The sequence below is a fragment of the Belliella buryatensis genome (assembly GCF_900188245.1).
Taxonomy (GTDB): Bacteria; Bacteroidota; Bacteroidia; order Cytophagales; family Cyclobacteriaceae; genus Belliella; species Belliella buryatensis.
This window is the reverse complement of record NZ_FZOK01000001.1, coordinates 346029-403699: the sequence shown is the minus strand read 5'-3', so window position 1 is coordinate 403699 and position 57671 is coordinate 346029. Positions and strand designations below refer to the sequence as shown.

Sequence of the window (57671 nt, the reverse complement as noted above, 5' to 3'; positions counted from 1 at the left end):
AGCAGCGAGAATGACAGAAAGAATCAGCATTAAAAAAATCAAAGAGCTTGCCACAAGCGCAGCGGACAAGGGTTTTCAATTGGCCATTCATGCCATTGGAGATTTGGGAAATGATAGGATTTTGGATGTCTATGAAGAGGCTATTCTAAAGCAGCCTTTTGACCATAGATGGAGGCTAGAACATGCTCAAGTAGTCTACGAAAACTTTTACCATAGAGCAGCATCTCTTGGTGCTTGGGTGAGTATGCAGAGTAGCCATGCTGTAGGTGATCGCAATTGGGCCGAGGACAGATTGGGGCCAAATAGAATAAAGCATGCCTATGCATGGAGGAATATGCTGGATAATCAAGTGCCTTTTATTCTCAATTCAGACATGCCTGGTGAACCATGGGAACCCATGCAAACCTTGTATTTTGGAGTGACAAGAATGAGTCTTGAAAAGGATCCTCCCACAGGTTGGTACGCGAGTCAAGCCTTAACAGTAGAAGAGGCACTGAAAGCTATGACTATAGATGGTGCACGATCAGCTTTTATGGAGGAAATGACAGGCTCTCTAGAGGTAGGGAAATTTGCTGACTTTGTGATTCTTTCCGACAATCCACTGAAAGTAGCGCCACAAAAAATTAAAGATATTCAAGTTGAGCGTGTGGTTGTTCAGGGGAAATGATAAGGCTAGCATTGACTTCAAGAAAAATTCTTTAAATTCGAATTCGTAAAAACATAAACACATGAAAAAATCAAACGCTTGGATGATGGCCATTTTGATGGCTGGAACGATGACTTTCTACGGTTGTGGCGCTGAGAAAAATACAGAGGAGGAAGTATCTTCTGAAATGATGGAAGAACTAGCTCCAGTACAAGAGAGAGCGAGTCCATTGAGAACTGTGCAAGGTACAGTGGGAGACAATGTAACCCTTGACCTGCAGTATGGAGCCCCTTCAGTCAAAGGCAGAGTGATTTGGGGAGACTTGGTTCCTTACAATGAAGTATGGAGAACCGGTGCCAATGAAGCTACTTGGGTAGAGTTTGCCACAGATATCACAGTAGAAGGATCAGTACTGCCTGCTGGTAAATACTCTTTATTTACCATTCCTAGAGCATCAGGAAAATGGACTGTGATTTTCAATTCTGAATGGGACTTGGAACATGGACATTTCCAATACAAAGAAGAGAATGATGTCTTGAGAGTAGAATCAACTCCAACTTTTGTAGAAGAAAGCCAAGAGCAATTATCTATCTCCATAGAATCACCAGGTATCGTGGTGAAGTGGGAGAAATTGGTATTGCCAATTGTAATTGGATAAAGGAAAGTAGTTACTGGTTGATTGAGAGGTTAGTTGACAGTAAGCTTCAATAAATAAGATAAAAGGGAAGATCATCTGATGCTCTTCCCTTTTTGTTAAGTAGACCTGACAGGTTTTCAAAACCTGTCAGGTCTTTTCTTATTACAGATCATCTAGACTTTTCCAATGCACGCTCTACATCTTTAATGATGTCTTCTTGGTGTTCCAGGCCTACAGAAAGTCTTATCAGTCCATCGCTGATCCCTACTTTTGCACGCTCCTCTTCAGAGAGTTTGCTATGGGTAGTCGATGCTGGGTGCGTGATGATGCTTCGGCTATCTCCAAGATTGGCAGTCACTGAGATCATCTGCAATTGGTCAATGAATCTCTGAGCTCTGGCTATACCTCCTTTGAGTGTAAGTGTGATGATGCCACCCCCGAGCTTCATCTGTTTCTTGGCGAGGTCATGCTGGGGATGAGATTTCAAGAATGGATACTTGACAAAATCCAAGTCAGTGTTTTCTTGGAAATACTCAGCTACTGCCAAGGCATTGGCACAGTGCCTGTCCATTCTTACGGCAAGTGTTTCCATACTTTTTGCAAGAATCCATGCGTTGAAAGGGGAGATAGATGGGCCTGTATGTCTGCTAAAGAATTGTACTTCTTGTATCAATTCTTTTTTGCCCAAAATCAAACCACCCAGTACTCTTCCCTGTCCATCAATGAATTTGGTCGCTGAGTGAGTCACAATGTGCGCTCCCCATTTGGCTGGTTGCTGAAGGTATGGTGTTGCGAAGCAATTGTCCACTACAAGAATCAAATTATGTGCTGCTGCAAACTGTCCTGCCCATTCCAAATCAATGATTTCCAAACCTGGGTTTGAAGGAGTTTCGATGAAAAGCATTTTAGTGTTGGGTTGTATCAACTTATCCCAATTTTTGTAATCTGAGATATCACCGTACGTGGATCTGATGCCCCATTTTGGAAAAACGCGTGTCAATAATTGATGTGTAGAACCAAATAAGGATCGAGATGCCAAAATGTGATCGCCTTGCTGTAAAAGTGCAGCCATGCTTCCAAACATCGCTGCCATTCCAGAAGCTGTAGCTATGCCGTCTTCAGTATCTTCAGCTGCACATACTTTTTCTATCAGTTCAGTAGAGTTTGGGTTGGCATAGCGAGAGTAAATGTTACCAGGGATTTCTTCAGCAAACATGGCCCTGGCCTCCTCTGCTGAGTCGAAGGTGAAACTTGAAGTTAGGTATAGCGGCGCAGAGTGCTCTCTTTGGTTAGATTTAGATGCGTTGAGACGTATGGCATCAGTTTCGAAATGGGACATAATGAATTAGTTAACAATCTATTAGTTATTAGAGATTGAGGATTTTGGGGGTTTGATATATCTTGGATAAGGTTGATATACAATGAGTATCTGGTCGAAATATAGTTGAAATACTGTTTTTGAAAATGGGAATACAGTAGATAGTCATTTACACTTTTATCCGTGTAAATCAACTTAAAAGAATAAAGATACTGCTTGGAAATATGCATAATGTCTAATTTATAGTTCCCACATTGGGCAGGTTTTGGCACCTTTCAGCTGGGATGTGATGGTTGCCAGAGGGTCACGGAGCCTGTTCTCTCACCTCTTCTTTATAAATCAGTAAACTGAAGTGCTGCAAAGTAAAGACCTAAATCTCGAAATTCAAAAAATAGACCTCTCAGATTTCTTTCTAATTTAAGATTTAAGAAGGTAGATTTTAGATTTGAGGGATCAACCCCTGTTATTACAGATGGATTATTTTTAAATCTAAGATCTAAGATCTAAAATCATTCATTAAACTGCGACATCGTCATATTGATACCGATAGTCCCGAAGGATATGATCATCTCAATGGCTTTATCCATAAATATGGGTAGCTCGTCTATTTCTTGTTGGGTCCATCTTCCGAGGACGTATTCTACCTGCCTCCCTTTAGGGAAGTCATCTCCAATGCCAAACTTAAGTCTAGGATAATCTTGCCCTCCCGTTAATTCCTCTATATTCTTCAAGCCATTGTGACCAGCAGCGGAGCCTTTTCCACGCATGCGCAATTTTCCGAAGGGTAAAGCCACATCATCTACCACCACCAAGATATTTTCCTTTGGAATATTGAGATCTTTCATCCAATAGTTGACAGCTTTGCCACTGAGGTTCATGTAAGTAGTCGGTTTGATCAGGTGAAAAGTTCGTCCTTTGAATTTGAACTCAGTGGTAAATGCCAGTCTGCCACTTTTCCAAGAAACGCCATGCTCATCGGCCAGCCTGTCCAAAGTAAGAAAGCCTACATTGTGTCGTGTCAATTCATATTCTGGCCCTATGTTGCCCAATCCTACTATTAAATACTTCATTTATGTCAAACTTAAATCTACTTTGGAACTTGATAGCTTTGAAAATGTGAGCACAAAAATAAAAAATCCTGCTTGTACACAAGCAGGATTTTATAATATTCAAAAAAGCTGTGATTATTCAGCTTTTTTACCTCTAAGTGCTCTTGGAATACCGATCGTAGCGATAGATACATTAGGGCTAGTCAAGATTTCGAAACCTTCTACAGAAAGCTCACTTACTTTAACAGACTTACCAAGATCAAGGTGAGAAATATCAACAGGAATTCTGTCAGGAAGGTTAGCAGCTAGTCCTTTTACTTTCAAAGTTCTTGCTTTCATTTCCAACTTACCCCCTTTGATGATACCTGGAGAAGTACCCATGATTTCAACAGGGATATCCATTTTAATCTCTTTATCTTCAGTATATGCCAAGAAGTCAGCATGAAGCAATACCTCAGATACTGGGTGGAATTGAGCCTCTCTTAAGATTGCTTTTACCTTAGTACCTTCGATATTCAAGTCTACCATGTGAACATCAGGAGTGTAGATCAAGTCTCTGAAAAGGATAGCTGGAGAGTAGAAGTGAATCTGCTCTTTAATGCCTGGACCGTAAACTACACAAGGAACGTTGCCTTCTTCTCTGATTTCTTTCAGTGCAGCTCCGTCGAGATTTGCTCTTTTAAACCCTATAATCTCTAAAGATTTCATAAATTTTAAATTGAATTGTTTATAAATAATTAAGTGTAATGCTTAAATAAACAGTGCAGAAATTGAAGTATTTCCTGTCACTGCGTGTATTGCTTTGGCAAAAAGATCAGCAACGGAGATGACTCTAATTTTGTCTGATTTTTGTTTTACCGGAATGGTATCTGTTATGACTAATTCCTGCAATACTGAATTTTCAATATTTTCGTAAGCTTTTCCTGAAAGGACACCATGTGTAGCAATGGCTCTGACAGATTTAGCTCCTTTATCCATGATGATTTGGGCTGCTTTACAAAGCGTACCAGCAGTATCTACCAAGTCATCCACTAATACTACATCTTTACCCTCTACATCCCCGATCACTTGCATAGAAGCCACTTCATTGGCTCTTTTTCTATGCTTATCACAGACTACCATTTCTACTTCGAAGTGTTTGGCATAAGACCTTGCTCTTGCTACACCTCCCACATCGGGGGCTGCAAAAATAAGGTTGTTGGTATCTAGTCTTTCCAAATAGGGCACAAAGATAGCTGAACCATTCAAATGATCCAAAGGTATGTCGAAAAATCCCTGAATTTGTCCTGCATGTAGGTCGCAAGTCATGATCCTATCAGCGCCAGCAGAGGTCAAGATATTAGCCACAAGCTTGGCCGCTATAGAAACTCTTGGTCTGTCTTTCCTGTCTTGTCTTGCATAGCCATAATATGGGATAACAGCACACACCTTGTAAGCTGAAGCTCTTTTTGCGGCATCAATCATCAGGCAGAGCTCAAGCAAATTATCTGCTGAAGGATTGGTAGACTGAATCAGAAATACTGTACATCCTCTGACTGATTCATTGAAGCTGGGTGACATTTCGCCATCGCTGAACTTGGACATGGTGAGATCACCAAGCCTTTTGCCATAATGTTTGGCGATTTTTTCGGCTAATTGATTGCTGTTGGTTCCGGAGAAGAGTTTGACCTCAGTCATTTTTTGTGAAGGGTTTTGGGAGTGAATCTATTTGTTTTAAGATGCCTGTAAAGGTAGCTATTTTTGCAGGCTTTGAGAAAGATTATTGATGCTTTGTGAAATTTTATTTGGTTTCAATCACTTGTGCGACAAGTTCTTGGCCTTGTAGTTTACCGATGATTGAGAACAAATCCAAACTAAGGCAAAAATCTATATCTGCCTCAATCTGATGGTTTTGGAGTCTTTTGGCGTGAGAAGCTTGCGCTAGAAACCCCGCTAAATCGGATTTATTGGACTCGTAAAGACCTTTCATGGCGATAGCTCCATCACAGTCAAATTCGAAATTTTCTTCCAATAAGCTTACCAAAGCTCCAGCATATAAGGAATCCTCTAGGTTGAATTTGCCTTTCCAGCCTGCACAGTGAATCAATACATCATCGTTTTGTGAAGTCAAATAATAGGCTGTAGCTCGTAAATTGACAAAAGCACCTATCAACACTTGCTTGGAACCTGGTTTGGATTTTTCTATAGCCAAAGTGCCATTGGTCGTGGTCATGGCTATTTTTTGATTTGCATATGCACCATCAAGATAAGCTAAGGGGGAATTGCCTAGCATGAAGCCCTCAGCAGTTTGGCCATTTCTTTCTCCAGCGATGACATAACCCTCAGACTGCATGGCTCTACAAGTTTCTAAATCGGCAACAGGAGTGATACTCGCAACACCATTCCCCAATGCTGCGATCATGGTGGAGGTAGCACGGAATATGTCCACCACGACCACGATCTTATTTTCTAATTCATGAAGATGAATCAATTCAGGACTGAAGCAGACTTCTACTTTTCTCTTTGTCATGGGCAAAAGAAAAACCCGCAAGACAATATTGCCTTGCGGGTTTCTGTAATTATTTTTTGTATAAAGGCAGCTTTTCTATTTTGGCCGCAATATTCTTGTTTCTGATCTGAATCGCAATCTCGGTACCAGGAGCTGCAAACTCTGACTTGACATAGCCTAAGCCTATACCTACCCCCATAGATGGTGACTGAGTTCCGGAGGTCACTTCACCGATTACCTCACCAGCAGTATTGACAATAGGGTAGTGGGCTCTTGGGATACCTCTTTCTTGGAGGATGAATCCGACTAGTTTTTTGTCAACTCCTGATTCTTTTTGTTTTTTCAGGCTTTCACTGTTGATGAAATCTTTGGTGAATTTGGTAATCCAACCTAAGCCTGCTTCCAGTGGAGACGTTTCGTCATTGATGTCATTGCCGTAGAGACAATAGCCCATTTCCATTCTCAAAGTGTCCCTGGCGCCTAGACCTATTGGCTTGATGTCATAGGATTTTCCAGCTTCAAAGATGGCGTTCCATACTTTTTCGGCATCCTCGTTTTTGACATAAATCTCAAACCCGCCAGCACCTGTATACCCAGTTCCTGAGATAATCACATCTTTTACACCTGCAAATTCACCTACAGTGAAATGATAAAACTTGACTTCTGAAAGATTCACTGTTGTTAAGGATTGAACGGCTTCGATGGCTTTTGGTCCTTGAACAGCAAAAAGAGAGAGCGTATCAGAAATATTCTCCAAATCAGCACCCATAGTATTGTGCTGATTGATCCATGCCCAATCTTTGTCTATGTTGGAAGCATTGACTACAAGCATGTATTTTTCATCTTCAAACTTGTAGACGATCAGGTCATCTACTATACCACCTTTGTCATTTGGGAAACAAGCGTATTGTGCTTGTCCATTGATCAGTTTGGAAGCATCATTTGAAGTTACTTTTTGGATCAAGTCCAACGCTTTTGGACCTGTGACCATAAATTCTCCCATGTGTGAAACATCAAAAACACCCACTCCTTCACGTACAGTTTTGTGTTCTTCTATGTCAGAAGAGTAGCGCACAGGCATATTGTAGCCTGCAAAAGGAACCATTTTTCCTCCCAAAGCTACGTGGAGGTCATTGAGTTGGATTTTTTTGATAGTATCTTCCATGATCGGGTTTATTTCTTAAGGGGGCAAAGGTAAAGAATAGCGAAGAAGAATGCGAAGGAGATTTTGAAATAATTTCGTAGTTTGGTAAGAACTTAAGATGGTACAGTTAGATCTATAAAAATGAAGACAGTTAATTTTATTATTTCAATATGGTTGATATTTTTAGCTTTTCTATTCCGAGATGAGACTTTTGATATTCAGTTGTATGACACTTATTATGTATTCAAGGCCAGGCAAGTCTTTCTAGTTCTATTGGTGCTATGGATAGGGGGAGCGAGGATGCTGATAGCTTATAATAAGAAGTATTATAGAAAAAATGATTGAATTGGGGTTAAATAATAGCTGTTTTAAGAAATGAAATAAAAATTTATGACTTTACTTTTTGGAATTCCATACATATATAAATTGCGTTGTACCTACAATAAATTTTTGATCAAAGAATGTTTAACTTTAAAAACAAATTATTTATGAAAAAGATGATTTATGCAGTTTTTGCATGTTTAATGATGACGTTTACATTTACAGTAAATGCACAAGAAGAAGAGGAGGAAATTGGTGGATATGTGTCTGAACCATATATATGTCCTTTAACTGAAGTGCAGGTAGTAAGATGTGAGTGGGTATGGCATGATTCGTATTGTGATCCAAGTTCTCATGATTTATGTTAACATTTAAATGGTGTGAAATCACACCGTTTTTTAGATTTTACAGTATGAAGCTTATTACCCTTTTTACCTTAGTTTTTATTATAAGTTGTAGTCCTAAAAACCCTTCAATAAATGAGGGTTTAATTTCAATCGACCTTGATAAATCAGAAATAGGATACATATCTGAAATTGTAACTGAAATCGATTATGTCCTTTTAGGTTCAGAAAGTTCAAGTTATTTGTCTGAACCAGGGAAAATCAAGTTTGATGAAAATAAAAATATTTATGTAAGTGACAATGTAGGTCATTCACTTTTTGTGTATAAACCTAGTGGAGAATTGAATTACTCTTTAATCCCTTCAGGAAAAGGGCCAAGTGAATTTGTTAGTATCTCTGATTTTAATTTGCTTGATGATTCAATACTGATACTTGATAATGCAATTGGCAAGATTCTTAAATTTGATTTATTTGGCAATTTTATTGAGGAGTTTAAGTTCAGAGATAAGTCAACTCATTTCTTCAAAAAAAATGAATATTTATTAAAATTCACAAGCTATAGATCAGATTATGATGGTTTCAATTTCTTGAAGTATAACCTAATTGATGGGAGTAGCTTGGGTTTTGTGCCATATCCTAATGAAAAAGAATCAATCGGAAATTTTAGTTATCAGTATAGTTTCATCAACAACTTAAGAGATAATTTGGTGTATTACAATATTCCTTATTCTTAGGAGGTTGCAGCATTTGCTATAGATTCGGGGGATTTAGAGGACTTATTGATCTTCGATTTTGGTAAATATAGTGTAAATAGTTCTCTCTATGGACTTTTGAAAGAGGGAAGAATAGGGAGAGATAAGTTCAATAGTGAAGTCTCAGAGAAAAAGCTTGTCCGTGATGTAGCTACTTTCCTTCCCTTTGAGAAATTAAATTACCTGAGTGTTGTTCAGGGAGATAATTCTTCAAGGCATACGATTTTGATGGACAAAAAGAAAAATATAATTTTTCAGAAAAAGGATTTATCCAACGATCTAGATGGCTTGAATTTGAATAGAAATCCTTGGTCATTTACCGATGATGCTATTGTGTATTTGGATCACGCGAGTAGGTTTCTGGATAAGTATGAAAACAAAAATGATGTAAAAAGTAATTCTAAAAAAAGTAATCTTGAAGAGTTTGTCTCGAAGTACAAAAATGAATTGGAAGATGACTCTTGGATTTTAGCCAAATATAAACTCAAGAATTTGAACTAAAAAAACGTCTTTCCGCAAAGCGAGAAGACGTTTTTGATTACTAAACCACTATTGGCCTAAACAGAGAAACTTTCACCACATCCACAGGTGCGAGAAGCATTGGGGTTCACGAACTGGAATCCCTTGCCATTTAAGCCATCTGTAAATTCTAAGGTGGTTCCAGCCAAGTATAGCAAACTCTTGCGATCAACTAGGATTTTGATACCCTTGTCTTCAAATACATGATCTGTATCGGTCAAAGAAGCATCGAAACCCAAGTCATACATCAATCCAGAGCAACCTCCACCTTTGACAGAAACTCTAATATTTTCATTTTCAGATCGGCCTTCCTCTTTTCTAAGCTCCAAGATTCTTTCTTTTGCCTTTTCAGAAACTACTATCATATCTTATAATTTTCATTTATCTCAAATCAAAAGCAAAACACGCTAGGATTTGAAATGATTCAATTACAAATATACTTTTGAAGTGACTAAGTAGCAAATCTCTTTATGGTGCTGATTAGGGAAATGGATTTTGGGATTAGAAATCTTTTCTTTTGAATATCCGCATGGCTGTGGCAATAGGCCATGAGATCCAAAGCAACATGATGCTACTTGATAAGAGCATTCCCTTGGCACTGCCGAAGAAATTTTGGAAAAATGCTCCTGTATAGCCCATCAAGGCTGAAATATCTAATTTCATCAGCATGATGATCCTGCCTAGATCTACTGGATTGAGAAAGACTAGACTGAGTGTCGTTTTTTCCAAAGGATAGTCTGAAAGACTGTAAATCAAATAGAGCACAAAGCCATCATAAATCAGAGAAAAGTAAATCCAAAATGAAAGGCTGATACCGATTGCTTTGGCCTTGTCCCGTGTCAAGACAGAAGCTAAGAAAGCTAGTCCAGCAAACACAATTGAAAGGGCTATTCCAATGGCTAGTAGAATCAGGATGCTTTCATCTGCTCCCCAGAGCAGCATCGGGATGCCGAAACCGATCAGAATCGCCGCGCTTAGCATGATGATGACAGCTAAGATTTGACTTAGAAATACATTTCTTCTTTTCACTGGTTGTGCCAACATTAGCTCGGTAAACTCTAGGTTATTGAAAAAGTGTGTCGTTGCAAATACTGCGGCAATCAAGGGAACGATCATCAGCATGATATTGAGCAAGCTCAAAGAGACCTTGGCCAGGTCTTCTGATACTTGGTAGATGGATACAGCCACCAAAACCATGAAGATGGTGTAGAGTATAGCAAATCTACTTTTGAGAATATCGTATAGCGAATATTTGAGTAGCTTAAACATGGCTCATTTCAGTTTTATGTTGCTTTTTTTTTAAACTCCATTCCATCAATCTGGCAATAGCAGTGGTGAATCGATCTTCTCCAGTTGTTTCCTTGAGGGCGTCCACACTGTCGTTGAAGAAAATATCTCCTTCATAGATGTAAATGGCCTGATCTGTCAACTCATCTAACTCACTCAATATATGTGAAGTGATCAGGATCAATTTTCCTGAGTCTCTTTCTTTTTTGATTTTATTCTTAAGTGTTTCTACTGCCATGGGATCAAGTCCTGCCGTAGGCTCATCTAGGATTAGGATGTCTGCATTGAACATAAAAGCCAAGGCGGCACTGACTTTTTGCCTCGTTCCTCCGCTGAGGGTATGCATAGGCTTTTCCATCATCTGATCTAATCCAAATGTCCCAATCAATTCCAAGTCGTATTCCTTGATCTCAGGGCGCATATCTTGCATCATTCTGAAAAGTTGTCCGATTTTCATATTATCAGGATAGCGGCCGATCTGAGGCATATAACCAATATTAGACCGGTATTTGAAATTGTTTTTGATGGAATCGCCCTGTACGATGATATCTCCTTTGTTGGGGATGACCATTCCGAGGATGATTTTGATCAAGGTGGTTTTGCCAGATCCATTAGGCCCCATCAATGCATAGCTTTTTCCAGCTTCAAACTCCAAGTTGAATTCACGGAGTACTTCTAGCTTGCCGAATTTCTTCGATATATTTCTAACTGAGATCATAGGGATTCATTTTAGGGTTGTTGTCAATCATGTTTTCTGGTGTGATGGCAGGTATGATTTTTTCCATTCTATCTAGTAGCGTCACCATAAAACTTCTCCAGAGAATGACCGCCGAGGGAATTTTTTCTACGATGACGGAAAATAAGCTGATGGGCCTGTATGGTACATCTCCGATTCGATCTTTGTTCAAGTCATAGCCTTCGTATTTGTCCCAGTAGTTTTCCTTGAGGGTGTTGAGAACTACGCTTCCATTGGTACTGATGTCGAAGGTGTTTGCAATGAAGTTATTTGCTTCAAAAGTATTGTTGTCACAGCTCGCCATCAATTTTAGTGCCCAGCCATTGCTGGTAAATGCATTGTTTTTGAAGAGGGTTCTGCTACTTCCTTCCATATAGATCCCGATAGTGTTTTTCCTGAAAATATTACCTACTACTTCTGAGTCTGTGATGTCTTTGAGTAGAATACCATATGAGCTTGGGCCTTCATTTTCTTCGAATATATTATCTCGCATGAGTACATTTCGCGTGTACATGACAGCCACGCCTGCCCCGTTTCTTCGGAAGGTATTTTTGATGTAGCTGTTGTCATGGGAAAACATAAAGTGTAAGCCATAGCGTTTGTTTCCATCTACAGTATTGTATTGACTGATGGTGTTGGTGACAAATTCTAAATAAATCCCATCACGATGTCCTTCCACATAATTTCCTTCGATCATGGAGTCTTTGCATTTCCAAAGGTGTATGCCATTACCTGTCTGATATTCTCTTTCAGCTCTAGAGAAGAGCTTGTTGTTTTTTATGGTGAGGTTTGATGAATTGGAAAAATGCAAGCCAAAAAATGTGTTGTCAAGTTCGACGCCTTCAACGCTACAGTTTCGGGAGTCAAAGAATTTTATCGCAGCAGAGTCATCAATATTTGATTTTCCAGTATTGATGATCTTTAAATTTTTGAAATGAATGTTTTCTCCAGCAACAATGAACACATCTCCTTGATCTTTTCCATTAATGGTAGGCATTCCTTGACCTTGTATGGTAATTGCTTTTTGGATGATGATGTCATGTTCGATGTATTCTCCAGCGGTCAAGATAATTACATCACCTACTTGGGCTTTTGCCACAGCTTCTTTGATAGAATCTCCAGGCTTTAGTCGTATAGTATCTGCCAAGACAGGGCTACTAAGGAGGAATAAAATTATGAAGAGTGTTTTCATGATATTAATTTTTTGAGACAAGAGACTTGAGGTTTGAGGTAAGAGTCAGATCTCTTCTTTCTTAATTCATCCCTAATCCTTTATCCTTTTTTTATTTAAATTGTGTCAGCAGTTCACCCCATGCCATGTAGACTCCACCATGGTCTTTTTTGTATTTCTTGAGGGTTTCGTAGTCTGAGAAAGCGACAATATTGCTTGCCATTGGGGTTTTGAATTTTTCAGATTTCAAGTAAAAGGCAGTAGTTGCATCTGTCAAGGTTTCGCCTTGACTATAGTCAGTGATTAGGATATGCTCAAGTCCAGTTGGGTTGACTTCGCCTGATTCCATGAAGGTCATTAGGCAATTGACATCATCGAAGATGAAGATTTTACCTTTTTGAGTCACGACTTCCGCACCGTATTGAGGATCCATGAGTTTCATTTTGCAGTGATGGCATACATCTTCGCCATAGTTGATAGCTCTAGGATCTGCACTGCAAGAGAGTAGAATGATTACTAAGAGTAGGTTTAAGATTTGCGTTTTCATGGTTTGCGTATTTAGTGGAGTAAAAGGTATCTGTTGATTTTTTTATTGGGCCTTTATAAATGGGTTTTGCAGTTTGGATTTTCTATCCTCGATGTAGCCTCTGATGATGACGATCACCATTAGCATACCTGAAAAGGCGATGATCCAACCACCCGTGTCCGGTCCAGAATAAGCGAGGAAGTTTAGGAGTTCTTTGTAGCCAAGAAGTGGCGGCTGATAAGCCATGCCTGGGACTTTGATGGCGGCAGTAGGATCAAGATTATGTCCGTAATCATATCCCCATAGATACATATCCACCAATACGCCAATACCAAGTAAAGAAATCATGGAAAAAAAGGTGTAAACTGCCCATCTTCTAGCGATCAAAGCAGCCAAAACTCCAAATCCAATAATGAAAGCGAATACATAAATCAGGTATGTAAATTCGGGAAACATCTCCACACCAATATGCTTCATGCCAATGTAATGGTTGACCCCGTTGATGATATCTACATCTCCACTTAGTCTGTCTATCCATATTTTCATATTAAGTCCCTCAGGATATTGGGGAGCCCAAAGACTGATTTGCCAAAGCGGTGTGAAGTATGCTGTGATCATCAGCAATGCAGCGATCAAAACCATTGCTCGATTAGATGAACCTATTTTTTTCATTACCATGGAAGTTAAACCACCGACATTGCTGTCGGTGGTATTGTGATTATTCGCCAGTTGAGTACTTGATTACAGGATTGCTTCCTGCTGGAGATACGCGTAGGTATCCTTGCATTTCTTGGTGCAGCGCAGAACAGAAGTCAGTACAGTAGAATGGGAAGATTCCAACTCTATCTGGTACCCACTTTAGGGTGGCTGTTTCACCTGGCATCACTAGTAATTCTGCGGTATTAGCGCCTTTGATCGCAAATCCATGAGGTACATCCCAGTCTTGTTCCAAATTGGTCACGTGGAAGTAAACTTCGTCGCCAACTCTCACTCCTTCGATATTGTCTGGTCTGAAGTTGGATCTGATGGTGGTCATGTAAATATGAACCTTGTTTCCTTCACGCTCCACTCTAGCATTGTTGATACCTTTTAGAGCCCTTGGGTGATTATTCTTTTCTAAAGGATAGAACTTCACCTGCTTGTCTTTGATCAAGGAAGCTGGGAAGGCTTCTGCATAGTGTGGTTCACCAATAGTCGGGAAGTCAAGCAGTAGCTGCATTTTGTCCCCTGAGATATCATACAGCTGAGCAGAGTGAGCCAATTCAGGGCCTGTGGGTAAGTATCTGTCTTTGGTTATTTTGTTGTAGGCTACCATATATTTGCCATGTGGTTTTCCAGTTGGCCCACCAGGGATCATCAAGTGACCTACAGAATAGTAAGTAGGAACCCTGTCCAAAACTTGAAGTGTTTCGATGTTCCATTTTACAACTTCTGAGGACACAAACATGGAAGTGTAAGCATTGCCTCTTCCATCAAATTCCGTGTGAAGAGGTCCTAATCCTGGTTTTTCTACTTCCCCGTGCAGTACAGATTCGTATTTCAAGACTGGCATGCCATCAATAGTACCTTCAAAGTCTTGATTTTCTATTGCTTTAAGCATTTTTGTAAAAGAAAAGACAGGGATGATAGCCGCTAATTTTCCTGAACCAATGATGTATTCGCCACTTGGGTCAGTATCAGTGCCATGCGGAGATTTTGGGCATGGGATAAAGTAGATGATGTCTTTCAGTTCTTTTGGATCCAAAGTCAGAATGTCTTCCTTGATGGTAGAAGTAGCCATGTGGGTATTTTCATCCCAAACATTGTGTGCATACTTGGCTTTGGTTTTTTTGCCTTTGCCTTCTTTGATGTATTGTTCTGCTTTTTTCCAATTTACAGCCATAATGAAGTCCTTGTCCTTCTGTGAAGCATTTACTTCTAAAAGTGTATGGGCCATCTCAGTGTTGTAAGTAGAGAAGAAGAACCAGCCATGTGATTTTTTCTTTCCTGCTCGAGCTAAGTCAAAGTTGAAAGGTGGCGCTTCTATCTGGAAAGCTAAGTCCATAGTTCCGTGATCTTTGTCTACAGAAATGAAGGAGATTGTTCCTTTGAAGTTCTCTTTATAGGTTTCTATAGGCACATCTCTATTGTCCCCTGTTGGGACAGAGAATCGGGTTCCAGCTACCACATACTCTGTGTTTTCTGTGATAAAAGGAGAGGAGTGATTACCTGCTGAGTTAGGGATCTCTAGGATTTCTACTGTTTTGAATGTAGTCAAATCCACTCTAGCGATTCTTGGGGTGTTATTTCCATTACCAAAAGCCCATCTTGCATCATGCTCTGCATTGGTTGTGGAGATAGCGATGTGGTGTAAGTCATCCCAAGGGACAAATCCATGCGCTGTATTGAGCATTGGCTTGGATTCTTCTGAGAATCCCCACCCGTTTTCAGGGTGTACAGAGAATACCGGTACTATTTTCAATACTCTTCCAGAAGGAAGGCCTACGACGGACATTTGTCCATTGAAGCCACCGGAGACGATATTGTAAAACTCGTCATGTTCTCCCGGTGCTACATACACTTTGCTGGCAGCGTCACCTGATAGGGCTGATTGAGCACCTTTTGGTTTGCAACCTGGGGCAAATGCCATGGTCACCATAGCTCCTGCCAATAACCATATTCTTGTTTTCATTTTCATTGGGTTTAATTTTTAAATCAGTTTAGAGCTGCATCACTGCCGCCAGTTCTTTCTCTATCATTTTTTCTAAAGTATTCGAGGATTTGTCTGGATTCATCTAAAGAGATGTTTTGATTGGGCATCCTAGTTAGACATTCTTCCAATAATTGTTGGGCTATAGGATCTTCATCTAGCATGGCATCCACGTTGGTGATCATATTCATGATCCATTCAGGTCTTCTTCTATTGGTGACTCCTTCAAAGCCAGGGCCCACTATACGCTTGGCATCGTATTGATGACAGGCTGTACATTTCATGTCAAGGATGGCTTTTCCTTTTTCAGCCAAGACCTGATCGATTCCATCACCGAGATTTACTTCTTTGATTTCTCCTATCCCTTTTGGATCTGCTATTTTTTCTTTTTGAGCGCTAGGAGGGGTATATGAACCTTGATTTTCACTGCTCCCTCCACTGCAGCTTGCCATCAGGAGTATTACAAATATTCCAAATGACATCAGTACTGTACTTTTCATAGTTTCTGTGTTTTTAGATTTGTGTTGATTTTGTTGGATATGAATTGGATTTGGTGATTTCTGAAAGAGAGGAAATGACGTCCATTGAGCAATTAGCATTATGCTCAGACCAATGGGGAAAAATGAGGAGGAGACAAAGATCAAAAGATGATAATGTGAAATAAACCCCAACTTTGCCCAGAGTAAGGTGCCTTGAACTAGAAGGAGTAATTCTGAAGAGATAAACCCAATAGAAAGTAATATCCAGGCTGTTTTACTCAATGAGCTATTGCTAAGCCATTTGTTTTTCAAAGCTAATGCTCCCAAGCCAAAAGTAATGGCTCCAAGCATGACCAAATGAACAAATCCAATCACATAATTTCTGATGGTATAGGCAATGTTGGCCACATCTGGAAGTATGAGGGTTGCTTGAATCAAGGCTTTGGCTAGAAGGCTAATGATACCTATCCATAGCATGGAATTGATCCAGATTTTTGAAAAAGTGTGGATGTTGTAGAGGTGTCTGATTATTGGTTTCAAAATGATGAAATAAGCGATCACTTGTAATAGAACCCCCAGCCCATTCAGGTACAAAAGACCAATGATTGGCGTACTCCAAGCCACTGAAAGTGCATAGGTTAGGAAGAGTGATAAATGAAGTGCAAAAAGTGTTTTTTGGCCAATGATTACAAAGTTGCCTTTGGTTTCCATATAAGCTAAGAGTAAACCAAGAAATGCGTAAACAAACCAGCCATTCAACTGGAAATGTAAGAACCACTGAACCGACATAAAATAAAGTGGGTGCAATCGTCCTAAAGTAGCGCCAATGGGTGCGATAGCCCACAGGCCTATGCTTGAAATTAGCATCCAGATGATGCTGAGTTTGATTAAGTTTTTAGCGGTATTTGAAGGTGATTTTTTTAAATCCTGAAAGAAGAAATAAGCAAAAACATAGCTCATCACAAGGTGCATGGTAGAAAATGCAATGCTAAATCCTCCGTAGCCTTGAAAAGGAAAACTCATCATCATGCCTAAATTCGCGATGATGGTCAGGATTAATATTTTTTTGTAGATCTTAAGCCTATGTGGGCTTCTGACGTAGCTGAAAGTCAATAAACCCGCCACAAGTAAGTAGCCCCATCCCAATAGTGCAACATGAGAATGTGCGTGGAGGAGATGCTTATACTCAAAAAATGGTACTTCTCCGATAAAGAAATAGCGCATGGCTAGTCCAAATACAGCAGCGCAAAAGAAAAAGAATACTGCCCAAGTTATCCAGGTCTTGGGAAGAGACTTGGAGACTATGGAAGGCATTTGCAATTTGGCCATATGATTAAGGGCAGTATTCATCGGTGATTAAGCGTTGAGTTTTTGATATAAATTCACAGCTTTGGGGAAGAGGATGTTATTTTCCAAGTGAATATGTGTATGTAGGTCCTCTTCAAATTCTTGTAATAGGGAAAATGCAACCCTGTAGGTTTGGCAGCCATCAGGAGGGCATGTATAGCCGTCGGTCAATGCTGCTATCTTTCTGAATCGCTCTCCCTCTGTGTCATGCTCGTGCTCCATCATGGAAATAGGATTGTTGATATGTCCAAAATGGGCTTCTGATAGGCGAAACCCACTACTATCGGCTTCTTCCATAGCTTTGATGTAAGGAAATAGGACCAATTCCTCTTTTTTCATATGAGCAGTCAAGGCATCAGCAGCTAGCAAAAACTCCTGTGCCACAGCAAAGAGCTCTGGGTGACGCCCACCATGTACAGCTGCAAGTTTTGGGAGGTAGATTTTTAATACAGAGATGGTTTCTTCTACAAATCTATGGTGCTTAGTCACGATATGATCTATTAGTTGACTTAATCCAAAATCCTTGTATTGAACCTCTTGGGGCTGTACGACTATTTGTTCCAAATCTGCAAGAATGCTGGATAGTTCTACACCATTCTTTTCGCAAGCATCCGATACACTGATTCCGCCTTTACAGCAGAAGTCTATTCCGTATTGCGTGAAAACCTTGGCTGTTTTGAAGTTTTCTGCGACTATTCCGCCTACTTTTCTATTTGCTAGTTCCTTGATCATTTCTTTTTGTGGTTTATGGAAGACTATTTTATCTTTTATTATTCTAAATTTTTTTAATATTTCAGGAAGCTTATGCCATCATTGACCCGTGTAGCTATATCCTTTAGATTGGTAGTCAACATCATGCCTGTCAGATGGTCTCGCACTGCCTTGAATTTGTGGTGAACAGGGCAGGGGTGATCTTCTGAGCATTTTTCCAAGCCTAGGGCACACCCTGTGAAGATCATGTCACCATCTATGCTACCTACTATTTGTGCAATAGTAATGGTATTTGGATTTCCTTGAATTTCAAAGCCCCCGTGTGGGCCTTTGGCTGAATTCAGCAGTTCATCCCTGACGAGTTGCTGAAGTATTTTTGCTGTGAATGCTTCAGGAGAATTGATTGCCTTAGCGATTTCTTTCAATCCAGCGCGCTGCCCGTTCTCAGGTAAAGAAGCCACATAGATCATGGCGTTGATGGCATATTTGCAGGCTTTTGAAAACATCTTCTCCTTAATACAGGACAAATATATCCTTTATTTAAATAAAGACAAAAATATCTTTAAATATTTTTTTATAATGTAGTTTAATAATATGAGAGTTGAAGCAGCTTTTTGAAGTAAGCTTCAGCGGAAAAATAAACGTCCACGGATATGTTCTGTAATGGCTATTTGAAAGGCTGAAATATAAGATTACTAGCTAGAGTTGTTTTTTGATGGTAAAGAAAAAGGTGGTGCCTTTATCAACTTCTGACTCTACCCATATCTCTCCTCCGAGTAGGTCAACGTTTTTCTTGACAATAGCAAGACCTATACCTGTTCCTGAGAATTCATCCTTGGTATGTAATCTTTGAAACAATATGAAGATCTTATCGAAATACTCTTGCTGTATTCCTAGTCCATTGTCCTCAACTGAGAATTTCCAATAATTGGGGAGTTCCTCTGCTTTAATTTTTATCGAAGGCTTTACTCCCTTTCGAGTATATTTGAGGCTGTTTTCAATTAGGTTTTGGAAGATTTGTCTGATGGGTGTTTCAAAGGATTTGATCATTGGAAGGTCTCCTATTTCAAACATAGCGTTAAGCTCCAAGATTCTTTTACTTTGGAGTCCAAGCACTTTTTCGATAATAGACTTCACTGGGATATATTCCATATTACCATTGTCTCTACCTACTCTGGAAAACTCCAATAGGTCAAGAATGATCTGTTTCATTCTATTAGCCCCATCTATGGCAAAATGAATGTATTGTTTGGCCTTTTCATCTAGTATTTGGTCATATTTTTTCTCTAAGAGCCTCATGAAGCTACTGACCATTCTCAAAGGTTCTTGCAAATCATGTGAGGCGATATAAGCAAATTGTTCCAATTCCTGATTGGATAAGGCTAAGCCTTTGATGTTTTTTTGAAGTTCCAGGTTCAATTGCTGAAGCTTTTGCTCGGAGAGTTTTTTATCATGAATATCCTGAACACTGCCATAGACCCTCACACATTTACCATTGACAAATTCTGGTTGTCCTATTGATTTGATCCATTTTTCTTCTCCATGCATGGTGATGATGATGGAATCTGCTTCATAGCTTTGGTTTTTCTCGATTGCGTTTTCAACACAACTGGAAATTTCTTCGCGAAATTCTTCTTTGTAGAAGTTGATGGCTTTTGCCACGTCCGGTTTATAATCGTGCGGAACTCCAAAGATATCACATGTAGTAGGTGTCCAGCTGAGCGTATTTTTGATCATATTGATTTCCCAACCACCGACTTTTGAAAGTTTGGAAGCAGAGTCAAGTAGCTCCTTGATCCTTTCGATTTCAGTAATATCTTTGATTGTTCCAATTATTCTGATAGGTTCACCTTGTTTGTTTCTCAAGATAACAGCAGAATCTTCTATCCATAAATATTCCCCAGCTTTATTGCGCATGCGGTAGATATGAGACCATTTTTCGGTCTTTGGGTTTTCTAAGGCTAGATTGAAAGAATTGACTGCAAAATCCTTATCATCAGGGTGAATCAGCTCTTTGTACCAATCTTTGACTTCTTTTTCTCGGTCAATTAAATGTCCAAAAATTCTCTCAAAATTTCTACCCAAATAAAAATCACCAGTTATGGGATTAGACTCATAAATCACCTCAGAACTTGCTTCATTGAGTAATTCAAAGCGTTCGTTGATTTCTTTTACCTGTCTTTCAGCCTTAATCCTGTCATTGATGTTGATCCCAGAGCATTGGATCTCGGTAGGGTTGCCATCTTCATCTGTAAGGCATACAAAGTCCCACAGCGTTGTTACTACCTCTCCAGCTTTTTTGGCAGGTTTATCAACTTCAAATTTATAAACCCTTCCAGGTTCTTCCATGCATTTACTAACAATTTCAATCACTTTTTCGTGATGATAATCACATATTGATTCTAGCGAATATCTTCCTTCAAAATTATAATTATGGATCCAACCAAACTCCTCTATGAATTTTTTATTGACGTAGGTATATCTTCCTTCAAGGTCTGTTTTGATAATGTAATTGCTTTGGGATTCGAAGAATAAGCGGTAGCGCGCCTCACTGCTTTCAAGCTTTTGCTGAAATTCCTGTTGCTTGCTAATATCTCTTGAGTTTGTCAAAATGCCTTTGATTCCTTCTTCATCTAGGAAGTTGGTTGCTATGGTTTCTATCCATCTCCATCGACCAAGATTATCTTTGAACCTGTATGGTGTAAGTTCAATTCTTTTGGATTTTTGAAGTTGTTTGAATTCTTCTAGCACCAATGTCAAATCTTCAGGATGGATTAAATCAAAGCAGTTTTCACCTAACATTTTATCGGGAACCCATCCCAATATATTGAATGCGGTGGAACTGATATAGGTAAAGTTACCATCAGTATCCAAGATAGTAATCATGTCTCCTCCATCTTGTACAATAGCACGGAATTTTTTTTCACTTGCGGCGAGTGCTTTTTCTATTTTTTTTGAAGCGTTGATATCAATCAATAATCCCGTAATTCTATGTGGTTTGCCATCTTTGGCATATACCTTTACCTTGTCTTGCATCCAAATGTATTCGCCAGATTTGGTTCTCATTCTATAGTCAAAGGTATGGTCTTGAAGCCGTGTAGTTTCCGTATGACAGGTATTGATAGCATATGTTCTATCATCTGGATGAATATGATCTTGCCAAAAATTGGGTGTATTCAACCACTCCTCTGCTGTATATCCTATGAATTTTTCTGCTTGAGGGCTTACATAATAAAACTCAAAAGTCTGTGCGTCTGCTTCCCAAAAAATTCCATCCGTATTTTCAATCAGTTTCCTATTTCTATCTTTTGCAGCTTCTAATTCTTGGATTTGCTTGTTTCCTGCAAAACTAAGGTGCCTTAACTCCAAAAGCGTGATGACTTGATCTCTTAATTTTAATAGTGCTTCAATCTGTGCTTCTGATAAACTCCTTGGGTTGTGATCCATCACACATAGTGTTCCTAAGGAGGTCCCGCTTGGAGTGATTAATGGTATACCAGCATAAAAAGAAATTTTCGGATCTTGGTTGATCAGAGGGTTATCTTTGAACCTTTCATCTGCATGTAAATCTTGGACAATAAAAGGCTGATCCGAATGCTGAATTGCTTGATTACAAATTGAATACTCTAATGGAATTTCTGAAATGTTTAGTCCATGATGTGACTTGAAAAATTGATTTTTGTCATCCAATAAGGTAATCAAACTAATGGGGGTTCCGCAGATAAATGCAGCCAATTGGGTGATAGCGTCATATTCTTTTTCTGGAAGGGTATAAAGTATCTCGATGGGTTCAAGGTAAGCTAACCTCTTTTTGACTGCATCCTCGTCTTTCATGCGGGAAAACATTTGGTGATAAGTTTTACAATTTTAGAATTGAGTATCAGAGGGTGATTGAAATTACTCTTCTCCAATTTCGGTAAAATAATCGAATGTTTTTTTATTACTTGAATTTACTTTACAACCTGAAAATTAATGATTACCAATGCTAGATTTAATGGTATAAATGTTTTCTATAGCTTTATTTTTAGTAGATGAAATGATCTGCTAGAAAATAAAAATATCCCAGCATTAAACTGGGATTTAAGTTTAGATTTTTACAAATAACTTGTCTTTTGGTCTTCTAACTTTCTTGGCATTCACTAAGTGATCAGCATGGTCGTCTCTGAAGCCCAATGCTAAAAGAGACGAAGCACCTAAACCTTTTTCGGCTAGCCTTAAGATTTCATCCACTTCGGCAGGATTGAAACCTTCCATTGGTGTGCTATCAACTTTTTCCTCAGCAGCCGACACCAAAGCGGTTCCCAATGCGATGTAAGCCTGCTTGGACGCCCAATTGAAAATTTCAGTCTCAGTTTGTTTGGCAAAATGTTCCTTTAAAAAGTTGGCATATTGATCAAGAGCTCCTTTTTCCATACCTCTTTCTGCATATACAAGGTCGAAATATGTATCAATCTGCTTAGGAGTGATGTTTTTCCAAGCAGCAAAGACCAGTAGGTGAGACCCTTCTACCACCTGCGGTTGCTTCACAGCAGACTTGAAGAGCTTTTCCCTAGTCTCCTTGTCTTCAATGACCAATACCGTGAATGGTTGCAACCCATTAGAAGTAGCGGTCAATCTGATAGATTCTAAGATGTTTTCTAGTTTTTCAGCAGGAACTTGCTGCCCATTCATTCTTTTGGCTGCATAGCGCCAATTCAAACTGTTTATCGTTGTACTCATTTTATTTGTCTTGTTAACTGATGTATATACATGTAATAGAGTTAAATAGTTCATTGATCATTAAAAAATAGTAGAATCAATGTTGTTTATATTGACAATAAATTGATTGAGAACTTTTCCAAAGTTTGGTTAAAAATGCAATCTAACGTTGGTAATTCTTAACTTTGGATAAGTCACCTTCAATCAAATTGAAATCATAAAGCAGGGTTTTCAATGCCTATACTTCGGTCCTTCCAAAACTTTGAATATGTGTAAAACAGCAGGAAAAATGGCATCCATAGATTCTTCTGCTCCTTTGGTGGAACCTGGTAAGGCTAGCACGAGGGTATTGCCGATCAAACCAGCAACAGACCTAGAGAGCATGGAGTAGGGCATTCTGGCTTGTCCATAGCTGCGGATGGCCTCTTCTATTCCGGGTACTTCCCGCTCTATCAGCGGTCTGATGGCCTCGGGGGTTACATCTTTGGGTGAAAGTCCTGTTCCTCCTGTGAAGATGATCATGTCCAAGCCTTCCTCTACAAATCCTTTGAGCTTGCTTTGGATCTTTTCTTTTTCGTCAGGGATGATAGAATAATCTTCAATGCTGACTTTTGAAGTTTCTAATTTTTGGATAATAACTTTACCTGCCCGGTCTTCTTTTTGACCCGATGCAATGCTGTCCGAACAGACAATTACAGCGGCTTTGAGGTTTTGCTCCTTGTCTTTTGCATAATCTGTTTTTCCCCCTTTTTTCTCCACCAATTTGATCTGCTCAATGCTGATGTTTTTGTCTATGGGTTTGAGCATGTCATACATGGTCAGGGCCACCACCGATGCAGCATGCATGGCTTCCACCTCTACGCCTGTTTTGTAGATGGTGTGGATTTCTACCAAGACATAAATCTCCAAACCTTTGATTTCGTAATTCACGGAAGTAAACTCCACAGGAAGAGGATGGCAATCCGGAATCATGTCAGCAGTACGCTTGGCAGCAAAAAGTCCCGCCACCTTGGCCATTTCAAATACATCTCCCTTGGGCACTGTTTTATTGATCACAGCAGCGATGGTTTCTTCCGAACTCACTTTAACAATGGCCTGCGCTATGGCTTTTCTAAGGGTGGTGGATTTGTGGGTGATGTTGATCATTGTATTTTTAGGTTAGAGCGGATTGAATTAAGATAAAGCTGAAATAAGGTAGAAATAAAATAGAAATAGGCTTGGAATAAAGTGGAATTATATCCTCGAACTTGCTTGATATTAGGAATGGACATATTTCTACTATACTCAATCTGCGACACTTCAGTCTAAGTTTTACTGTTTAATCCAATATTTGGGTGAATATTTCAACTTTATTTCGCAGAATATATTTCTATAATATTTCGCCGGAGGCATATGTCTTTTCAAGTATTCACCTTCCACTTAGATTTTTCATTATTAAGAATCTCTTTCCCCCAGATGGGCAATTCTTTTTTGATGCGCTCGACGAGTTCTTCACAGGCATCGATGGCAGCTTTGCGATGTTTGGAGGAAGTAAAGACAAAGAGGCAGATTTCTCCTGTTTTGACTTCACCCAAGCTGTGGTAAATATGCATGCAGGTCAATGGATATTTTGCAAAGATGGCTTCACGGATTTCGAAGGCCTGTTGCAAAGCCATGTCTTGATATGCCGTGTAGTCGATGGCAACAACTGATCCCTCTTCTTTTTCATCTGCTCTTACCTGTCCGAGAAAGATGCTATGTCCGCCAATATCCGTTTTTGAGCTGTGATTGGCGATGGATTTCGCGATTTTATCAGGAGAGATCGCTCCTTCTACAAATATGTTTTTTGGTGTTCTTTTCTTTTCCATGGTTTTTTTTATTTAGGCCACAAAGGCGCTAAGTTATAATAGTTTTTGCCACAAAGGAGGCACTAAGACACTAAGGTAATATTGGTTTTGGCTCTTTGGGGCTTGTTTTTGATAGAAATATGGTGGAAATATTATGGAAATATTGTTGAAATAGGGTTTGTCTTCGTGTTTCATTCAGGTTTTTCGAAGCATATTTCCATTCTATTTCTACTATATCCCGAATCACTTCGCTCTCGGGATCTCCATTTCACTCCGATTTTGCCGAAGGCATATTTCAATATCCACCAAGATCCAATATCCACTAATATACTTTCTTCTATATCCCGAATCAATTATCTCCTCTTCTTTGGGCTAGAGCTCTGGGTTGAAAATATTTCGCCGAAGGCATATTTCTACTGTATTTCGCATAGCATATTTCTGTATCATAATATCCATTAGTATCTAATATCAATCAATATCTTATTTCAATCAAAAAGGTACCTTAAAATTCCCCCTTCAACAGATTGAATATTTTTATCTGGAAACTGACTTTTGAGCATGTCGGCAGCTTTCAGGCTTCTGCTGCCTGATTGACAGAAAAGGAAGATGTTTTGAAAGGATGCTAGCTGATTTCTGGAATTGGGTAGGTCAGCTAAAGGGATCTGGAGGTACTCAACATCGTCCAGTTCCGGTTGTTCCCCAATTTCCCGAACATCTACCAATACGGACTGATTGGCATTTTTCAATAAGCTCAAAGCAGCTTCCCAGTCCGTTTGTGCACTCAAGCCACAGAAGTCTTGATAGTCCATTGCTTGGAGCTCGGAATGGGTTTTTGGGATGTTTTGCTCGCTGTCCGGATTTTTGGTAAGTTGAATTTGATAGGAATTGTGGTTGAGCAGGTCATAAAAGAGCAATTTGTCTTCGAGAGAGTCCCCATACCCAGTCAGGTATTTGATACATTCTCCAGCCATCCAAGTTCCGATGATCCCTGGTAGTACACCCAATACACCTGTTTCATTGCAGTTGGGGACTTCACGAGCTGATGGAGGTATGGGATAGAGGTCCCTGTAATTGATAGAATGGCGTCCCTTGGCATTGAAAATGGCAACCTGTCCTTCATGCTGGTAAATGGCGCCGAAAACCAAAGGTTTGCCAGCGATCAGGCAAGCATCATTAACCAAATACCGGGTAGGGAAATTGTCCGAGCCATCTAAGATCAGATCATAGTTTTTGATGATGTCTAGGATATTTTCTTTGGTCAGAAAATGGGGGAAAGCTTCCGCCTGTATGTCATCGTACTTTTTCTGAATGATTTCGGCTGCAGATTCAGCTTTGTTTTTCCCAAGGTCTTCCTTTCCAAACAGGACCTGTCTGTTAAGGTTGGATAGGGAAACCACATCCCCGTCTATGACGCCGATTTTCCCTATTCCTGCTGCGCTGAGGTAAAGCAAGGCTGGGCAACCCAAACCGCCGGCACCTATGATCAGAACTGAAGTTTCTCTGAGTTTTTGTTGAGATACGGGACCAAATCCCGGTAGTATATATTGTCTTTCAAATCTATCCATGGATCATCCTCCGGAGAATGGTGGCAGCAAAGCTACCTCAGCATCTGTGGTTATGCTTACATTTCCGCTGACTTGTTTTTTATCTATGGCAATGCTGAATTTAAGGTCTTTCAATGCGGGGTATTGTTGCTGCAAATAGCCCACTAGGATATCCGTATTTGGAAAATTCTCAATTTCTATCTCCTGCTTTCCAATGATCTCTGCTATTTTTCCGAAGGCCAGTAGTTTCATTGATTTTTAATTTTATTTAAATATACTACAAATTCTTAACCCCAAATTAATTTTACAGCGGCTATTAGTAATACGACAGTCAACGTATATTTCACTCCTTGGTAATTAAATTTTTTTGCCCCAAAGTATGCTCCCAAGGCTCCTCCCACTATGGTCAAGGGCATCAAAACCCATAATTGAGGATCGAATGAAATGGCAAATGCATTGGTTCCCAATAAACCTGAAATGGAATTGAAAAAGATAAATAAAGCACTGACAGCGGCCGTTTCTTTCATATCTGTCCAGCCCATTAGCAGCAAAATTGGGGAGAGGATGATTCCTCCACCTATACCGATCAAGCCTGAAACAAAGCCAATCCCCAGGCCAAGAATACCTGATAAAATCCAGTTTTCTGAGATTTTAGGTGCTGTAGATTTCGGGAAAATATTCAAGAACCGCAGTATCGGAAAGAATAATAATAATCCCAAAATCTGCTTGTATAAGCCCGCATCAACCAAAATCCTTCCTCCAAAAAACGCTGCAGGAACTGAAAAGATGATGATGGACAAAAAGAGTTTGGCGGGAAATTTCACAGTTCCTCTAAAGGCTAAAAATGCCATTAGTGAAACTACAATATTCAGAATCAAAGCGGTAGGGCGGATTTGCTCCGGGGCAAAATTGAACAAGGCCAGAAACATCAGGTAACTGCTTGCACCGCCATGGCCTACTGCTGCGTATAAAAATGCCACGGTAGGCATAAGAATGTAGAGTAACCACCAATATGCTTCCATCATTACCAGAGATACACGCCCACTTTTTCACCTTTTTCCATTGCCTCCACTCCTTCAGGTATCTCTGCGAAACCATCGGCTGTAGAAAATGCAATTAAATTAAAAGATTCCTGACCTTGTAGTATTTCCACCTCTTCGGGGTGGGTTTTGATTTTTAGAAAGAAAGTGAGGTCAGGGTTCTTTTTCATTGGGCTATTTAATGGAAGCCAAAGAGTTGGTTCCCAGCCTGGATTTTTCCCCATCCATTGTCTGATGGAAGGTTTGACGTATTGGTTGAAACATGTGATTACTGAGGCTGGATTGCCGGGTAAAGCAAAAATCATTTGCTCGTCCTTAATGCCGGCATAAAGTGGTTTTCCTGGTTTCTGTTTGATTTTATAAAAAAGTTCTTGGACACCCGCCTGCTCCAGCCCTTCTTTGACAAAGTCATAATCTCCGACTGAGATTCCTCCAGAGAGCAAGATCAAATCATGGATGGTCAAGGCCTTATTGATAGCTTGTCTGACCATGTCAGGATTGTCTTCTACACGGATGCATTCGATAGCTTCTATGCCTTCCTGTTGCAAATAAGTGGTCAGCAGCGGGCCGTTGGCATTGTAGATTTCGCCATGTTCCAAAGGTTGACCCACTTCCTTGATTTCATTGCCTGTGATGATGATGCCGACAGATGGAGGTGCGATGACGGATACGTGTTGAATCCCAACCGACGCTAGTAGTCCGATGCCACCAGGGGTGATTGCGGTGCCGGCCTTCATGATTATGTCTCCGGATTTGGTTTGGGTACCTTCTTTTCGTACATGCATGCCTTTGATAATTTCTCCAGATTGCAAAGATAATGTACTGCCCTCCACGGCTATCCATTCCTGTTGGATCACGGTATCTGCCCCATCAGGCATTGGAGCTCCAGTGAAGATCCTTATGGCCTTTCCAGTGGATAGAATTGGAATATCTTTGGCTCCAGCTGCAATTTCTCCTTCCAATACCCATCTGGTTTTCCTAGCTTCCCAAGCAATAGCATAGCCATCCATTGCCGAATTGTCAAAAGAAGGGACATGCATGGGAGAATGTATGTCTACCCCACAGATCAAACCTATTGCTTTTTCGAGTGGTACAAGTTTAGATTTCCTTGGAGGAATATTTTTTTGGAGTATTGCTTTAGCCTGACTGACAGAGATCATATTTGTATTTCACTAAAATGGGCTTCTTCTATTTTTAATATTTGAGATTTCTTTGATTGATTCGTCTTACTTTGTCAAATTAGCAGATTAGGTCAAACCTGCCAGGTTTATAAGCCAAAACAAGTTTATTTTTTATCATTTTAAAAAGAAACTTGGCAGGTTTTTCTTGTCATTTTTAACCTAACAAAGTAGGATTAGAGGTTAGAAATACATCTTTTCAATCATATATCCATAATATTTCAAAACCAACTTCTTCCAAAATATCCACTAATATCTAATAGTATCCATTAATATCAATTGGTTCGAAGAATATCTATTTCAAAATTTTTCTATTGTATCCCGAATCACTTCGCTCTCGGGATCTCCGTTTCACTCCGATTTCGCTAAGCATATTTCAATATCCCAATATCCATTAATATCCATCAATCATCCCCCAATTTTAATCATACTTCGATTTTCGATTTTATCGGCTTCTGCTTTGGTGTAGTCCTGAGAAAACTGTCCCCCTAGGGCTGCATGCTTGTTCCAAACTGATAACCGGATCAAGGGTTCAATGTCCTTACCTTCCCTCAATGCCCCTAAAATATCCGTCTCTTCTTTTCCGAAAAGACAATTTTTCATCTTGCCGTCTGCCGTAATCCTCATCCTATTGCAGGTGCCGCAGAAATGCTCGCTCATGGTGGTGATAAAGGCAAAAGTCCCCAAATGACCAGCTGCTTGAAAAGCTTTTGCGGTATCGTTTGGATCATCTTTGAGTTTGCTGACATTGAATTCTTCTTTGACCATTTCCAGCATTTTGGTTGCAGTGAGTACTTTATCCTTGTTCCATAAGTTGCCTGCAAAAGGCATGAATTCTATGAAACGAACGTGGAGGGGCAGGTCTTTGGTTAGTTGGACAAAACTCAGTAGTTCTTTTTCAATAATGCCATTGAGGGCAACGACATTGATTTTGACGCGGAAATTATTTTCCAATAACAAATTTAGGTTCTCCCACACCTTTTCAAATTGATCTCTTTTGGTGAGTTTGTGGAAAGTTCCCCTGTTCAAGGTGTCCAAGCTAATGTTTACTTTTCTGATGCCAGCAGCCTTGAGGGCTTCCAAGTGTTTGTCTACCAAGACACCATTGCTGGTCATGGTAAGTTCAACGGGGAGTTTGGAAAGGGAATGGATGATGTCAGTAAACTCTTTTCTTACCAAAGGTTCACCTCCGGTAAGTCGGATTTTTTTAACCCCAAGTTCCACAAATTTTTTTGCGATCGCTTCAATTTCATCCGGCTGCATCAGGTGCGCATTAGGCATGCTCTGAATATCCTCTTCAGGCATGCAATAGCTACAGCGGAAATTGCAGCTGTCTGTCAGGGATATTCTAAGGTAATCGTGCTTGCGTTGAAACTGGTCTTGAAGCATTGGAATAGTTTTAATTCACATTTGCATGAACAAGTTAAAGACTTTTTGAATCGTTCCCTAAAAAACGGAAAATACATTAGTGGTAATTAAATGCTGCCAGACTTATTGAAATCATTTTTTTAGCTGTTCGGGATTTTGGCTGTTCGGGATTTGCAATCCCGAACCTAGATAAAGAGGATTTGAAATCCTTTTATCCAGGACAGGGTAGAACGGAATTAAAAATTCCTTTTATCTGTCCTCGAAATTGCAAATTTCTAGGAGCAAAGTTAGAATGTGGAGCGAAGCTTCAGGGGTAAGTAAAATCCTCAATTTCGCCAGACCATTTCTAATTCAGGATAATCAGTGAATGCCAAGTTTGGTTTTTTGCTGTAAGGTAAGATCCTGATTGTTTCTTTTTCGCTTACAAAGTGTTGTAAATAATATTTGCCTTTGTAGCCTTGGTCACGAAGGAAACTAGCCATTTTCGAAAGCTTTTCTGTGTTGATCAAATTAGAATGGACAGTTGTCCTTATTTCAAATGGAACATCGTACCCTTTTAAAACCTCCAGACTTTCTTTAAACTGCTCAAAAAAATCAGATTGGGTGATGCTTTCAAAATCTTCTTGTAAAGATTTGAAATCCAGCGCTACATAATCCACCAAACCTTCTTGAAGTAATTCTTCGAGGACATGAGGACGGCTTCCATTGGTATCTATCTTGACTTTCATCCCCAAACGCTTTACTTCTGAGGCATAGTAAGGTAGGTCTTTGTGCATCGTGCACTCTCCTCCGCTGAAGACAACACCATCAAGCAGGTTTTTCCTTTTTTCTAAAAAGCTGATTACTGCATCGAAACCGATCTTCCCTTTTCCCGTGACGATTTCAGGATTATAGCAATAGCTACAACGCATATTACAGCCCGCAAACCAAAGGATGCAGGCTGTATGATCTGGATAATCCAAAAGCGTAAATGGGGTGATACTGTAAATTAGCTTTTTGACCATAAAGATTATTCTTTGAAATGAATTCTCTGTTTGTGCTCCCCTTTTTTGCCAATGTTAAAACTTTCTACAGGTCTGTGGTAACCCATGACCCGAGTATATACCAGACATTTCGTCCTTTTGTCTTCATATTTGGAAAGTAAGTTTTCGGTTTGGGGTTCTTTGATTTCAGTTTGCATGATTATGTTGATTTTGGTTTAAATTATCTAATAGGATGTCATCGCATTTTGGACAGAATTCATGTTCACCGTTGAGGTAGCCATGTACCGGGCAGATGCTGAATATGGGGGTGACTGTTATGTAAGGCAACTTAAAATTGGAGAGTACTTTTTTGACCAAGTTTCGGCAAGCCTCTGCTGAAGATACTTTTTCCCGCATATACAGGTGGAGTACCGTGCCTCCTGTGTATTTGCATTGGAGATCATCCTGTAGCATCAATGCCTCGAATGGATCATCGGTGTGGTCTACAGGAATCTGCGAGGAATTGGTATAGTAGATGTTTTCCTCCATTCCAGCCTGAATGATGTCATCAAAGCGTTTTTTGTCTTCCTTCGCAAACCTGTAAGTAGTGCCTTCTGCTGGGGTGGCTTCAAGGTTATAAAGGTTTCCAGTTGCTTCCTGATAGACTTTCATCTTCCCCCGTATATATTCTAGGATATCAGCCGCCAATTTTTGTCCTGAGTCAAAGGTGAGATCATCCACACCGTCGGTGAAATTGAGGATCATTTCATTGATGCCATTGACACCGATGGTGCTGAAGTGATTTCGGAAGTGGGGAAGGTACCTTTTGGTATAGGGGAAAAGACCCCTATCATACATCTCTTGGATAAATTGTCTCTTCTTCTCTAGGGTGGATTTGGCTATTTCCAAAAGATGATCCAACCGTTGGTAAAGTCCTTCTAAGTTTCCTTTGTAGATATAGCCTAACCTTGCCATATTGATGGTGACTACTCCAATGCTTCCGGTCATCTCAGCCGAGCCAAAAAGTCCATTTCCCCTTTTAAGTAGTTCTCTCAGATCCAGTTGCAGTCTGCAACACATGCTTCGAACAGCATTGGGTTTGTAAGCATTTGGGTTTTTAACCTTATTACCCGATTCATCGAAGGTGTATTGGCTTCCAATGAAATTTTGAAAATATGAAGAACCGATTTTGGCGGTATTTTCGAACAAAAGGTCGGTGTTTTCTCCATACCAATCGAAATCTTCTGTGATGTTGACGGTAGGAATGGGAAAAGTAAACGGCTGAGCATTGGCATCACCTTCTGTCATCACAGTGTAGTAGGCCTTGTTGATCATGTTCATTTCCTTTTGAAAATACTTGTAGCTCAAATCTTCCAAGCTGTTTACACCTCTGCTTTTGGCGATTTCCAGTAGATTTTCATCTTGGATAAATTTGAACAAATGGATGTCATTTTTGGTGGGAATCTGATCTTTTAAGTCCTCCGGAACTACCCAATCCAAAGTAATATTGGTAAAAGGAGACTGTCCCCATCGGGCAGGTACATTGAGGTTGTAGACAAAGGAGCGGATGGCTTTTTCTACATCTTTTTGGGAAAGTTGGTTTTTGAAAACATAGGGCGCCAGATAAGTATCAAAGGAACTGAAGGCCTGTGCACCTGCCCATTCGCTTTGCAGGATTCCAAGGAAATTGGCCATTTGACCAAGTGCCTCTCTAAAATGGGAGGGAGGTCTGCTTTCCACCCTGCCTCTTACGCCATTGAAACCTTCATTGAGCAAAACCCTCAAACTCCAACCTGCGCAGTATCCTGTCAGACAATCCAGATCATGGATATGAATGTCTCCATTGCGGTGGGCGTAGCCTTCTTCCTTGCTGTAAACCTTATCGAGCCAGTAATTGGCAATGATTTTTCCTGCCACATTATTGACTAGTCCTGCATTGGAGTAGGAAGTATTGGCGTTGGCATTGATGCGCCAGTCGGTTTGATGGATGTATTCTTCGATGGCCTGCGTGCTGTCCACGTAGGTTGTATCTTCATTGAGTCCGTCCACATGTTCCCTTTGCATTTTGCGGGTATGCCTGTAGAGCATAAAGGAGCGCATGACATCAAAATATCCAAATGCATAGAGCTCTTTTTCAATGATGTCTTGAATTTCTTCTACAGCCCAAGTGGTTTTGGATTCTAAATGTTGGAGGACTTTATTATAGGTGAGGGAATGATAGTGTTGATGCACACTTTTAAATGCTTTGATTAGTGCATCTTCTATTTTAAAGGGCTCAAATGGAGCATACTCTCCATTTCTTTTAATGACAAATTGGTCCATATGGTGGGATGGTTTGATTGTTTAAGATCATAAAACTTTTTCAAGGTAGAGCCAATAGTATGCTTCAGAAATAGAAATGGTCATGTTTTGGGTTGAGATATATCATAAAAACTAATAAAAGATAAATTTATCTTTTAATGAAAAAAATTGATATATTTGTCTTCAGAAACTAATGGAGCTAAGCTCTTCTTTCTTATCAAATAAAAAAGGACAAAATAATCCGATTTAGTATGAGACTCTTGAAGCCACTTTATGTATTTCCATTGGTTTTGTCAGGGCTGCTACTTGGTATTGCAGGAGGTTTTGTGAGGTTAGGCTTTGTAGATTGGAATATTTCGGAAACTGCGTCTCAGCATGGTGTATTGATGGTTGGAGGTTTCTTAGGAACCTTGATTACACTGGAGAGAGCGATGGTGATGAAAAATAAACTTTGGTTGTTTGTTGCTTTTTTAAGTGGTGTTTCCATCCCGGTTTTGTTGTTGCCGGGGTGGAGCACTTTTGGCCAATTTTTAATTATGGGAGCAAGTATCGGTTTGGTGATCATCATGTATCTACAAAGCATCAGACATCCTCAACCTTATCAATTTGTGATGTCTTTAGGTGCTATTTCTTGGTTTTTGGGGAATTTCACGATGATTTATACGGGGTTTATTCCAGCAGCTGTGCCCTGGTGGATGGGGTTTTTGTTGTTCACTATTGTCGGAGAGCGGCTAGAGTTGAGTAAGTTTCTCCCCACACCAACTTTTGCAAAGAATATTTTATTTGTACTGTTAGGTTTGAATTTTGTAGGCATGTGGATTCCTTTTCATGGGATAGGGAATTGGCTCATGGGCGGTACTGTGATATTTATTGCTTTTTGGTTATTGCATTTTGATATGGCAAAAGTCGTTTCGAAAAAAGAGCGGCAGTTCAAGTATATAGGAATAGGTTTAAGGGTAGGTTATTTATGGCTGGTTGTAAATGGTTTGGTGCTTTGTTTTATGGAAATGCACCCTTTGTTTTATGACCTTTACTTACATACTTTCTTTCTGGGTTTTACATTTTCTATGATTTGGGCACATGCGCCGATCATCTTTCCCATGATCATGAATATCAAAGAAAAACCCTATCACCCAATCCTATGGCCCGCTTGGATGATCTTTCAATTGACGCTAATTGGTAGGATAGGGAGTAGTTTATTGAAATTACCAGATTGGAGATTGTGGTTTGGTGTGGCTAATGGGTGGTCAATTTTAATCATTTTTGCTTTGATGGCGCTAATTGTCCTTACTAAGATCGCGTATTCTAAATTTTATCAAAGAATCAATACTTCTGTTCGTGTTCAAATTAAAAACACAGAGAATAAAGTCACAGAACAGTCTTGAAATTCATTTGCCTTTTGAGAAACAATCATAGGAATTTTAATAGAGTGCTTTCCCTAAATTTTAAGAAAGTAAAAACCCATTTTAAAAAAGATATATTTATCTTCACTGGAATCAATCATTCATATAGCATTCAATTCGAAATAAAATGGATATCAGGTGGAAACAGCGGTTTGAAAACTATCAAAAGGCTTTTAGTCAATTAAAGGCTGCGATTGAAGACAATGGAGTGAACCCAATTGATATTATCAAAGAAGGGATATTACAACGTTTTGAATTTACGCATGAGTTAGCCTGGAAAGTGATGAAGGATTACCTTGAATTTGAAGGGATTCAAAATATTACTGGTTCCAGAAGTGCCACTAGAGAAGCATTTAATATTGGATTAATTCAAAAAGGACAAATTTGGATGGACATGATTGAAAGTAGAAATAAAACAGTACATACATACAATCAAGACGTATTGATTGTAGAGTTTAAGAAAGTAGTTGAAGATTACTTTGTGCTATTTGAAGCGTTTGAGGAAAAAATGAAATCATTGTTATGAAGTTTGGTTTAGATCATAAAACGATTGAAAAAATTCAAAAAGTGTTTGAAAAATTTCCTGAAGTAGAGGAGGTGGTGATTTATGGTTCAAGAGCCAAGGGAAACTACAGAGAAGGATCGGATATTGATATTACTTTAAAGGGAGAGCGCTTAAAAGAAGACTTACTTTCGATGATTTCGCAGGAAATTGATGAGCTAAATACTCCTTATCTTTTTGATATTTCTATTTTTCACAAACTAAAATCACCTTCACTGATTGAACATATCAATAGGTTAGGGAAGGTCTTTTACAGGCTCAAAGAAAAAGTCTAATCCTGTTATAAAGACATTTTTATCCTTAATTTAGCAAGAAATTGTATTTATATGTTTTCAAAAGCTTGTCAGTACGGAATCAAGGCAGTCATATATATATGGTCACAAAGTCTCAAAGGGGTAAAAGTAGGCGCTAAGGAGACGGCAGAACACGTGGATGCTCCCGAGCCATTTACTGCCAAAATCCTCCAAGAACTAGTCAGAAAAAAAGTCATAGGCTCTCAAAAAGGCCCTTCTGGTGGTTTTTATGCGGGGACAGAACATGAAAAACTCACCTTACAAGACCTCGTGATAGCCATAGATGGAGATGGACTTTTCAGTGGCTGTAGTCTTGGATTGAAAGCATGCTCTGAAACCAATCCCTGTCCGCTACATCATGAAATCAAAAAAGTAAGAACCCATGTAGTAAGCATGCTCACCAAAAAGACACTCAAAGAACTCGCCCTTGAAGTAGAGAGTGGAGAGACTGTCTTGGCTAGATTTGATGTGTAAAATAAAAAAAAGCCAACCGTACGGCTGGCTTCTATGCTTTTATAGACTGACTTTTTCCTTTTCTCTAAACTTCTCTTTGATAGTTTCTAATTCGCTGGGCCTTGAAAATGCCATGGCATAAGCTTCCTTGAGCGATTTAGAATTTTTGACATCTCGAACCAAATCCGCCCATTCATGAAAGTTCAGTGTGATTGGATTATATGAATTCACTTGCTTGGTCAAGCCGTAAGTAGGTCGGTCTTCTTCTGGCATGAAAGTTCCAAACATCCTATCCCAGATGATAAATGTTGACCCATAGTTTTTATCCAAATACTTTTCATTGCTCGCATGATGAACCCTGTGATGGGAAGGGGTGGTAAAGAAATACTCAATAGGTTTTGGGAGTTTTGTGATATATTCGGTATGTATCCAGAATTGATACAATACGGCGATCTGATGTACAATAAAGAATACTACGGGGTGAAAACCTGCTAAAGCTACAGGTATAAAAAAAATGATCTTGATATGTTGGGTCCAACTCAATCTGAAAGATACGGACCAGTTGTACTTTTCAGAATTGTGATGTGTCACGTGTGTTGCCCACCAAAACCTATTTTCATGGGCAACCCTGTGTGCCCAATATCTCCAGAAATCAAGCCAAAACAAGCAAAGTATAAAAGCCCACCAGGTATTGGGAATAGACCATGGGACAAGATTATAGAAAAACAAAATGATTCCAAATGTAACTACTTTGATTCCAGCGCTCATGGCCACATTAACTAGGCCTATGAAGGTTGCTGAAATGGTATCCTTACCATCATAGTAGTCTTTCTTCTCTCTGTAAGAGAAAAACCATTCTAACAAAACCAATCCTATCATGACAGGTGCTGCATACAGGATGATATTAGGCAAATCTAAACTAAAGACTTGTTCTAAGGTGAGTTTTTCTTTATTCATAAATTTTTAAAAAGGAAGATTAATGGTTGAAATCATATTACTGCAGGGGCTTCTGTTTTTTTAAGTTTGCAGGTTCCAGGATTTAGGTGATTCCAAGAAAAATGAATGTGGTAAAAAGACAAGTTCGTAGAATGAATTATTGGTAATCATAATCAGGTAATTTTTAAGCTTTTCTTTTTTGCAAAATGCATCATTCTTAAATATAAGTATTTTTTTCAGCGAATGAAAAGTATTAGTCTGTCGATTGATTTTTGTAAGAAGAGGAGTCTATGGTTTTAGCACTTGATTTTACAGGATGTTTTCTAGGAATTATTTTTTAAAAAACAGAGTAAAAACTCTAAAAACCTGACGTTTATCATAAAGGATATATTTATCCTTTATTAATTTTGATTGTTAATCAAACCCGATCAATATGAAAGATACTTTAAAAATTTTGCTGGGCGCCTTTCTGGTCAGCAGCATGATGGCTTGTGGTGGAACTGGTATAGAATCTACCACATCAACACCACAAGCTACAGGAAAATCAGTGGGTCAATCTGGTGTAAAAGATGATGTTTCCAATCCCAATGTCGTGCAAGTTGCGGTAGGATCAGCTGATCATAGTACCCTTGTTGCAGCTTTGCAAGCGGCAGATTATGTAGATGCTTTGACCAATGTTGGTCCATTTACAGTATTTGCACCAATAAATGCAGCTTTTGACCAATTGCCTGCTGGAACTTTGGAATCATTAATTAGGCCAGAAAATCAGAGAAAACTCCGAGATATCCTTGAGTATCATGTGCTTCTGGGAGTTTACAAAAAAGGAGACTTTGTTGATGGAAGAAAAATGGGGACAGCTGATGGAAGGTCTATTGAAATCATGGTGAATGAAGCAGGAGACGTCTTGATCAATGGAGGTAAAATACTTGGTACGGTAGAGGCTTCTAATGGAATCATCCATGTGATCGACAAAGTGTTGCTGCCCAATTGAAAGACTAAATAGAGGAGTTTAGATGGTTTAAGAAAGTCCCAGATATGTTGTCTGGGATTTTTTATTTATTTCTGTTTTCTGATAAAAGAGCGTTTCAAAGAAGTAATCCTTATTTTTGTCAAAATGCAAGAATCATGAGAAAAATCGAACATTTAGGAATAGCGGTCAAAGATCTCAAAGCGTCTAATCAACTTTTTAAGAAGCTTTTGGGAAAAGAACATTACAAGGAAGAGGAAGTAGGAGGGGAAGGAGTGATGACTTCATTTTTCCAAGTTGGAGAGACTAAAATCGAGCTTTTAGAAGCAACTAGGCCTGATAGTCCAATAGCGAAATACTTGGAAAAAAAATCTGAGGGAATTCACCATATCGCTTTTGATGTGGAGGATATCCATGCGGAAGTAGAACGGCTCAAAGCTGAAGGCTTCGAAATCTTGAATGAAACGCCAAAATCAGGGGCGGACAATAAATTAGTTGTATTTTTACATCCCAAATCTACCAACGGCGTTTTGGTGGAATTGTGTCAAGAGAGAAAATAAGAATTATGGAAGATAGCAAAAGAACAGAAATCGGTGAATTGGGTGAGTTTGGCCTGATTGATCATTTGAATAAAAGTATCAAAATCAAAAACCCATCAACTTTCAAGGGAATTGGAGATGATGCGGCAGTCATCGAAGCTGGCGATCATGTCAAAGTAGTGACCACGGATTTGTTGCTAGAAGGTGTACATTTTGATTTGGCCTATGCGCCTTTGCAGCATGTGGGATTCAAAGCTGTTGCGGTTAATATTTCTGATGTGGCAGCCATGAATGCCATTCCAAAGCAGATTACTGTGAGCATTGCTTTGTCTAATCGCTTTTCGGTAGAAGCTGTTGATGCCTTATATTCTGGAATCAATGCAGCTGCAGAACATTATAATGTGGATGTGATAGGTGGAGATACCACGGCTTCTCGTTCAGGTTTGGTGATTTCTATCACTGCCATTGGCGAAGCAAAGAAAGAAGAGCTTTCCTACAGATCTGGTGCAAAAGTGAATGATATCATTTGCGCGACTGGAGATTTGGGTGGAGCATTGGTTGGATTGCAGATTTTGGAGAGAGAGAAGCAGGTATTTATGGCTAACCCAGACATGAAGCCTGATTTGGATAAATACACTTTTGTGACAGCCCGTCAGTTGAAGCCGGATTCAAGAATGGATATCATCCACGAGCTGAGAGAATTGGGTGTTGTGCCTACCAGCATGTTAGATATTTCGGATGGGTTGGCTTCTGAGTTGTTTCATATCTGCAAAGCATCCAATGTTGGCGTGACGATTTATGAAGATAAGCTCCCCATAGACAAGCAGACTTTTGATACAGCTGTGGAACTGAATATGGATCCGATTACTTGTGTGCTCAATGGCGGCGAGGATTATGAATTGCTTTTTACGATTGATCAAAAAGATTTTGAGAAGTTGGAGAAACATGCAGATATCCACTTTATCGGCCATACCACCAAGCCAGAAGATGGCAAAAATCTAGTCACCAAGAGCGGAACAGTAGTAGAACTGAAAGCTCAAGGCTGGAAGCATTTTTAAAATATTTTCAACAAAAAGGGGGAGCATTCGCTCCCCCTTTTTTATTCAGTTATCCTACGCTCCTTTGCCCCTCCGCCTCCTTCGCGAGCTTCTTCCTACTCCTCAGGAAATGGAATATAAACAAAACTTGTAAACTCCTTATCCATCACAAAAAGGCAGCAGAATTCATCAGGGTTTTTGTAGTTTTTTTCGAATTCTTCCAATAAGTCTTCGGCGATCAATTTCCTTTGAATAAATTCATCTACATAGGTGATATAATAATTCCAATCCAGTTTCTTTTCTTCTTTTCCCAACAGGAGTTGGCCGATTGGTTGCTCTTCTTTAGAAATTGGAAATATCGGGAATTGGGAGAATTTCCTGCTTCTTACCTGATAAGAGGCTTCCTTGAGAATGTCAGATACGTTGATGAAATCTTTGGTGATGGTTCCCAAATATTTCCCACTCAATTCCGGGTCGTTAAAGTCTGATATCATGATTTCAAAGTTAGAAGTACTACATTTTCAACATGGTAAGTTTGCGGGAACATATCCACAGGCTGGATTTTGTCTACGCTATATTTTTCTGAAAGTAAAGCCACATCTCTTGCCTGAGTTGCAGGGTTACAGCTGACATAGACGATTTTTGGTGCGGCAAGTTTGAGTAGCATATTGACCACATCGTCATGCATTCCCGCTCTAGGCGGATCAGTGATGATGACATCAGGCTTGGCATGTGCAGCGATAAAGTCATCATTGAGCATATCTTTCATGTCTCCTGCATAGAAAAGCGTATTTTCTAGTCCATTTACTTTTGAGTTAAGCTTGGCATCTTCGATCGCTGCTTCCACATATTCTATCCCAATGACTTGCTTCGCTTGCTTGGCAACAAAGTTTGCGATCGTACCTGTACCTGTGTACAAATCATAAACCACTTCATCCCCTTTCATTCCTGCAAAATCTCTGGTGACTTTATACAATTCGTAAGCTTGTTCTGAGTTGGTTTGATAAAATGATTTCGGTCCGATCCTGAACTTCAACCCTTCCATTTCTTCTTCGATGTAGGATCTTCCAGCAAAAGTCACCACCTCAAGATCATTGAAAGTCTCGTTTTTCTTCAAATTGATGATGTAAAGCAGTGCAGTAATTTGTGGGAATTTTTCATGAAGAAAATTCATCACCAATTCAATTTCCTCAGCATTGTCACCACCAAACTGAACGATAACCATGCTTTCGCCTGTGCTTGTGGTTCGGATGATTAGATTTCTAAGAAGTCCAACTTGATTTCGGATATCATAAAAAGATAGTGAATTACTCAAAGCAAATGCTCTCAGTTCATTTCGTACCTCGTTAGAAATATCTCCTTGAAGGTAGCAATGCTCGATGTCGACGATTTTGTCAAACATCTTAGGAATATGAAAACCAAGCGCATTTCTCTCGAATGCTGCACCTGAGTCTATTTCCTCACGTGTCAACCAACGGTTGTTCGAAAAAGTAAAATCAAGCTTATTTCTATAATACCTCGTATTTGCAGATCCAACGATTGGCATGACCTCAGGAATTTCTACTTTTCCAATTCGTGTGAACTGATCTACGACTTGTTGTCTTTTATATGTTTTTTGAAGGTCATAATTGATATGTTGCCACTTGCAGCCGCCGCAAGTACCAAAATGCGAGCAAAATGGGTCGATTCTATCTTTAGAATATTCATGGAATTTGATGGCTTCACCTTCCATAAATGAGCTTTTTCCTCGGGTAATTCTCACATCTACCACATCCCCAGGAGCCACACCTTGCACAAATACTACTTTGCCTTCATGATGTCCAACACATTTCCCTTCCGTAGCGATTCTTTCAATAGTCAGGTTTGTTACAACCTTATTTTTCATTTTTCTCGACATGGGCGCAAAATTAAACAAAATTGTCAATGTAATTGGGTATAATTGAAATATGCATTGCCTTTTTAAGAAGGTGGGAAATGAAATTTATATTTTATAAAAGGATGATTGTAAAGTTGATTTCTGATTATGGTCACAGAGAGAAAATCATCTCTAGGAATGCTGAATTTGTTGACGTAATTGAGCTTATTGATCAATTGGATTGGAATTTCTTTTATCAAATTGAAGTCCAAAAAGATAAGGATAATTGGATCGAAATAGGGGGGAGTCTTTTTGAAGATGGGTTTGCTGTGATATTATCCAAGGATGGAAACTCTTCAGTTTTAGAGAAGTCTCCAGAAAATTTAAAACAGATAAAAGCAATTATCCGCCTTTATTTTGAGGGGGAATTGAGCGAAATAAAGGATAGACTTCAAATCAAGCATAATCCCGATATTGAAAGGAAAAGTTTTTTAAGAGATTCAAAGTTAGGAGCTTATTTTTCTTTAGGGTTTCTATTGATCCTTGGGGCAATTTTCATCTTGATTCTTGGGCATTTTGGCAATTTGAATGGGATTCTTATGAAGTTTAGTAAAACAGATTATGCTAGAGCAGAAGTGATTAATGAACAACTAATATTAAGAAAAGGAACCCATTATGTGAAAATTGTCGAAATCAAGTATTTGGTAAATGAAGAAACGTATTCTGGGAAAATAAATGTAGGGATAAATAGAACAGGTATAGAAGTCGGAGACCATTTGAAAATCGAATATAGGGTGAGTAACCCAGAAGTGTATCAATATATTGGGAAATACGTGAAGCAAGTTAAAAGTTATCCTAGAAATAGTATTGAAGCTAAAAGATTAAAAGATTCTCTTAATCAAAATCATCCCACTTGACAAAAGCACAAAAAGTATCAATACGCCTAATGAATTGATCAATGTTTGCTGGTATCCAATTTCAGTAACATTGACAAAAGGGTAGGGGTAGAAACCTGAAACATGTCCTCTGATCAAAATGTAAAGTAGGTAAATAGCTGGATAAATTAGCCAATAGGGGATTTGAGACCAGTTGATCAGCTTCTTTTTTTCATAGAGAAACCAATAGATTAATGTAATTACTGGGGTTACTGAATGAAGCAATTCATCAACGATTTTCTGCATTCCCGTAGGTTCCCAAATTTGTCTTAGAACGAGTTGATAAATCAATCCTACAACCAAGATATAAATCGTAATAGCGGTAAGTCTTCCACCTTTGCCAAAAAATGAAGCGGGATTTTCTTTTTGGCTTTGACTTGTGAAATAGATCGCAACCAAAGTATTTGTCAAGATGGTAAAGAAGCTGAAGAATCGAATTATTGTTTCTGGGATAGATGCAATTCGATTTTCCATCATCAGGTAAAATTGCACGATAACAGCAAACCAAGCGATAATAGCAAAGACAATAGATAAATTTCTTTTCATATTTGATGTTTGATTGAATGAAACTTGAACAATACTCAAATCATTTACTTTTAGGGATAAGAGTTTCCATGATTAAAGAAATTTTATCTTTAAATTGATCAAAGATCAAGTTTGCCATATAATATTAAGGTTTTTCTCTAAAAATGGCTTATTTTGATGATATCTATTTATTGAAAGGAATTTTCCATCTAATCATTCAATCACCTATTTAGCATGCTTGCGAAATTTTTATCTTTGAAGTCAAATTTGAATTAAAATGAAGTTTAAAAATAAGGTAGTTATCATCACTGGAGCCACATCGGGAATCGGAGAAGCTTGTGCTATGGCATTTGGTCAGGAAGGTGCTCAGGTGGTGATCACTGGGAGGAGTCAAGTGAAGTTGGACAATACCTTGTCAAAGTTGCAGGGGGCAGGTATTGCTTGTCATGGAGTTTTGGCTGATGCGGCATCTGAAGCCGATAATCAGAGGATGGCTGAGGAAACCTTAAAGAAGTATGGTAAAATAGATGTCCTGATCAATAATGCAGGGATATCCATGCGCGCACTTTTTCAAGATTTGGATTTGAAAGTATTCAAACAAGTCATGGATGTGAATCTGTGGGGGACAGTATATGCTACCAAGTATTGCTTAGATCAGATCACTGCCAATCAAGGGAGCATCGTAGCCATTTCTTCAATCAATGGCTATAGGGGTACTCCTGCACGGACAGCCTACACTGCGAGCAAGTTTGCGATGAATGGTTTTATGGAATCACTCAGAACCGAGTTGCTCAAGAAAAATGTACATGTACTATTGGCCTGTCCTGGATTCACTGCATCCAATATTCGCAATAATGCGCTTCAAGCTGACGGCAAACCTCAAGGAGCATCTCCTAGGGATGAAGGAAAAATGATGACAGCAGAAGAAGTAGCTCTGGAGATTGTAAAGGCTACCTACAAGCGAAAAAGAGAGATCGTATTGACAGGTCAAGGAAAATTGGCGGTATTTTTGAATAAATGGATTCCTGGCATCATGGACAAAGTTGTTTACAATGAAATGGCCAAAGAAAAAGATTCTCCATTCAAATAAACTTTATGCTCAAAGAGACTTTTCAAATTTATCTCAATCGATTGACCGATTTATCCTCTAGAAATCGATCACTCTACTTGTCCAAGCTTCACGCTTCACAAATGATAGATTTGAAAAGTTTTGATTTTTTGAATCATCATCCAGCTTTTAATTACATCAAAATGTTGATAGAGGGAAAGAAAAGCTTTCCGCTGATCCCTATATCCGATCCAAGAGATCAGCACGTCAACAAGGCTTCCAGAGACCTCAATAGAATTCTCCATCAAGTTCAGCTCACTGAAGAAGAGACAGGAGAGAAAAGTTTGTACTTGGCTTATCCATTTGTGGAAGGCAAATTGCTCAATGGACAAGTGGTCAGATGTCCTTTGATCTTTTTTCCTATCAAGCTAACCAAAGAACAAGAAAGCTGGATAATCCAAAGAAATCAAGATGATCAAGCTGTATTCAATAAAACTTTTCTTTTGTCTTACGAGAGAGCTTATGGCAAGACACCAATTAGCGAAGATGACTTGATTTTAGAGGATTATCCAGACGAGGCTATGGCTTTTCGGACTGCGTTGTATGAAGTGCTCAAGGATAATTTTTCGATCAATTTCAATCAAAAATTATATGAAGATAAACTTGAGCCTTTCCCTGAATCAGCCAAAAGCCTAGATGAAGCTAAGTTAAAGACAGGGGAACTCAAATTGATGCCATATGCAGTTTTGGGTCAGTTTTCTCAAAAGACTAGTTTTTTGATGGAGGATTATTCCGAACTGATAAAGGAAAGTGCTTACACCGATCTCGAAGAATTATTTACTGCTTATTTCGCTCCAGAAGATGATATACAAATCCCAAGAGAAGATCAGCTTTACCATGTTTTTCCTTTAGATGCTAGCCAAGAAGAAGTGGTCAAAGCAGTCAGAGCTGGCAACTCCTGTGTGGTAGAAGGCCCCCCTGGGACAGGGAAGTCTCAGTTGATCAGTAATCTGGTAGTTGATTTCATTGCAAGAGGTAAAAAAGTCCTAGTAGTTTCTCAAAAAAGAGCCGCTTTGGATGTTGTTTATAAAAGATTAAATGAAAAGGCCTTCGGCTCCTTTTTAGCTTTGGTACATGACTTCAGAGCAGATAGAAAGTCACTTTTTGAGAAAATCAAAGCCCAAATAGATTCTATTGAGCAATACCAGGACTTGAATAGAAGCATCAATGCCATTCAATTGGAGCGAGAGTTCTCTCAACTGTCTAGAACCATAGAAATGCACCTAGAGTATCTTGATGAACTTAAGAAAAGCCTTTTCAACACTGAGGAATGTGGCATTCCAATCAAGCAACTCTACATGACATCTAGGATGGGGGAAGAGTCACTAGACTTAACACAGTATTACAAAAAATTCCACTGGGATCGGATAGGGGAGTTTTTGAGAAATTTGAAATCCTATGAAGTTTATTATCGCAAGTATCAGCATGCACAGTCATTTTGGTTGCATAGGGTTGATTTTAGTGGTTTTGGAGCAGCAGCTGCCCAGCGTATCAAAGAGACTTTGACTGAAATTGATGATTTGAAATCTAGATTCGATGAGATCTTTGGAGAAACTACTGAGCTAGATTCTACTTATTTATTTTCACTTTATGACCAGCGAGAAAAACTGCAAGCTCTAAAGCATTTTCTCCATAGGGTGGACAGTCAAAAAGCTTTTGATCAAATCAAGGATGTTCCGATCGAAGAATTTGATTTGCTATGGATTGAAAATAAGGTAGAAACTGTTAAAGGTTTACTCTCTCAAGAAGGGGTTGTTTGGAGCTTGCCTGATGGAGAGATTCAAGAATATCTAAGCTTGGCTTTAGATTATATACAGTCCAAAACTACTGTTTTGGGAAAAATCAATTTATTTTTCAATAAAAACAAATTCAGTTCATTAAAGAAACTATTGGAATCAGAAGGGTTGACGACTTCTTTACACGATTTGAACTTATTAATAAGCAGGCTAGAGAATAGGCTGAATCTCAATCATCAATATACGCTTTTGGATAGTAAATCTTGGCTGGAAATGCCGGCTAAGCCATTTAATTTTGTTGTCTTTAATCATTATACATCAAGTTTACTTGAAGCTATTCAGGCAAGGTTTGTTTTGAAAGATTTAGATGGAATTGATGACACAATTCATGAGCAATCTCCATCAGCTCAGGCGCTTTTGACTTTGCTAGCCCAATTGGAATCCTTCACTCAGGAAATTGAACTTAAGCTAAAAATCTGGTCTGTTTATCTCAGTAAAATACAGATTCAACACTTAGTTTCCCATGCTTCTGGAGAAAGTTTTTTGGAACAAAAAGAGCAGATTCCTTTTGTGTTTGATGACCTTTTAGCTTTTGATACCCTGAGGGCTAAATTGTCCACAGAGGATAAGTCTGTGATGGAAAAGCTCTTGAACGATTTCCCGGAGGAAGATTTTGATCAATTAAGTTATCACTTTTTGGTCGCTTTGAGCAATGCATGGATAGACCATATTGAATCCAAATACCCTGTTCTCAGGGAAGTGGCCACGCCGAAGTTTCAGGATGTACAGCAAGAACTCGTGCAGGCGATAGAAGAAAAGTGGAAAATTTCTCAATACATTTCCGAGTTGAGAATTAGAGAACAAACATTCCGAAATCTGGAATTTAACCGACTCAATAATCTTGTCACTTATAGGGAGCTTTTGCATCAAGTGAGTAAAAAGAGAAGGCTTTGGTCTATTAAAAAGCTAATAGCCACATTTGAGAATGAATTGTTCAAGCTGATCCCTTGTTGGCTTGCATCGCCAGAGACTGTTTCGGCTTTATTTCCAATGAAACAGGAGTTTGATTTAGTGATTTTTGATGAAGCATCACAATGCTATGTAGAGAAAGGTATCCCAGCTATGTTGAGAGCTAAGCAGGTAGTCATAGCAGGAGATTCACAACAATTGCAACCATATGATTTGTATCAAGCCAAAATGGAAACAGAAGAGGAAGGTATAGACTTAGAAACGGAATCACTTTTGGAGCTAGCTTCTGGCTATTTTAAGAAGTTTTGGCTCAAAGGACATTATAGAAGTGCGCAGAGGTCTTTGATTGATTTTTCCAATCAGCATTTTTATAAAAACAAATTAGAAATGCTAGTAGATAGGGAGCTACTCAATCAAGAGATTAATCCTTTTCACTTGGTCAAACTAGATGGTATTTGGGAAAAACAACAAAATACCGTAGAAGCAGAAGAGGTCTTGAATCAAATCAAAGAAATTCAGCAAAGTAATTCCGATTGGTCTATCGGGGTGATTACTTTCAATTATTTCCAGATGGAGCTAATCATTGAGCTGATAGAGCATGAAGAAAACATCAAACAGGAAATGGTCGCTGTGAAGAATATTGAGAATGTCCAAGGTGATGAGTTTGATTGGGTAATTTTCTCCATCGGTTATGCCAAAAACAAAGCAGGTAAGCTGATAGCGAATTTTGGAATGCTTTCTAAAAAAGGAGGGGCTAATAGATTGAATGTAGCCATCACTCGTGCAAGAAAAAGAGTGACTTTGGTAACGAGTTTGTCTTCTCGGGATTTTAAAAAAGGGCAAGTAGAAAATCAAGGTATAAAAATGCTTAGAGATTACTTAGCCTTTGTAGAAGGTCAAGTGGAGGGTCTAATTGAAAGAGAAGAACTCCCATCTTCAATGGGTTTTGTTGATAGTTGGTCTCTCAAAAAGCGGTTGAAATCAATTAACGAAGAACAGACTCTACATCTTTTCACAGAAACTTCTTGGATGGATCTTGCTGTGAGAAGTAAAGAGGAGGGATATCTTGAGGCAGTTTTGACAGACGATCAAAGACTTTATGATTCTTCTGGTGCAAAAGAAGCATTTGTCTATCATCCATTACAGCTCAAAGCCAAAAACTGGCCTTTTCATTTTTATTTCAGTAGACAATATTGGATGGGAAAGGAGCTTTTTGAAAAGTAAGTAGCAGTAAGGAATTTCGCTTTTTATTTCTTCACTTGTTTGAATCCAATGGCCTCGATACCTTCAAGTGCATCTACTCGCATATATTGTACAAACTCAATCTTGTGATATTGGCCTTGACTTTCAATAGGCAGTGTGTCCATTCTTGTAAAAGTACTTCCAAAGCCTTTCCCTGTTGGTTTCCCTTCTTTGCTATCAAAAAGCCTGATATTTAATAGTTGACTTTCTAAGGTATTGCCAGAGCTGTCAGAAAGAAAATATTTGAAATATAGATTCCTATAGGCATAGTCAGTATTGTACTTTACTGCGATTAAAGCAATGGTATTTTCTTGGGGATTTAATTCAAAACTAACAGTGTCATTGATGTGCCAGCTTTGTTTTTCCAAACCTTGATATGCTTCAAACACCCTATCACTGCTACATGCCTGTAGTAGTGATAGGGTAATTACTAAACACAAGCCAAAGGAAAATCTAGTCATTTTGACTTCCATTAGGTTGATCTCCTTTTGGTCCGCCTTTTCTTGGTGGAAACCTTCTTTTTCCTCCATTATTTCGGTTTTCCTTAGGATTTGTATCATTATTTCCTTCAGGTTTTGAAGCTTGTTTAGCTTGAGCTTTCGACTTATTTTCAGCAGGAGTATTGCCTTGTGTTTTGTTTTCAGGATTTCTTCTTCCAGGCTTATTCCTTCTGTTTCTATCTCTTTCTGTTCTGTTTTCACCAGAAGATTTTTGGTCTTTTCCCGCTTGTGTTTGGGGATTTTCTCTTTTTGGAGGGTTGCTTTGTCCAGATTGATTTTCAGGTGCTCCTAGCTCCCGGTTTCTTGGTTTTTTCTTTTTCTTCTTCTTTTTGGAAGTAGCAAACTTTTTGTCTAGCGCTTCCAATTCCAACGTAGCTTTAGATGCTTTGTCTTCTACATCTTTAGCATTATTGTTTTGTAGATCAAAAGGCTTTACATCTTTTGCGTTGAGCTCTTGGATCTCTTTTACTCTTTCACACGTAATTGAGTACCAGTTATTTTCATTGTTGTAACTGAACCACATCAGTTTTCTGAAAATGTCCGTCTTTTGTAATTTTGCGGAGCCTGCTTCTGTCATCAATGGTCTGTCTACATTTGGGATATCCTCCAATGCAGACATGTAGGTGTCCAGTTCATAATTTAGACAGCACTTTAATCGACCGCATTGACCAGATAGTTTAGTGGGGTTTAGGGACAGGTTTTGATATCTCGCTGCAGAGGTACTGACACTCTTGAAGTCATGAATCCATGTAGAGCAGCATAATTCTCTACCACAAACGCCAATTCCTCCAAGCCTTCCTGCCTCTTGTCGGAGGCTAATTTGACGCATCTCTACTCTGATTTTGAATTCAGACGCGAGGAGTTTTATCAATTCTCTAAAATCAACTCGGTCTTCAGCAGAATAATAAAAAGTAGCTTTGGAATTATCAGCCTGGAATTCTACATCTGATAATTTCATGTCTAATTTAAGCTCGTCTATGATCTGCTTCGTGCGGTAGATGGTCGGCACCTCACGGTTTTTGGCCTCCTCCCATTTTTCTATATCTTTTTGATTTGCTACTCGATAGATTCTCAGGATATTGTCATCATTCCTGATCTTTCTTTTTTGCATTTGAAGTCTTACCAATTCACCTTGTAATGAAACCCAGCCAATATGATGCCCATTGGGTACATCTACTACTACAGGGTCGCCTGTAGTCAGTGAAATGTGGTCTACATTCCTGTAATACTCTTTTCGTCCACCCTTAAACTTTACTTCAACGATGTCAAACTTATCTACTACTGGGATTCCCATATGAGAAAGCCAGTCAAAAGCATTCATTTTATTACAATCGCTCGTGCCACAGGTGCCGTTATTTTGACATCCTCCGCTTCCACCTGAGGTGGTTGAGCAGCTACTACATCCAGCCATAATTCTTTATATCTAGGGAGCCTTTGCTCCTCCTTGGTTTGGGTTTACTTCTGTAATCTCAAAATATCCTGTCCTATGTCTTTTCTGAAATATAAGTCATCCCAGCAAATACCAGACACTGTTTCATAAGCATTTACAAGAGCCTGTTGGACATCATGTCCTATACCAGTGATAGCCATGACGCGACCACCGTTGGTAAGGACTTCATTTTTTTCATTCAGCGTAGTCCCTGCATGAAAGATTAGCGCAGTGTTATCATTTCCAAATCTATCCAGCCCAGAGATTTTGTCTCCTTTTCGATAGTCCCCTGGATAACCACCCGCCACCATGACTACTGTGGTTGTGGTGAAGCTTTCCAGCTCAATTTTATATTGATCTAGCTGCTTGGTTCCCATTGCATGCAATAAATCTACGAAATCACTGTTGATTCTCGGTAAGACTGCCTGGGTTTCGGGGTCTCCCATGCGCACATTGTACTCTATGACATAAGGATCCCCTCCAATATTCATCAAGCCTATGAAGAGAAACCCAGTGTATCTGATAGACTCTTCTTGTAAGCCTTTGACAGTAGGGATCACCACTCTTTCTTCTACTTTTTGCATGAAAGCTACATCAGCAAATGGGACTGGGCTCACTGCTCCCATTCCGCCGGTATTCAGGCCTGTGTCTGCTTCGCCGATTCTTTTGTAATCCTTTGCCTCCGGGAGGATTTTGTAACTTTTACCATCGGTAGCTACAAATACAGAAAGTTCTATTCCATCCAAAAATTGCTCAATGACAACTTTTGAAGATGCATCTCCAAATTTGCTTTCAAGTAGCATTTCTTTCAAGTAGTCCTTGGCTTCTTGGTGACTTTGACAAATCAATACTCCTTTTCCAGCTGCAAGTCCATCTGCTTTAAGTACGATGGGAGTTTGTTGCTTGTCAATGAAATTTAGCCCTTCTTCTATATTTTCCTTGGTGAATGTCTCTGAAGCAGCTGTTGGGATTTGATGGCGATCCATAAACTGCTTGGAATAATCTTTAGATCCTTCAAGTTGTGCTCCCTCTTTGCTTGGGCCAATTACGGGAATATTAGCTGTTTGAGGATTTGACTCGAAATAATCCACAATTCCTTTGACCAACGGTTCCTCCGGACCTACTACGATCATCTCGATTTGATTGGCCAATACAAATTCTGTGATTTTAGCAAAATCAGTAATGGATAAATTGACATTTTCCGCGATTTGAGCTGTGCCTGCATTTCCAGGGGCTACAAAAAGTTTGGTGCAGTTTTGACTGTTTATGATCTTCCAAGCGAAGGCATGTTCTCTTCCTCCGCTACCTAATAATAGTATATTCATGGAATGAAATTCGGTTTAATTGGCGTGCTCTGAAATGAATTTAACTCTGTACACTCTGATTTCTTCTTCAGCAAAGTCCTCGTCTTCTAATTCATTTAATGCAGCTTTGATATTGTCTGTTTCAGCATTCATGAAATATTCGTGGAGAAGATCTTCTCTTTCTTCGTCCATGATATTTTCGATGTAATAATTGATATTCAACTTGGTCCCACTATAGATGATTTGCTCTATCTCTTGTAGCAATTCACTCATGGAAAGGTTTAGGTTTTCAGCAATTTCATCCAAATCTATTTTTCTATCTACTTGCTGAATAATTGATATTTTAACTTTTGATCGACTTCCTGATGTTTTGACGACCACATCTGAAGCCGTCATAATATCATTTTCTTCTACATAAGTAGCGATTAACTTTAAGAAAGACGCTCCAAATTTAGCTACTTTTCCCATTCCCACCCCATTAATTTGGGCCAATTCCTCACGGGTGGTTGGGTATACAGTGGCCATCTCTTCCAGAGAGGGGTCTTGAAAAATTACATAAGGTGGTAGACCTTTGGATTTTGCAACCTTTTTTCTTTCTGCCTTGAGCAGCTCAAAAAGATTTTCGTCATAAGATTTCCCATTAGCAGACAATACCTCAGGAGTTTCGTCGATCATCATTTGTTCAAAATCATGATCTTTGCTCATTTGTATACCGTAAGGCTCTTTTAGGAAATCTTGTCCTTTTTGAGTAATTTTTATGACACCATAATTTTCAATGTCTTTTTCAAGAAAATCATTGATCATGGCCTGTCTGATCACTGTTTTCCATAGCCTTTCATCATCATCCTTACCAATGCCAAAAAGTGCTAACTTATCATGACTATAGCTGACCATGTAATCGTTTTGCTCTCCGCGGATCACATTGACTATGTGGTCAATATTGAATCGATTGTTGGTTTCTTTTACCGCTTGTATAGCCGTAACCAAATAGTCCTTTCCATCGAATTTTTCTTTTGGATGTTTGCAGTTGTCGCAGAATCCACAGTCTTTTTCCATGTACTCTCCGAAATAATGGAGGAGCGTTTTTCTTCTGCAAACAGAACTTTCTGCATAAGCAGCCATTTCCTGAAGCAAGACCTTGGCATTTTCTCGTTCGGTGACAGGTTTGTCTTTGTTGAATTTATCCAGCTTGATGATATCATCATATCTGTAAAACATCAAGCAATGCCCTTCTAGCCCATCCCTACCAGCTCTTCCTGTCTCTTGGTAATAACCTTCAAGGGATTTAGGTACATCATAATGTATAACATATCGCACATCAGGCTTATCAATCCCCATCCCAAAAGCGATGGTAGCTACAATCACATCGACTTCTTCATTGAGGAAGTCATCTTGATTTTTGATTCTGACAGACTGATCCAAGCCAGCATGGTAAGGTGCTGCATTGATACCATTTACTTGTAGCAAAGCAGCTATTTCTTCTACTTTTTTTCTACTTAAGCAATAGATAATGCCGGACTTACCTTTTTGACCTTTGATGTATTTGATGATCTGCTTTTTGGTCTCGTTTTTTACTTTGGGGCGAACTTCATAATAGAGGTTGGTTCTATTAAAAGAAGACTTATATAGGTCAGCTTCCTCCATTTGAAGGTTACGTTGTATATCCTGCTGTACTTTTGGAGTAGCGGTAGCTGTCAAGGCAATAATGGGTAATTTTTCGCCTATCTGAGCAATGATTGATTTGATCCTTCTGTATTCTGGTCTAAAGTCATGCCCCCATTCTGAAATACAATGCGCTTCGTCAATGGCCACAAAGCTTAAGTTGGCTTCTTTAAGAAACTGCACATTCTCCTCCTTCGTCAAGGACTCTGGCGCCACATAGAGAAGCTTGGTTTTTCCAGCCAAAACTTCTTTCTTGACCTTATTGGTTTCAGATTTATTGAGGGTGGAGTTGAGAAAATAAGCATTGATTCCAAATGCATTGAGTTGATCTACCTGATTCTTCATCAAGGCTATCAATGGGGAGATGACTACGGCTGTCCCATCCTTGATCACAGCAGGGAGCTGATAGCAAAGAGACTTACCGGCTCCTGTAGGCATGATGACGAAGGTATTACTGCCTCCAAGAATATTGTCTACGATGGCTTCCTGGTTTCCGCGAAACTGGCTAAAACCAAATATCTGTTTGAGATTATCTTTTACTTTCTGATCCACTTCACGTGCATGTTTTAATGTCCCTCTTTAGGGCTTTCATTAAACTTTAAGGATTTCTTTTTTACCTTTGATACAAATTTAATGATAAAGCCCGTCAAAATTGAAATTAACAAAAAATATTAAAACAAGCGCTATAAAGGTCCTTCAAAAGGAGTCTGAAGCAATACAAAATCTAATAAATTACATTGACGAGGATTTTGTGACTTGTGTGGAAGCTATATTGTCTTCAGAGGGTAGGGTAGTGATCACTGGAATCGGCAAAAGTGCCATCATTGCAAACAAAATTGTAGCTACACTTAACTCTACTGGGACACCCGCACTTTTTATGCATGCAGCCGATGCTATTCATGGTGATCTAGGTATGATCCAAAAAGAAGATTTTGTAATTTGTATTTCAAAAAGTGGCAATACACCAGAGATAAAAGTTTTAGTTCCTCTTCTCAAAAGATTAGGATCCAAGTTGATTGCATTGGTAAGTAATACTAAAAGTTATTTGGCTGAGCATGCGGACTATGTGCTCAATGCTACTATTGCAGAGGAAGCCTGTCCAAATAATCTTGCTCCTACTACTAGTACCACAGTACACATGGCAATGGGGGATGCTTTAGCTGTCTGCTTGTTAGAAGCACGAGGTTTTTCGTCAGAAGATTTTGCCAAATACCATCCTGGGGGTGCTCTTGGGAAGCAGCTTTACCTAACAGTCGCTGATGTGGTTCCAAAAAATCTAGCCCCCAAAGTCTCTGAAAACGCACCTTTATCAGAAATCATCGTTGAGATCAGTAGCAAAAGGTTGGGGGCTACTGCTGTAGTAGATGACAATGATCAACTCTTGGGGATTATTACAGATGGGGATTTGAGAAGAATGCTACTTTCTGGAGCTGACATCAATCAAGTAAGGGCTTCAGAAATCATGACTAAAAATCCAAAATCAATAGCTCAGACTGAATTTGCTATAAGAGCACTTAATGAAATGAAAGAACACAATATTACCCAATTGGTTGCAATGGATGCTGATAAAATTGTAGGTTTCATCCATATTCACGATTTGATGAAAGAAGGAATAGTTTAATTAATTGAGATGCAGGATAAACCATATATTGTGATCATGGCAGGTGGAATAGGTTCCCGCTTTTGGCCATATAGTAGACACGGAAAACCAAAGCAGTTTTTAGATGTCCTAGGAACAGGAAGGACACTTCTTCAGATGACTTTTGATAGATTTTTAAATTTGACTGATATAGATAGATTTTTTGTTGTTACCAATAAAAAGTATCAACATTTGGTCAAAGAACAATTACCGGAAATTCCAGAATCTCAAATTTTATCTGAACCTCTGAGAAGAAACACAGCTGCATGCATTGCTTATGCAAGTTATAAAATTGCTCAAAAAGACTCAGAAGCCAAAGTAGTAGTTACTCCAGCAGATCACTTGATTCTTAAAGAATTCAATTTTATTCAAAAAATCAAACAATCACTTCAAGCTGCGGATATTGAAAATCACTTGATCACAATTGGGATCAAGCCAAATCGTCCTGAGACTGGTTATGGGTATATCCAATACATTGTCAACGAGAAGGCTGAAGCAAAAAAAGTAAAGACCTTTACTGAAAAGCCAAATGCTAAATTAGCCAAAGCGTTTATTGAAAGTGGTGACTTTGTTTGGAATTCAGGGATGTTTGCATGGAAAGTTCAAAGTATTATTCATGCTTTTGAAAAATTCATGCCTGAGGTAGCCGAGATTTTTGAGGAAGGTTTTGCATTTTATGATACTGATAGGGAAGAAGCATTTATCAATAAAGCTTATTCCCAAGTTAAAAATGTTTCCATTGATTATGGAATCATGGAAAAATCGAATCAGGTATATGTCGTCTTAGGGGATTTTGGATGGTCGGATTTGGGGTCTTGGATGAGTTTGTACGAGTTGCAACCAAAAGATAAAGGAAATAACGTCGTTGAAGCAAATGCCCTTTTGTACGACACAGAGAATTCCTATATCAAAGTAAATTCAGATAAGCTTGTGGTAGTCCAAGGTTTAAATAACTATCTGATCAATGAATCTGAAAATGTATTATTGATATGTAAGCTAGATGCCGAAAAGAAGTTCAGGGAATTTGTCATTGATGCCAAAGCAAAAGGGGAAGACTTTGTATAGTCTTCCCCTTTTTTTATCAATTTGATAAACTGATGTTTTGTCCTTTATTGTTGATGACCATTCCTGTAGGTAATGTGTTTTTATGCTCTATATCTCTAGGGTCAGTTGGTATAGTAATGACTTCGATCAAAGTTCCATCCTTCTTTAGTTTGATACCCGTAAGGTAATTCCCTTTATAAGCTCCTGTATCTATATTCCAAGAGTTGGAAGCTTCAAGATATTCTGGATTGGTTCCAGTCAATGGTGTATGTCCAATGATTTGAAGTTTACCCATGTGAATCAAGGGTTTCCTATTCCATAGAACTCCATCTGGATTATGAATATCAAAGGGTGAACCTACACCAGAAAACCCAGCATGGGAGATCAAGACATTCTTATTTTCCCAAGATAAAGGCATGGTGTTCAACCAGCCCAAATAAAAGTATGGGTCCAGCTTATGTGCTTTAAATTGCTCCAAAGTTTCTCTGCCTCCGTTTTCAAGCCAATGCTCAGAATTTGGCTCACCTTGAAGATACCTAATCATCATCTGCTCATGATTGCCTCTTAGGAAATGGACGGAGTTTTTGAACACCTTCTTGACCTCAAATGCAAGCCTGATAGTCAAAGGAGAAAAGTTCCCCCTGTCGACTAGGTCTCCAAGCTGTATCAGCGTCTCAGTTTTTGGTTCCCAATGATCCATCAACTTGAGATATGTATGGAAGCAACCGTGCACATCACCAATGATAAAAAGTGACATATTTTTTAAGTTTTTTAGATGATTTTTTCAATGATTTTTACCATTGATTTCTTAACGAAAGTAAGCGATTCTAGCGTGATTTGGGCATTTTTTCTTAAAAAAAATCGCATAAATCTTTGATCTCCAATATCCTATATTTCACAAACAAAAATTCATATATGAAGTTAATTTTTTGTTTTACTTCATTTTGATAAAATCACTGCTTAAATTAAAGAAAATTCCAAAATGTGAATATTTGATTGATAACTTTACCTATTTCAGTATGAAAAATCTCAAATTAGCTTTCCTTGTTTTCCTTATTATAGGCACAGGATGCATGTCTCAAAAAGATTATATTGCAGAGTATGATTTTAATTATTCTGCGAATTTCAAAAGATATAAAACATTTGGGTTTGTAGAAAATCCAGATGATCATGAAGACATGGAAGTAGTTGATATCATTCGTCGCTCCATTTCCAATAGACTGGATTCTCAAGGGTTTAGATTTGATGAATCAAGGCCAGATTTACTAGTCAATTATAAAGTGTATAAAGAAGAGGTGAAATATAGAGGGTACGACCAGCCAAACTTTGATTATTGGTTGCAAAGAAAAGGGGCATTAGTGACTGAGGAAGAGGAGGTGCTGAAGGATGAACTCAAAGAAAAGGATGAGAATTATAATCGTGTAAAATATGCTCAAAATGATGGGATGTTGGTTGTCTTTGTTATAGATAACAAAAGAGGGAATACTGTTTGGCAAGGCTACACTTCAGCAATTTTTGATTATAGTTCGCCTGAATTAAAAACAGATCTTACACGAGCTACTTATAAGGTCATGGACCAGTTTAGGGTCTTAACAAGGAATTAAATAAATTTTGCTCACAAATTGTGATTGATAGGCTCCTTTTCAAAAAGGAGCCTATAATTTTTTCGCAGATTCGGTCTTTTTCTTGACTAAAACCTAACATATTTGTGTCATGATGGATGAAAGATTTCCTTTTTTGAGTGAACCGCTCAATTTCCCCAAATTTGAGTTCAAATTTCAAGACGAGCAAGATGGAAAGTTGAGCATATTTGATCCACTACGTAAAAAATATTTGATTTTAACACCAGAAGAATGGATCCGTCAGCATATCATTCAAGTCTTGATTCAAAAATACGACTATCCAAGAAGCTTGTTTGCTTTGGAAAGAGGTTTGAAATATAACCGACTTCAAAAAAGATTTGATGTACTTGTGTATGATAGAAACGGAGCGCCATTTTTATTAGTAGAATGTAAGGCGTCTGATGTGAAGCTCACTCAGAAAACAGTGGAACAGGTCTGCGTTTACAACAAAACTATCCAAGCTCCATATTTAGGAATCAGTAATGGTAAACAGCATATTTTTATGAAATTTGAGGAATTGAGTAATAACTTTGTTCAAATCAGTGATTTGCCTAGAATTTAGTTTATTGCTTCTCAATTATATGACAAATGTTTGTTTTTTGATTATATTTAGACATTGAAGAAGTGAATAATATTAACCCCATTTTAGGCTATGATTAGAGAAAAAGCAAGTCCGTGTGAACTTTGTCTAAGTAGGAAATTTTCAATGTTTGCAGATTTGACGGATGTTCATCTTTGCAATATTTCCGATAATAAGAATTTCATATCACATAAGAAAGGACAGATTTTGTACTACGAAGGGACTAAGCCTCTCGGTGTCTTTTGTGTGA

56 protein-coding genes, 1 pseudogene and 1 riboswitch (2 of these 58 cut by a window edge) are annotated in these 57671 nt (G+C 38.9%); of the genes and pseudogenes, 20 read left to right on the top strand and 37 right to left on the bottom strand.

The window, feature by feature from the left end; translation table 11 throughout:
- A protein-coding gene (locus CHB66_RS01685; protein WP_089237301.1) for an amidohydrolase crosses the window boundary here: on the top strand, nucleotides 1-667 show its final stretch. The gene continues 995 nt to the left of window position 1, outside the view; 667 of the gene's 1662 nt are visible here — the last part of the coding sequence; its start codon lies off the left edge, out of view; its stop codon occupies nucleotides 665-667.
- Between the two features lie 61 nt (nucleotides 668-728).
- Nucleotides 729-1304: a DUF2911 domain-containing protein gene (locus tag CHB66_RS01680; RefSeq protein WP_089237299.1), complete on the top strand. Its 576-nt coding sequence runs from the start codon at nucleotides 729-731 to the stop codon at nucleotides 1302-1304.
- 148 nt (nucleotides 1305-1452) lie between these two features.
- Here the strand turns inward: CHB66_RS01680 and CHB66_RS01675 are convergent, their stop codons facing one another.
- The 6 genes from CHB66_RS01675 to gcvT all read right to left on the bottom strand — a co-directional run bounded on the left by CHB66_RS01675 (nucleotide 1453) and on the right by gcvT (nucleotide 7303).
- Nucleotides 1453-2622 (bottom strand): trans-sulfuration enzyme family protein, encoded by a 1170-nt coding sequence (locus CHB66_RS01675; RefSeq protein WP_089237297.1) that lies wholly within the window; start codon nucleotides 2620-2622, stop codon nucleotides 1453-1455.
- Nucleotides 2623-2838: 216 nt separating this feature from the next.
- A riboswitch (SAM riboswitch) is annotated at nucleotides 2839-2942 on the bottom strand.
- Between the two features lie 168 nt (nucleotides 2943-3110).
- Nucleotides 3111-3671 carry an aminoacyl-tRNA hydrolase gene (gene pth, locus CHB66_RS01670; RefSeq protein WP_089237295.1) on the bottom strand — a complete coding sequence of 187 codons (561 nt, stop codon included), beginning with the start codon at nucleotides 3669-3671 and terminating at the stop codon, nucleotides 3111-3113.
- Between the two features lie 114 nt (nucleotides 3672-3785).
- Nucleotides 3786-4358 carry a 50S ribosomal protein L25/general stress protein Ctc gene (locus CHB66_RS01665; protein ID WP_089237292.1) on the bottom strand — a complete coding sequence of 191 codons (573 nt, stop codon included), beginning with the start codon at nucleotides 4356-4358 and terminating at the stop codon, nucleotides 3786-3788.
- A gap of 42 nt (nucleotides 4359-4400) precedes the next feature.
- On the bottom strand, nucleotides 4401-5327 hold the full coding sequence (locus tag CHB66_RS01660) for a ribose-phosphate pyrophosphokinase (protein WP_089237289.1): 927 nt from the start codon (nucleotides 5325-5327) through the stop codon (nucleotides 4401-4403).
- Between the two features lie 103 nt (nucleotides 5328-5430).
- Nucleotides 5431-6159: a 2-phosphosulfolactate phosphatase gene (locus tag CHB66_RS01655; protein WP_089237287.1), complete on the bottom strand. Its 729-nt coding sequence runs from the start codon at nucleotides 6157-6159 to the stop codon at nucleotides 5431-5433.
- A gap of 49 nt (nucleotides 6160-6208) precedes the next feature.
- A complete protein-coding gene (gcvT, locus tag CHB66_RS01650; RefSeq protein ID WP_089237285.1) occupies nucleotides 6209-7303 on the bottom strand; it encodes a glycine cleavage system aminomethyltransferase GcvT in 1095 nt (364 codons plus the stop codon).
- A gap of 120 nt (nucleotides 7304-7423) precedes the next feature.
- Here gcvT and CHB66_RS01645 point away from each other — a divergent pair, with 120 nt between their 5' ends.
- The 3 genes and pseudogenes from CHB66_RS01645 to CHB66_RS17175 all read left to right on the top strand — a co-directional run bounded on the left by CHB66_RS01645 (nucleotide 7424) and on the right by CHB66_RS17175 (nucleotide 9200).
- Entirely contained in the window at nucleotides 7424-7627 is a 204-nt protein-coding gene (locus CHB66_RS01645) for a hypothetical protein (protein WP_089237283.1), read from the top strand.
- Nucleotides 7628-7770: 143 nt separating this feature from the next.
- Entirely contained in the window at nucleotides 7771-7971 is a 201-nt protein-coding gene (locus tag CHB66_RS01640; RefSeq protein WP_141107352.1) for a hypothetical protein, read from the top strand.
- A pseudogene (locus CHB66_RS17175) lies at nucleotides 7965-9200 on the top strand (6-bladed beta-propeller). The gene CHB66_RS01640 and the pseudogene CHB66_RS17175 overlap by 7 nt, the downstream one beginning before the upstream one ends.
- Nucleotides 9201-9256: 56 nt before the next feature.
- Here CHB66_RS17175 and CHB66_RS01625 read toward each other — a convergent pair.
- The 22 genes from CHB66_RS01625 to CHB66_RS01525 form a co-directional block, all read right to left on the bottom strand.
- Nucleotides 9257-9583: a HesB/IscA family protein gene (locus tag CHB66_RS01625; RefSeq protein ID WP_014772526.1), complete on the bottom strand. Its 327-nt coding sequence runs from the start codon at nucleotides 9581-9583 to the stop codon at nucleotides 9257-9259.
- A gap of 136 nt (nucleotides 9584-9719) precedes the next feature.
- The gene (locus CHB66_RS01620; RefSeq protein WP_089237275.1) at nucleotides 9720-10487 is read right to left on the bottom strand and encodes an ABC transporter permease subunit; all 768 of its coding nucleotides are present in this window, start codon (nucleotides 10485-10487) and stop codon (nucleotides 9720-9722) included.
- Nucleotides 10480-11223, bottom strand: a complete 744-nt coding sequence (locus tag CHB66_RS01615; protein ID WP_089237273.1) for an ABC transporter ATP-binding protein — start codon at nucleotides 11221-11223, stop codon at nucleotides 10480-10482. The genes CHB66_RS01620 and CHB66_RS01615 overlap by 8 nt, the downstream gene beginning before the upstream one ends.
- Nucleotides 11210-12433 (bottom strand): nitrous oxide reductase family maturation protein NosD, encoded by a 1224-nt coding sequence (gene nosD / locus CHB66_RS01610; RefSeq protein WP_089237271.1) that lies wholly within the window; start codon nucleotides 12431-12433, stop codon nucleotides 11210-11212. The genes CHB66_RS01615 and nosD overlap by 14 nt, the downstream gene beginning before the upstream one ends.
- Nucleotides 12434-12524: 91 nt before the next feature.
- Nucleotides 12525-12959 (bottom strand): nitrous oxide reductase accessory protein NosL, encoded by a 435-nt coding sequence (locus CHB66_RS01605; protein WP_089237268.1) that lies wholly within the window; start codon nucleotides 12957-12959, stop codon nucleotides 12525-12527.
- 42 nt (nucleotides 12960-13001) lie between these two features.
- Nucleotides 13002-13610 (bottom strand): hypothetical protein, encoded by a 609-nt coding sequence (locus tag CHB66_RS01600; RefSeq protein WP_089237448.1) that lies wholly within the window; start codon nucleotides 13608-13610, stop codon nucleotides 13002-13004.
- A gap of 46 nt (nucleotides 13611-13656) precedes the next feature.
- Nucleotides 13657-15609, bottom strand: a complete 1953-nt coding sequence (nosZ, locus tag CHB66_RS01595; RefSeq protein ID WP_089237266.1) for a Sec-dependent nitrous-oxide reductase — start codon at nucleotides 15607-15609, stop codon at nucleotides 13657-13659.
- 23 nt (nucleotides 15610-15632) lie between these two features.
- On the bottom strand, nucleotides 15633-17435 hold the full coding sequence (locus CHB66_RS01590) for a c-type cytochrome (protein ID WP_245812643.1): 1803 nt from the start codon (nucleotides 17433-17435) through the stop codon (nucleotides 15633-15635).
- A gap of 27 nt (nucleotides 17436-17462) precedes the next feature.
- Entirely contained in the window at nucleotides 17463-18185 is a 723-nt protein-coding gene (gene ric / locus CHB66_RS01585) for an iron-sulfur cluster repair di-iron protein (RefSeq protein ID WP_089237262.1), read from the bottom strand.
- A 53-nt stretch (nucleotides 18186-18238) separates the two neighbouring features.
- The gene (locus tag CHB66_RS01580) at nucleotides 18239-18670 is read right to left on the bottom strand and encodes an RrF2 family transcriptional regulator (protein WP_089237260.1); all 432 of its coding nucleotides are present in this window, start codon (nucleotides 18668-18670) and stop codon (nucleotides 18239-18241) included.
- Nucleotides 18671-18863: 193 nt separating this feature from the next.
- On the bottom strand, nucleotides 18864-21998 hold the full coding sequence (locus CHB66_RS01575; RefSeq protein WP_170932405.1) for a PAS domain S-box protein: 3135 nt from the start codon (nucleotides 21996-21998) through the stop codon (nucleotides 18864-18866).
- Between the two features lie 252 nt (nucleotides 21999-22250).
- The gene (locus CHB66_RS01570; RefSeq protein ID WP_089237254.1) at nucleotides 22251-22883 is read right to left on the bottom strand and encodes a nitroreductase family protein; all 633 of its coding nucleotides are present in this window, start codon (nucleotides 22881-22883) and stop codon (nucleotides 22251-22253) included.
- Nucleotides 22884-23093: 210 nt separating this feature from the next.
- Complete coding sequence (gene moaCB / locus CHB66_RS01565) at nucleotides 23094-24008, bottom strand: bifunctional molybdenum cofactor biosynthesis protein MoaC/MoaB (RefSeq protein WP_089237252.1); 915 nt, start codon at nucleotides 24006-24008, stop codon at nucleotides 23094-23096.
- A gap of 254 nt (nucleotides 24009-24262) precedes the next feature.
- Nucleotides 24263-24709 (bottom strand): molybdenum cofactor biosynthesis protein MoaE, encoded by a 447-nt coding sequence (locus CHB66_RS01560; RefSeq protein ID WP_089237250.1) that lies wholly within the window; start codon nucleotides 24707-24709, stop codon nucleotides 24263-24265.
- Between the two features lie 464 nt (nucleotides 24710-25173).
- Nucleotides 25174-26253 (bottom strand): HesA/MoeB/ThiF family protein, encoded by a 1080-nt coding sequence (locus CHB66_RS01555; protein ID WP_089237248.1) that lies wholly within the window; start codon nucleotides 26251-26253, stop codon nucleotides 25174-25176.
- A 3-nt stretch (nucleotides 26254-26256) separates the two neighbouring features.
- The gene (locus CHB66_RS01550) at nucleotides 26257-26484 is read right to left on the bottom strand and encodes a MoaD/ThiS family protein (protein ID WP_089237246.1); all 228 of its coding nucleotides are present in this window, start codon (nucleotides 26482-26484) and stop codon (nucleotides 26257-26259) included.
- Nucleotides 26485-26519: 35 nt separating this feature from the next.
- Entirely contained in the window at nucleotides 26520-27257 is a 738-nt protein-coding gene (locus tag CHB66_RS01545) for a sulfite exporter TauE/SafE family protein (RefSeq protein WP_245812642.1), read from the bottom strand.
- The gene (locus tag CHB66_RS01540) at nucleotides 27257-28432 is read right to left on the bottom strand and encodes a molybdopterin molybdotransferase MoeA (RefSeq protein WP_089237244.1); all 1176 of its coding nucleotides are present in this window, start codon (nucleotides 28430-28432) and stop codon (nucleotides 27257-27259) included. Before CHB66_RS01540 ends, CHB66_RS01545 begins: the two co-directional genes overlap by 1 nt.
- 426 nt (nucleotides 28433-28858) lie before the next feature.
- Entirely contained in the window at nucleotides 28859-29839 is a 981-nt protein-coding gene (gene moaA, locus CHB66_RS01535; protein WP_089237242.1) for a GTP 3',8-cyclase MoaA, read from the bottom strand.
- A gap of 305 nt (nucleotides 29840-30144) precedes the next feature.
- Complete coding sequence (locus CHB66_RS01530) at nucleotides 30145-30822, bottom strand: anaerobic ribonucleoside-triphosphate reductase activating protein (RefSeq protein ID WP_089237240.1); 678 nt, start codon at nucleotides 30820-30822, stop codon at nucleotides 30145-30147.
- Nucleotides 30823-30827: 5 nt separating this feature from the next.
- Nucleotides 30828-30998: an anaerobic ribonucleoside-triphosphate reductase gene (nrdD, locus tag CHB66_RS17240; RefSeq protein WP_141107350.1), complete on the bottom strand. Its 171-nt coding sequence runs from the start codon at nucleotides 30996-30998 to the stop codon at nucleotides 30828-30830.
- On the bottom strand, nucleotides 30988-33102 hold the full coding sequence (locus tag CHB66_RS01525) for a ribonucleoside triphosphate reductase (RefSeq protein ID WP_089237238.1): 2115 nt from the start codon (nucleotides 33100-33102) through the stop codon (nucleotides 30988-30990). The genes nrdD and CHB66_RS01525 overlap by 11 nt, the downstream gene beginning before the upstream one ends.
- A gap of 230 nt (nucleotides 33103-33332) precedes the next feature.
- Between CHB66_RS01525 and CHB66_RS01520 the strand changes: the two genes are divergently transcribed.
- The 4 genes from CHB66_RS01520 (at nucleotide 33333) to CHB66_RS01505 (ending at nucleotide 35813) form a co-directional block, all read left to right on the top strand.
- A complete protein-coding gene (locus tag CHB66_RS01520) occupies nucleotides 33333-34466 on the top strand; it encodes a hypothetical protein (RefSeq protein ID WP_089237236.1) in 1134 nt (377 codons plus the stop codon).
- 145 nt (nucleotides 34467-34611) lie between these two features.
- Entirely contained in the window at nucleotides 34612-35010 is a 399-nt protein-coding gene (locus tag CHB66_RS01515; RefSeq protein WP_089237234.1) for a nucleotidyltransferase substrate binding protein, read from the top strand.
- Nucleotides 35007-35321: a nucleotidyltransferase domain-containing protein gene (locus CHB66_RS01510; protein WP_089237232.1), complete on the top strand. Its 315-nt coding sequence runs from the start codon at nucleotides 35007-35009 to the stop codon at nucleotides 35319-35321. Before CHB66_RS01515 ends, CHB66_RS01510 begins: the two co-directional genes overlap by 4 nt.
- Nucleotides 35322-35372: 51 nt before the next feature.
- Nucleotides 35373-35813 carry an RrF2 family transcriptional regulator gene (locus CHB66_RS01505; protein WP_014772565.1) on the top strand — a complete coding sequence of 147 codons (441 nt, stop codon included), beginning with the start codon at nucleotides 35373-35375 and terminating at the stop codon, nucleotides 35811-35813.
- A gap of 39 nt (nucleotides 35814-35852) precedes the next feature.
- On the opposite strand, the gene CHB66_RS01500 is transcribed toward CHB66_RS01505, so the two are convergent.
- Complete coding sequence (locus tag CHB66_RS01500) at nucleotides 35853-36749, bottom strand: sterol desaturase family protein (RefSeq protein WP_089237230.1); 897 nt, start codon at nucleotides 36747-36749, stop codon at nucleotides 35853-35855.
- 412 nt (nucleotides 36750-37161) lie between these two features.
- Between CHB66_RS01500 and CHB66_RS01495 the strand changes: the two genes are divergently transcribed.
- From CHB66_RS01495 to thiL, 3 genes are all read left to right on the top strand, one after another.
- On the top strand, nucleotides 37162-37719 hold the full coding sequence (locus tag CHB66_RS01495) for a fasciclin domain-containing protein (protein ID WP_089237228.1): 558 nt from the start codon (nucleotides 37162-37164) through the stop codon (nucleotides 37717-37719).
- 134 nt (nucleotides 37720-37853) lie between these two features.
- Complete coding sequence (gene mce, locus CHB66_RS01490; protein WP_089237444.1) at nucleotides 37854-38255, top strand: methylmalonyl-CoA epimerase; 402 nt, start codon at nucleotides 37854-37856, stop codon at nucleotides 38253-38255.
- A 5-nt stretch (nucleotides 38256-38260) separates the two neighbouring features.
- The gene (gene thiL / locus CHB66_RS01485) at nucleotides 38261-39292 is read left to right on the top strand and encodes a thiamine-phosphate kinase (protein WP_089237226.1); all 1032 of its coding nucleotides are present in this window, start codon (nucleotides 38261-38263) and stop codon (nucleotides 39290-39292) included.
- Nucleotides 39293-39387: 95 nt separating this feature from the next.
- On the opposite strand, the gene CHB66_RS01480 is transcribed toward thiL, so the two are convergent.
- Entirely contained in the window at nucleotides 39388-39765 is a 378-nt protein-coding gene (locus CHB66_RS01480; RefSeq protein WP_089237224.1) for a hypothetical protein, read from the bottom strand.
- Nucleotides 39762-41168, bottom strand: a complete 1407-nt coding sequence (rlmD, locus tag CHB66_RS01475; RefSeq protein WP_089237222.1) for a 23S rRNA (uracil(1939)-C(5))-methyltransferase RlmD — start codon at nucleotides 41166-41168, stop codon at nucleotides 39762-39764. The genes CHB66_RS01480 and rlmD overlap by 4 nt, the downstream gene beginning before the upstream one ends.
- A 77-nt stretch (nucleotides 41169-41245) precedes the next feature.
- On the opposite strand from rlmD, the gene CHB66_RS01470 reads away from it, so the two are divergent.
- Nucleotides 41246-42043 (top strand): hypothetical protein, encoded by a 798-nt coding sequence (locus tag CHB66_RS01470; protein ID WP_089237220.1) that lies wholly within the window; start codon nucleotides 41246-41248, stop codon nucleotides 42041-42043.
- Here CHB66_RS01470 and CHB66_RS01465 read toward each other — a convergent pair.
- A complete protein-coding gene (locus CHB66_RS01465) occupies nucleotides 42008-42607 on the bottom strand; it encodes a Pr6Pr family membrane protein (RefSeq protein WP_089237218.1) in 600 nt (199 codons plus the stop codon). The two genes, CHB66_RS01470 and CHB66_RS01465, sit on opposite strands and share 36 nt — an antisense overlap.
- A 256-nt stretch (nucleotides 42608-42863) precedes the next feature.
- Here CHB66_RS01465 and CHB66_RS01460 point away from each other — a divergent pair, with 256 nt between their 5' ends.
- Together CHB66_RS01460 and CHB66_RS01455 are read left to right on the top strand one after the other, a co-directional pair.
- On the top strand, nucleotides 42864-43676 hold the full coding sequence (locus tag CHB66_RS01460) for an SDR family oxidoreductase (RefSeq protein WP_089237216.1): 813 nt from the start codon (nucleotides 42864-42866) through the stop codon (nucleotides 43674-43676).
- Between the two features lie 5 nt (nucleotides 43677-43681).
- Nucleotides 43682-47623, top strand: a complete 3942-nt coding sequence (locus CHB66_RS01455; protein WP_089237215.1) for an AAA domain-containing protein — start codon at nucleotides 43682-43684, stop codon at nucleotides 47621-47623.
- A 23-nt stretch (nucleotides 47624-47646) separates the two neighbouring features.
- Here CHB66_RS01455 and CHB66_RS01450 read toward each other — a convergent pair whose 3' ends face one another.
- From CHB66_RS01450 to recQ, 4 genes are read right to left on the bottom strand one after another with little or no spacing between them, the layout of a single operon-like run.
- Nucleotides 47647-48102 (bottom strand): gliding motility lipoprotein GldH, encoded by a 456-nt coding sequence (locus CHB66_RS01450; protein ID WP_089237443.1) that lies wholly within the window; start codon nucleotides 48100-48102, stop codon nucleotides 47647-47649.
- Nucleotides 48095-49552, bottom strand: a complete 1458-nt coding sequence (ricT, locus tag CHB66_RS01445; RefSeq protein ID WP_089237213.1) for a PSP1 domain-containing protein — start codon at nucleotides 49550-49552, stop codon at nucleotides 48095-48097. The genes CHB66_RS01450 and ricT overlap by 8 nt, the downstream gene beginning before the upstream one ends.
- 44 nt (nucleotides 49553-49596) lie before the next feature.
- Nucleotides 49597-50895, bottom strand: a complete 1299-nt coding sequence (gene purD / locus CHB66_RS01440; protein WP_089237211.1) for a phosphoribosylamine--glycine ligase — start codon at nucleotides 50893-50895, stop codon at nucleotides 49597-49599.
- A 15-nt stretch (nucleotides 50896-50910) separates the two neighbouring features.
- On the bottom strand, nucleotides 50911-53088 hold the full coding sequence (recQ, locus tag CHB66_RS01435) for a DNA helicase RecQ (RefSeq protein WP_089237209.1): 2178 nt from the start codon (nucleotides 53086-53088) through the stop codon (nucleotides 50911-50913).
- A gap of 100 nt (nucleotides 53089-53188) precedes the next feature.
- Between recQ and CHB66_RS01430 the strand changes: the two genes are divergently transcribed.
- Nucleotides 53189-54157 (top strand): KpsF/GutQ family sugar-phosphate isomerase, encoded by a 969-nt coding sequence (locus CHB66_RS01430; protein WP_089237207.1) that lies wholly within the window; start codon nucleotides 53189-53191, stop codon nucleotides 54155-54157.
- A 9-nt stretch (nucleotides 54158-54166) separates the two neighbouring features.
- A complete protein-coding gene (locus CHB66_RS01425) occupies nucleotides 54167-55240 on the top strand; it encodes a mannose-1-phosphate guanylyltransferase (protein ID WP_089237205.1) in 1074 nt (357 codons plus the stop codon).
- 16 nt (nucleotides 55241-55256) lie between these two features.
- Here the strand turns inward: CHB66_RS01425 and CHB66_RS01420 are convergent, their stop codons facing one another.
- Complete coding sequence (locus CHB66_RS01420; RefSeq protein WP_089237203.1) at nucleotides 55257-55976, bottom strand: metallophosphoesterase family protein; 720 nt, start codon at nucleotides 55974-55976, stop codon at nucleotides 55257-55259.
- A gap of 262 nt (nucleotides 55977-56238) precedes the next feature.
- Here CHB66_RS01420 and CHB66_RS01415 point away from each other — a divergent pair, with 262 nt between their 5' ends.
- From CHB66_RS01415 to CHB66_RS01405, 3 genes are all read left to right on the top strand, one after another.
- Nucleotides 56239-56823, top strand: a complete 585-nt coding sequence (locus CHB66_RS01415; RefSeq protein ID WP_089237201.1) for a DUF4136 domain-containing protein — start codon at nucleotides 56239-56241, stop codon at nucleotides 56821-56823.
- A gap of 109 nt (nucleotides 56824-56932) precedes the next feature.
- A complete protein-coding gene (locus tag CHB66_RS01410) occupies nucleotides 56933-57403 on the top strand; it encodes a type I restriction enzyme HsdR N-terminal domain-containing protein (RefSeq protein WP_317045568.1) in 471 nt (156 codons plus the stop codon).
- A gap of 90 nt (nucleotides 57404-57493) precedes the next feature.
- A protein-coding gene (locus CHB66_RS01405) for a Crp/Fnr family transcriptional regulator (RefSeq protein WP_089237199.1) crosses the window boundary here: on the top strand, nucleotides 57494-57671 show its 5' end (the start). It continues 533 nt past the right edge of the window; the window shows 178 of its 711 coding nt (coding positions 1-178); it begins with the start codon at nucleotides 57494-57496; the stop codon falls past the right edge of the window.

Coding starts and splice junctions, on each gene's coding strand:
- nosZ (WP_089237266.1), bottom strand. CDS start 15,609: ATGAAAACAAGAATATGGTTATTGGCAGGAGCTATGGTGACCATGGCA.
- CHB66_RS01470 (WP_089237220.1), top strand. CDS start 41,246: ATGAAATTTATATTTTATAAAAGGATGATTGTAAAGTTGATTTCTGAT.
- CHB66_RS01505 (WP_014772565.1), top strand. CDS start 35,373: ATGTTTTCAAAAGCTTGTCAGTACGGAATCAAGGCAGTCATATATATA.
- CHB66_RS01575 (WP_170932405.1), bottom strand. CDS start 21,998: ATGAAAGACGAGGATGCAGTCAAAAAGAGGTTAGCTTACCTTGAACCC.
- CHB66_RS01455 (WP_089237215.1), top strand. CDS start 43,682: ATGCTCAAAGAGACTTTTCAAATTTATCTCAATCGATTGACCGATTTA.
- CHB66_RS01620 (WP_089237275.1), bottom strand. CDS start 10,487: ATGTTTAAGCTACTCAAATATTCGCTATACGATATTCTCAAAAGTAGA.
- rlmD (WP_089237222.1), bottom strand. CDS start 41,168: ATGTCGAGAAAAATGAAAAATAAGGTTGTAACAAACCTGACTATTGAA.
- CHB66_RS01495 (WP_089237228.1), top strand. CDS start 37,162: ATGAAAGATACTTTAAAAATTTTGCTGGGCGCCTTTCTGGTCAGCAGC.
- CHB66_RS01550 (WP_089237246.1), bottom strand. CDS start 26,484: ATGAAACTACTGGCCTTCGGAAAAATAGCAGAGATCATTGGAAAGCAG.
- CHB66_RS01580 (WP_089237260.1), bottom strand. CDS start 18,670: ATGTTTTCAAAAGCCTGCAAATATGCCATCAACGCCATGATCTATGTG.
- CHB66_RS01525 (WP_089237238.1), bottom strand. CDS start 33,102: ATGGACCAATTTGTCATTAAAAGAAATGGAGAGTATGCTCCATTTGAG.
- CHB66_RS01570 (WP_089237254.1), bottom strand. CDS start 22,883: ATGAGTACAACGATAAACAGTTTGAATTGGCGCTATGCAGCCAAAAGA.
- CHB66_RS01645 (WP_089237283.1), top strand. CDS start 7,424: ATGAAGACAGTTAATTTTATTATTTCAATATGGTTGATATTTTTAGCT.
- CHB66_RS01555 (WP_089237248.1), bottom strand. CDS start 26,253: ATGGATAGATTTGAAAGACAATATATACTACCGGGATTTGGTCCCGTA.
- CHB66_RS01515 (WP_089237234.1), top strand. CDS start 34,612: ATGGATATCAGGTGGAAACAGCGGTTTGAAAACTATCAAAAGGCTTTT.
- CHB66_RS01415 (WP_089237201.1), top strand. CDS start 56,239: ATGAAAAATCTCAAATTAGCTTTCCTTGTTTTCCTTATTATAGGCACA.
- thiL (WP_089237226.1), top strand. CDS start 38,261: ATGGAAGATAGCAAAAGAACAGAAATCGGTGAATTGGGTGAGTTTGGC.
- moaA (WP_089237242.1), bottom strand. CDS start 29,839: ATGCTTCAAGACCAGTTTCAACGCAAGCACGATTACCTTAGAATATCC.
- ric (WP_089237262.1), bottom strand. CDS start 18,185: ATGATCAAGGAACTAGCAAATAGAAAAGTAGGCGGAATAGTCGCAGAA.
- purD (WP_089237211.1), bottom strand. CDS start 50,895: ATGAATATACTATTATTAGGTAGCGGAGGAAGAGAACATGCCTTCGCT.
- CHB66_RS01640 (WP_141107352.1), top strand. CDS start 7,771: ATGAAAAAGATGATTTATGCAGTTTTTGCATGTTTAATGATGACGTTT.
- CHB66_RS01425 (WP_089237205.1), top strand. CDS start 54,167: ATGCAGGATAAACCATATATTGTGATCATGGCAGGTGGAATAGGTTCC.
- ricT (WP_089237213.1), bottom strand. CDS start 49,552: ATGGCTGGATGTAGTAGCTGCTCAACCACCTCAGGTGGAAGCGGAGGA.
- CHB66_RS01605 (WP_089237268.1), bottom strand. CDS start 12,959: ATGAAAACGCAAATCTTAAACCTACTCTTAGTAATCATTCTACTCTCT.
- moaCB (WP_089237252.1), bottom strand. CDS start 24,008: ATGATCAACATCACCCACAAATCCACCACCCTTAGAAAAGCCATAGCG.
- CHB66_RS01625 (WP_014772526.1), bottom strand. CDS start 9,583: ATGATAGTAGTTTCTGAAAAGGCAAAAGAAAGAATCTTGGAGCTTAGA.
- mce (WP_089237444.1), top strand. CDS start 37,854: ATGAGAAAAATCGAACATTTAGGAATAGCGGTCAAAGATCTCAAAGCG.
- nrdD (WP_141107350.1), bottom strand. CDS start 30,998: ATGCAAACTGAAATCAAAGAACCCCAAACCGAAAACTTACTTTCCAAA.
- CHB66_RS01655 (WP_089237287.1), bottom strand. CDS start 6,159: ATGACAAAGAGAAAAGTAGAAGTCTGCTTCAGTCCTGAATTGATTCAT.
- CHB66_RS01600 (WP_089237448.1), bottom strand. CDS start 13,610: ATGAAAAAAATAGGTTCATCTAATCGAGCAATGGTTTTGATCGCTGCA.
- CHB66_RS01590 (WP_245812643.1), bottom strand. CDS start 17,435: ATGGCCAAATTGCAAATGCCTTCCATAGTCTCCAAGTCTCTTCCCAAG.
- CHB66_RS01680 (WP_089237299.1), top strand. CDS start 729: ATGAAAAAATCAAACGCTTGGATGATGGCCATTTTGATGGCTGGAACG.
- CHB66_RS01545 (WP_245812642.1), bottom strand. CDS start 27,257: ATGATGGAAGCATATTGGTGGTTACTCTACATTCTTATGCCTACCGTG.
- CHB66_RS01410 (WP_317045568.1), top strand. CDS start 56,933: ATGATGGATGAAAGATTTCCTTTTTTGAGTGAACCGCTCAATTTCCCC.
- CHB66_RS01530 (WP_089237240.1), bottom strand. CDS start 30,822: ATGGTCAAAAAGCTAATTTACAGTATCACCCCATTTACGCTTTTGGAT.
- CHB66_RS01460 (WP_089237216.1), top strand. CDS start 42,864: ATGAAGTTTAAAAATAAGGTAGTTATCATCACTGGAGCCACATCGGGA.
- CHB66_RS01675 (WP_089237297.1), bottom strand. CDS start 2,622: ATGTCCCATTTCGAAACTGATGCCATACGTCTCAACGCATCTAAATCT.
- CHB66_RS01420 (WP_089237203.1), bottom strand. CDS start 55,976: ATGTCACTTTTTATCATTGGTGATGTGCACGGTTGCTTCCATACATAT.
- CHB66_RS01465 (WP_089237218.1), bottom strand. CDS start 42,607: ATGAAAAGAAATTTATCTATTGTCTTTGCTATTATCGCTTGGTTTGCT.
- nosD (WP_089237271.1), bottom strand. CDS start 12,433: ATGAAAACACTCTTCATAATTTTATTCCTCCTTAGTAGCCCTGTCTTG.
- CHB66_RS01665 (WP_089237292.1), bottom strand. CDS start 4,358: ATGAAATCTTTAGAGATTATAGGGTTTAAAAGAGCAAATCTCGACGGA.
- CHB66_RS01480 (WP_089237224.1), bottom strand. CDS start 39,765: ATGATATCAGACTTTAACGACCCGGAATTGAGTGGGAAATATTTGGGA.
- CHB66_RS01560 (WP_089237250.1), bottom strand. CDS start 24,709: ATGGAAAAGAAAAGAACACCAAAAAACATATTTGTAGAAGGAGCGATC.
- CHB66_RS01450 (WP_089237443.1), bottom strand. CDS start 48,102: ATGACTAGATTTTCCTTTGGCTTGTGTTTAGTAATTACCCTATCACTA.
- CHB66_RS01615 (WP_089237273.1), bottom strand. CDS start 11,223: ATGATCTCAGTTAGAAATATATCGAAGAAATTCGGCAAGCTAGAAGTA.
- CHB66_RS01660 (WP_089237289.1), bottom strand. CDS start 5,327: ATGACTGAGGTCAAACTCTTCTCCGGAACCAACAGCAATCAATTAGCC.
- CHB66_RS01520 (WP_089237236.1), top strand. CDS start 33,333: ATGAGACTCTTGAAGCCACTTTATGTATTTCCATTGGTTTTGTCAGGG.
- gcvT (WP_089237285.1), bottom strand. CDS start 7,303: ATGGAAGATACTATCAAAAAAATCCAACTCAATGACCTCCACGTAGCT.
- CHB66_RS01500 (WP_089237230.1), bottom strand. CDS start 36,749: ATGAATAAAGAAAAACTCACCTTAGAACAAGTCTTTAGTTTAGATTTG.
- CHB66_RS01540 (WP_089237244.1), bottom strand. CDS start 28,432: ATGATCTCTGTCAGTCAGGCTAAAGCAATACTCCAAAAAAATATTCCT.
- CHB66_RS01510 (WP_089237232.1), top strand. CDS start 35,007: ATGAAGTTTGGTTTAGATCATAAAACGATTGAAAAAATTCAAAAAGTG.
- pth (WP_089237295.1), bottom strand. CDS start 3,671: ATGAAGTATTTAATAGTAGGATTGGGCAACATAGGGCCAGAATATGAA.